Source organism: Amycolatopsis sp. NPDC043889, from assembly GCF_056435645.1.
Map to the genome: position 1 here is coordinate 1 of NZ_JBWKEC010000045.1, position 47366 is coordinate 47366.

37 protein-coding genes and 1 rRNA gene are annotated in these 47366 nt (G+C 68.6%); 12 read left to right on the forward strand and 26 right to left on the reverse strand.

All coding sequences use genetic code 11. The features are described 5' to 3' along the window. The 4 genes from AC0685_RS40530 to AC0685_RS40545 form a co-directional block, all read right to left on the reverse strand. Positions 1-75 (reverse strand): 16S ribosomal RNA (locus tag AC0685_RS40530); the annotation flags it as partial. A 398-nt stretch (positions 76-473) separates the two neighbouring features. Continuing rightward, entirely contained in the window at positions 474-2036 is a 1563-nt protein-coding gene (locus AC0685_RS40535; RefSeq protein WP_478230350.1) for an amidase, read from the reverse strand. A 14-nt stretch (positions 2037-2050) separates the two neighbouring features. Continuing rightward, complete coding sequence (glnA, locus tag AC0685_RS40540; RefSeq protein ID WP_340684322.1) at positions 2051-3394, reverse strand: type I glutamate--ammonia ligase; 1344 nt, start codon at positions 3392-3394, stop codon at positions 2051-2053. A 68-nt stretch (positions 3395-3462) separates the two neighbouring features. After that, complete coding sequence (locus tag AC0685_RS40545; protein ID WP_478230351.1) at positions 3463-4728, reverse strand: MFS transporter; 1266 nt, start codon at positions 4726-4728, stop codon at positions 3463-3465. 88 nt (positions 4729-4816) lie between these two features. Between AC0685_RS40545 and AC0685_RS40550 the strand changes: the two genes are divergently transcribed. After that, the gene (locus AC0685_RS40550) at positions 4817-5485 is read left to right on the forward strand and encodes an LppX_LprAFG lipoprotein (protein WP_478230352.1); all 669 of its coding nucleotides are present in this window, start codon (positions 4817-4819) and stop codon (positions 5483-5485) included. Positions 5486-5506: 21 nt separating this feature from the next. Here the strand turns inward: AC0685_RS40550 and AC0685_RS40555 are convergent, their stop codons facing one another. Both AC0685_RS40555 and AC0685_RS40560 read right to left on the reverse strand, forming a co-directional pair. Further along, positions 5507-7057, reverse strand: coding sequence for an alpha/beta hydrolase (locus AC0685_RS40555; RefSeq protein ID WP_478230353.1), 1551 nt, complete (start codon positions 7055-7057; stop codon positions 5507-5509). Positions 7058-7109: 52 nt separating this feature from the next. Then, complete coding sequence (locus AC0685_RS40560; RefSeq protein ID WP_478230354.1) at positions 7110-8735, reverse strand: alpha/beta hydrolase; 1626 nt, start codon at positions 8733-8735, stop codon at positions 7110-7112. Positions 8736-8830: 95 nt separating this feature from the next. Between AC0685_RS40560 and secA2 the strand changes: the two genes are divergently transcribed. Beyond that, a complete protein-coding gene (gene secA2 / locus AC0685_RS40565; protein ID WP_478230355.1) occupies positions 8831-11158 on the forward strand; it encodes an accessory Sec system translocase SecA2 in 2328 nt (775 codons plus the stop codon). A 149-nt stretch (positions 11159-11307) separates the two neighbouring features. Beyond that, positions 11308-13065 carry an NAD+ synthase gene (locus AC0685_RS40570; RefSeq protein ID WP_478230356.1) on the forward strand — a complete coding sequence of 586 codons (1758 nt, stop codon included), beginning with the start codon at positions 11308-11310 and terminating at the stop codon, positions 13063-13065. On the opposite strand, the gene AC0685_RS40575 is transcribed toward AC0685_RS40570, so the two are convergent. Then, positions 13036-13662 carry a VOC family protein gene (locus AC0685_RS40575; RefSeq protein ID WP_478230357.1) on the reverse strand — a complete coding sequence of 209 codons (627 nt, stop codon included), beginning with the start codon at positions 13660-13662 and terminating at the stop codon, positions 13036-13038. The genes AC0685_RS40570 and AC0685_RS40575 overlap by 30 nt on opposite strands. Positions 13663-13752: 90 nt before the next feature. Between AC0685_RS40575 and AC0685_RS40580 the strand changes: the two genes are divergently transcribed. Next, positions 13753-14289: a methylated-DNA--[protein]-cysteine S-methyltransferase gene (locus AC0685_RS40580; protein ID WP_478230358.1), complete on the forward strand. Its 537-nt coding sequence runs from the start codon at positions 13753-13755 to the stop codon at positions 14287-14289. On the opposite strand, the gene AC0685_RS40585 is transcribed toward AC0685_RS40580, so the two are convergent. Together AC0685_RS40585 and lysX are read right to left on the reverse strand one after the other, a co-directional pair. Next, complete coding sequence (locus AC0685_RS40585; RefSeq protein WP_478230359.1) at positions 14286-14873, reverse strand: DinB family protein; 588 nt, start codon at positions 14871-14873, stop codon at positions 14286-14288. The two genes, AC0685_RS40580 and AC0685_RS40585, sit on opposite strands and share 4 nt — an antisense overlap. Positions 14874-15016: 143 nt before the next feature. Continuing rightward, complete coding sequence (lysX, locus tag AC0685_RS40590; RefSeq protein WP_478230360.1) at positions 15017-18334, reverse strand: bifunctional lysylphosphatidylglycerol synthetase/lysine--tRNA ligase LysX; 3318 nt, start codon at positions 18332-18334, stop codon at positions 15017-15019. A gap of 243 nt (positions 18335-18577) precedes the next feature. Between lysX and panB the strand changes: the two genes are divergently transcribed. From panB to pip, 3 genes are all read left to right on the forward strand, one after another. Further along, a complete protein-coding gene (panB, locus tag AC0685_RS40595) occupies positions 18578-19453 on the forward strand; it encodes a 3-methyl-2-oxobutanoate hydroxymethyltransferase (RefSeq protein ID WP_478230361.1) in 876 nt (291 codons plus the stop codon). 408 nt (positions 19454-19861) lie between these two features. Beyond that, entirely contained in the window at positions 19862-20836 is a 975-nt protein-coding gene (locus tag AC0685_RS40600) for a right-handed parallel beta-helix repeat-containing protein (protein ID WP_478230362.1), read from the forward strand. 89 nt (positions 20837-20925) lie between these two features. Continuing rightward, entirely contained in the window at positions 20926-21879 is a 954-nt protein-coding gene (pip, locus tag AC0685_RS40605; protein WP_478230363.1) for a prolyl aminopeptidase, read from the forward strand. Between the two features lie 4 nt (positions 21880-21883). On the opposite strand, the gene AC0685_RS40610 is transcribed toward pip, so the two are convergent. The 5 genes from AC0685_RS40610 to AC0685_RS40630 all read right to left on the reverse strand — a co-directional run bounded on the left by AC0685_RS40610 (position 21884) and on the right by AC0685_RS40630 (position 27429). After that, a complete protein-coding gene (locus AC0685_RS40610; protein WP_478230364.1) occupies positions 21884-22690 on the reverse strand; it encodes an ABC transporter permease in 807 nt (268 codons plus the stop codon). Positions 22691-22699: 9 nt separating this feature from the next. Beyond that, complete coding sequence (locus AC0685_RS40615; RefSeq protein ID WP_478230365.1) at positions 22700-23584, reverse strand: ABC transporter permease; 885 nt, start codon at positions 23582-23584, stop codon at positions 22700-22702. Between the two features lie 74 nt (positions 23585-23658). Beyond that, positions 23659-24864, reverse strand: coding sequence for an ABC transporter substrate-binding protein (locus AC0685_RS40620; RefSeq protein WP_478230366.1), 1206 nt, complete (start codon positions 24862-24864; stop codon positions 23659-23661). A gap of 28 nt (positions 24865-24892) precedes the next feature. Further along, the gene (locus AC0685_RS40625; protein ID WP_478230379.1) at positions 24893-25987 is read right to left on the reverse strand and encodes an ABC transporter ATP-binding protein; all 1095 of its coding nucleotides are present in this window, start codon (positions 25985-25987) and stop codon (positions 24893-24895) included. A gap of 20 nt (positions 25988-26007) precedes the next feature. Then, positions 26008-27429 carry a gamma-aminobutyraldehyde dehydrogenase gene (locus AC0685_RS40630; RefSeq protein ID WP_478230367.1) on the reverse strand — a complete coding sequence of 474 codons (1422 nt, stop codon included), beginning with the start codon at positions 27427-27429 and terminating at the stop codon, positions 26008-26010. Positions 27430-27592: 163 nt separating this feature from the next. Between AC0685_RS40630 and AC0685_RS40635 the strand changes: the two genes are divergently transcribed. After that, positions 27593-28336: a FadR/GntR family transcriptional regulator gene (locus AC0685_RS40635; protein WP_340684343.1), complete on the forward strand. Its 744-nt coding sequence runs from the start codon at positions 27593-27595 to the stop codon at positions 28334-28336. Positions 28337-28368: 32 nt separating this feature from the next. Further along, a complete protein-coding gene (locus tag AC0685_RS40640) occupies positions 28369-29103 on the forward strand; it encodes a cache domain-containing protein (RefSeq protein WP_478230368.1) in 735 nt (244 codons plus the stop codon). Here the strand turns inward: AC0685_RS40640 and AC0685_RS40645 are convergent. Continuing rightward, entirely contained in the window at positions 29087-30559 is a 1473-nt protein-coding gene (locus AC0685_RS40645; protein ID WP_478230369.1) for a PucR family transcriptional regulator, read from the reverse strand. The genes AC0685_RS40640 and AC0685_RS40645 overlap by 17 nt on opposite strands. Before the next feature lie 109 nt (positions 30560-30668). Here AC0685_RS40645 and gabT point away from each other — a divergent pair, with 109 nt between their 5' ends. Both gabT and AC0685_RS40655 read left to right on the forward strand, forming a co-directional pair. Further along, complete coding sequence (gabT, locus tag AC0685_RS40650) at positions 30669-32000, forward strand: 4-aminobutyrate--2-oxoglutarate transaminase (RefSeq protein WP_478230370.1); 1332 nt, start codon at positions 30669-30671, stop codon at positions 31998-32000. After that, positions 31997-33427, forward strand: a complete 1431-nt coding sequence (locus tag AC0685_RS40655) for an aldehyde dehydrogenase family protein (protein ID WP_478230371.1) — start codon at positions 31997-31999, stop codon at positions 33425-33427. The genes gabT and AC0685_RS40655 overlap by 4 nt, the downstream gene beginning before the upstream one ends. A gap of 40 nt (positions 33428-33467) precedes the next feature. Here the strand turns inward: AC0685_RS40655 and AC0685_RS40660 are convergent, their stop codons facing one another. Together AC0685_RS40660 and AC0685_RS40665 are read right to left on the reverse strand one after the other, a co-directional pair. Beyond that, positions 33468-34229 (reverse strand): helical backbone metal receptor, encoded by a 762-nt coding sequence (locus tag AC0685_RS40660; RefSeq protein WP_478230372.1) that lies wholly within the window; start codon positions 34227-34229, stop codon positions 33468-33470. Beyond that, on the reverse strand, positions 34226-35635 hold the full coding sequence (locus tag AC0685_RS40665) for an RNB domain-containing ribonuclease (RefSeq protein ID WP_478230380.1): 1410 nt from the start codon (positions 35633-35635) through the stop codon (positions 34226-34228). The genes AC0685_RS40660 and AC0685_RS40665 overlap by 4 nt, the downstream gene beginning before the upstream one ends. A 134-nt stretch (positions 35636-35769) precedes the next feature. Between AC0685_RS40665 and AC0685_RS40670 the strand changes: the two genes are divergently transcribed. After that, complete coding sequence (locus AC0685_RS40670) at positions 35770-36735, forward strand: ATP-binding protein (RefSeq protein WP_478230373.1); 966 nt, start codon at positions 35770-35772, stop codon at positions 36733-36735. Between the two features lie 74 nt (positions 36736-36809). On the opposite strand, the gene AC0685_RS40675 is transcribed toward AC0685_RS40670, so the two are convergent. From AC0685_RS40675 to AC0685_RS40715, 9 genes are all read right to left on the reverse strand, one after another. Then, positions 36810-37007, reverse strand: coding sequence for a hypothetical protein (locus tag AC0685_RS40675; RefSeq protein ID WP_016331585.1), 198 nt, complete (start codon positions 37005-37007; stop codon positions 36810-36812). A 34-nt stretch (positions 37008-37041) separates the two neighbouring features. Further along, the gene (locus tag AC0685_RS40680) at positions 37042-38244 is read right to left on the reverse strand and encodes a hypothetical protein (protein WP_478230374.1); all 1203 of its coding nucleotides are present in this window, start codon (positions 38242-38244) and stop codon (positions 37042-37044) included. Between the two features lie 102 nt (positions 38245-38346). Then, complete coding sequence (locus tag AC0685_RS40685) at positions 38347-39345, reverse strand: C40 family peptidase (protein ID WP_478230375.1); 999 nt, start codon at positions 39343-39345, stop codon at positions 38347-38349. Positions 39346-39349: 4 nt separating this feature from the next. Continuing rightward, complete coding sequence (locus tag AC0685_RS40690; protein ID WP_478230376.1) at positions 39350-39946, reverse strand: hypothetical protein; 597 nt, start codon at positions 39944-39946, stop codon at positions 39350-39352. Positions 39947-39949: 3 nt separating this feature from the next. Then, positions 39950-42115: a magnesium transporter gene (locus AC0685_RS40695; protein WP_478230377.1), complete on the reverse strand. Its 2166-nt coding sequence runs from the start codon at positions 42113-42115 to the stop codon at positions 39950-39952. Then, a complete protein-coding gene (locus AC0685_RS40700; protein ID WP_478230378.1) occupies positions 42112-45066 on the reverse strand; it encodes an ATP-binding protein in 2955 nt (984 codons plus the stop codon). Before AC0685_RS40700 ends, AC0685_RS40695 begins: the two co-directional genes overlap by 4 nt. A gap of 3 nt (positions 45067-45069) precedes the next feature. Next, a complete protein-coding gene (locus tag AC0685_RS40705) occupies positions 45070-45546 on the reverse strand; it encodes a hypothetical protein (RefSeq protein WP_076153445.1) in 477 nt (158 codons plus the stop codon). A 9-nt stretch (positions 45547-45555) separates the two neighbouring features. Continuing rightward, positions 45556-45822, reverse strand: coding sequence for a hypothetical protein (locus AC0685_RS40710; protein WP_007035338.1), 267 nt, complete (start codon positions 45820-45822; stop codon positions 45556-45558). A 443-nt stretch (positions 45823-46265) separates the two neighbouring features. Further along, a complete protein-coding gene (locus AC0685_RS40715; RefSeq protein WP_340684354.1) occupies positions 46266-47129 on the reverse strand; it encodes an SCO6745 family protein in 864 nt (287 codons plus the stop codon). Positions 47130-47366: the final 237 nt, after the last annotated feature.

Consider the following 47366-nt stretch of genomic DNA (forward strand, 5'->3'; position numbering starts at 1 on the left):
GCTTCATCGTTCGACTTGCATGTGTTAAGCACGCCGCCAGCGTTCGTCCTGAGCCAGGATCAAACTCTCCAACAATGTCAAATTTGATCGAGGCATAAAAGTAATGCTCTCAAAGGAACCCCAAACGAGGTTCAAAAAACATAAGCTCTACTGGCTTAGTTCACTAGCACACTGTTGAGTTCTCAAGCAACACGCTTTGTTTCAAAGCGATATTCACAAGCTTTTGGTCGAGCATGCCGAAACCTACGCTGTTAGCCGTAGGGGGTCGGCGGCCGCTCGTGGGCCGACGCTGAACATTACCTGGTCCGGTTCGCGGTGTCAACCCGCTCGGCCCTGGCGCCTGGCCTCGGGGCTTTCGGCCCCGGTGGCCCGGTGTTCCTGGCGACGAAGAGAAGATTACATGCCCCGGAACCCCCTGAAAACAGGGGGGTCACTTAACGACATCGCCGCAGGTCAGCCGGTATGAACCCCCGTCATCCGACGGTCTTCAGGTAGTGGGGCGGCTTGCGGGCGGGCGCGACGCGTTCGAAGTCGGCTGCGTAGGCGAGCACTCGGGCGTCCGTCCACTGCCCCGCCATGAACGAGACACCGACCGGGAGCTCGCCGACGAATCCGGCGGGCACCGTCACCGCGGGGTAGCCCGAGACCGCGGCCGGCGTCGATGACGGGATCACGTCGTTGTCGCCGGTCTTGCAGTCGGTCTTCCAGGCGGGCGGGTTCGTGGGCGCGGCGATCGCGTCGAGGCGGTGCTTGGCGAGGGTCTCGTCGATCGAGCGTTTCGCCAGATCGGTGAGCTCGCGGCGCATGGCCTGGTAGCCGGGATCGGACGGGCCGGGTGCGGCGAGCGCCTGTTCGAAGAGTTCCTGCCCTGCGAAGCACGTCTGCTCCAGCGGGTCGGAGCGGTTGTAGTCGATGAGCGCGGCGAGGTCGCGCGGGCCTTCGGGGCGCGTGGCCAGATAGCGATCGATGTCCCGGTGGAACTCGGTGAGCAGCGCCGGGAACTCCAGTTCACCGAGCCTGGCCTGGTACGGCGGCGTCACCTCGACGACTTCGGCACCGGCCTTGACCAGCGAATTCCTGGTCATCGTCATGACGGCGTCGACATCCGGGCCGAGGACGGGCAGGCGCCAGAGACCGATCCGGGAACCCTTCAGCACGCCGGGCCGGAGGTGCGCGGCGTAGTCGGCCGGCTGATTCGGCGGGTACGCGCCGGTGGCCGGGTCGCTCGGGTCACGGCCCTGCAGAGCGGACAGGGTGAGCGCGACGTCGACGACGTGCCTGGCCATCGGGCCGGCGGTGTCCTGTTCGGCCGAGATCGGCACCACGCCGGTGCGGCTGACCAGGCCGAGGCTCGGTTTGTGGCCCACCGTCGCGGTCATCCCGGCCGGGCAGACGATCGAGCCGTCGGTCTCACTGCCGATGGCGACCTGGGCGAGTGACGCGGCGACACCCGCGGCGGATCCGGCGGACGACCCACACGGGTTGCGGTCGAGCACATACGGGTTGTTCGTCTGCCCGCCGACGCCCGACCACCCGGAAGTCGGTTTGGCGGCGCGGAAGTTCGCCCACTCGGACAAGTTCGCCTTGCCGAGGACGACCGCGCCCGCGTCACGCAGACGGCGGATCAGGGTCGCGTCCTTCGCGGGCTTGCCGCGCAGCGCGCGCGACCCCGCCGTCGTCTGCATGGAGCGGGTGTCGACGTTGTCCTTCACCAAGACGGGGATGCCGTCCAGCGGTCCGCGGGTCTTGCCGGCGCGACGCCGGACGTCGCTCTCCGCGGCTTGCGCGACCGCGGCCGGATTGACCGCGATGACCGCGTTCACCTTCCGGTCGAGCTTGTGGATGCGATCGAGATAAGCCGAGGTCAGACCGACCGCGGTCAGCCGTCCGGAGGACATCCGGGCCTGGAGCGCGGGAATGTCGGCGACGTCGAGATCGAGCGGTTTTCCGGCGGCGGAGGCCGCTGGTGCGGCACCTGCCGCGATGGTCGCGGCGACCAACGTCGTCAGAACTCCGAACACCGGCCGCCGCACCATCAGGTCTCCTTCGTCTAGAGAACCGGAAGCAGGGTCCGCAGCTCGTACGGGGTCACCGCGCTGCGGTAGTTATCCCATTCAACACGTTTGTTACGAAGGAAGAAGTCGTAAACGTGCTCTCCGAGTGCTTCGGGCAGAAGTTCCGATTTTTCCATCTCCGCCAGCGCCTCCCCGAGGTTCTGCGGGAGCTGGGCATACCCGGCCGCGCGGCGCTCGGCGTCCGACAGCTGCCAGATGTTGTCCTCGGCGGGGGGCGGGAGCTCGTACCCCTTCTCGATGCCCTTGAGACCGGCGGCCAGGATGACCGAGTACGCCAGATAGGGGTTGCACGCGGAGTCGAGCGTGCGGATCTCCACGCGGCGTGACGACGCCTTGCCCGGCGAGTACATCGGCACCCTGACCAGCGCGGAGCGGTTGGCACGGCCCCACGAAACGGTCGTCGGGGCCTCGCTGCCACTGATCAGCCGCTTGTAGGAGTTCACCCACTGGTTGGTGACCGCGGAGATCTCCTTCGCGTGGTGCAACAGTCCCGCCACGAAAGCTTTACCGGTCGCCGACAACTCGTACGGGTCTTCGGCGTCGTAGAAGGCGTTGCGGTCACCCTCGAACAGGCTCACGTGGGTGTGCATCCCGGAACCCGGCTGGTCGGTGAACGGCTTCGGCATGAAAGTCGCGCGGACGCCCTGCGTGAGCGCGACCTCCTTGACGACGTAGCGGAAGGTCATCACGTTGTCGGCCATGGTCAGCGCGTCGGCGTACCGGAGGTCGATCTCCTGCTGACCGGGCGCCCCCTCGTGGTGGCTGAACTCGACCGAGATCCCCATCGCCTCGAGCGTCTCGATGGCGTGGCGGCGGAAGTGCGTCGCCGTGGCGTGGCTGGCCTGGTCGAAGTAGCCGCCGTTGTCCGCGGGCTCGGGCTCGCTCCCGTCGTCCGGCAGGCTGGCGAGCAGGAAGAACTCGATCTCGGGGTGGACGTAGCAGGTGAAACCCGCTTCGCCCGCCTTCGAGAGCTGCCTGCGCAGGACGTGCCGGGGATCTGCCCAGGACGGGGAGCCGTCCGGCATCGCGATGTCGCAGAACATGCGCGCCGAGTACGGGCCGCCGTCCGGGGTCTCCCACGGGAGGACCTGGAACGTGGCCGGGTCGGGCTTCGCGACCATGTCGGACTCGTAGACCCGGGCGAATCCTTCGATGGCCGATCCGTCGAAGCCGATCCCCTCGCTGAAGGCGCCCTCGAGTTCGGCGGGCGCCACCGCGACGGACTTGAGAAACCCCAGCACATCCGTGAACCAGAGCCTGACGAAACGGATGTCGCGCTCTTCCAAGGTACGGAGCACGAACTCCTGCTGGCGATCCATGGCCGCACCCTAACGAGAACGTGTTAACGACATGTTTCGCGACGCGCCGATCGACCGGAAGTGGTGGATCACCCCACGAGCACCGGTTCGGGTTTGGCCGCCTTGGTGATCGCCAGCGAAGCGACCGAAGCGATCACGGCGAGGCTCGCCGCGATGTACCACGCGAGCGCGTAGCTGCCCGATGAATCGCGGATCGCGCCCGCGCCGAAGGCCGCGAGACCGGCCCCGAGCTGGTGGCTGGCGAAGACCCAGCCGAAGACGATCGGCCCGGCGGCGCCGTATTGCCGGACACAGAGCGCGACCGTGGGCGGAACCGTCGCCACCCAGTCGAGGCCGTAGAAGATGATGAACGCCCACATGCTCGGTTCCACCGTTCCGCTCAGCAGTTGCGGGAGCAGGGCGAGCGAAACGCCGCGAAGGGCGTAGTAGACGCCGAGGAGGATCCGCGGATCGACGCGGTCGGTGAGCCAGCCGGAGGCGATCGTGCCGACGACGTCGAAGATCCCGACGAGGGCGAGCAGTCCGGCGGCAGTCGTCTGCGGCATGCCGTGGTCGTGCGCAGCAGGCACGAAGTGGGTGCTGACCAGGCCGTTCGTCGTTGCGCCGCAGATCGCGAAGCCGACGGCGAGCAGCCAGAACGTCCTCGTGCGCGCCGCCGATCCGAGTACCGACAGCGCGCGGCGAACGGAACCGCCCGTGCGGGCGACAGGAGCGGCTTCGCCAGGCTGCGCGCCATAAGCGGTCGTTCCGACGTCGGACGGGTGATCGCGAACCACCAGGAGAACGACGGGCACGACGGCCAGTGCGGCGATGGCGATGACGAGCGATGCCGTCCGCCAGCCCTCGTCGACGGCGAGGTTCGCCACGATCGGGAGGAAGATCAGCTGGCCGGTGGCGCCTGCCGCGGTGAGGACCCCGGTGACGACGCCGCGACTGCGGACGAACCAGCGGGCGGCGACCGTCGCGGCGAAACTCATCGCCATCGAGCCGGTGCCTACGCCGACCAGGACGCCCCAGCAGAGGATGAGCTGCCAGCTCGCGTTCATGAACACCGTGCCGCCCGCGCCGATCGCGACGACGAACAACGCCGTCGAGGCGACACGTCGCATGCCGAAGCGCTCCATGAGAGCTGCGGCGAAGGGTGAGAAGAGGCCGTAGAGGACGAGGTTCACGGAGACGGCCGACGCGATCGTCGCGCGCGACCAGCCGAACTCGTTGTGAAGCGGGTCGATGAGCACGCCGGGAGCCGCGCGGAAACCGGCGGCGGCGAGCAGGGCGATGAATGCGGCGGCGGCGACGAACCACGCGCGGTGGAGCCGGGTCTCGGATTGCACGGGTACAGCGTCATGGGCGGCGGCGCCCGGCGAAACCGGCCGGAAGGACACTGTGCGAAAGATTCGGGCCAAGCCATAGGCTTTGCTCATGCGCTGCCGTCACCTCGTGCCGGCGCTGCTGCTCACGATCGGGCTCATCGGCGGCTGCGCGGGGTCTCCCCCGCTGCCGCCTGCCCAGGACTACGTGAGCGCGGCGGCCGAGTCCCTCGTCTCGTTGCGCAGCGTGCGGTTCACTCTCGGGGTGAACGGCGTCGTCACCGGCCTGCCGGTGCGCGGGCTCGACGGCGACGTCAGCCTGGATGGTGGCGCGGTCGGTAATGCCGATCTGCAGGACGACTTCGAACGAGTGAAGGTCAAGTACCGGCTGTCGGGCTCGGAGATCACCCTCAGCGGGCCTCGCGGGGAGCGCGTGATTCCGGCTTCGGAGCCGTACACGCCTGAAGCGATGCTCGGGCCTGAAGGCGGGCTTCGACGGCTGCTGACCGGGGCGACCGAGCTGCGGGGTGAGCGGCGGGAGCGGGTGCAGGACACCGAGTCGTTCCGGATCGCGGCGAAGGTGCCGGCAGCGGTGATCGGCGGGATCGTGCCGGAGATCAAGTCGGACGTGTTCGTGAAGCTGTGGATTTCGCAGGACGAGCCGCGGCGGCTGGTGCGGGTGTGGCTGCAGGTGCCGCCGACGAGGCCGGAGGAGTTCGCGGTGATGCTGGAACTGGCGTTGACCAGGCATAACGCGGTGGTCGTCGGGGCAGGGCGGTAGCAAAGGTCCCTTGCTCCCCCGCTAGGAGCAGCGGGTGTCCGGAGCGGGTAGTGCGCCGTCGATCAGGTAGGCGATGCCGGCCTTGTCGACGCACTCGTTCCCGTCGAGGAACACGGTGTGCTGCGCTCCCTCGAACGTGAGCAATGCTCCCTTGAGGTCCCGCGCGAGGTTCACCCCGGACGCGTACGGGGTCGCGGGGTCGTCCGTGGTCGAGATGACCAAGGGCTTCGGCAAGCCGTCGACGTCCGGCTTGTGCACCTCCGAAGTGGCGGGCACGGGCCACACAGAACAGATGTCGAGCTCGCTCATGTCCGGGGTGCCGCCGGCGAGGAACGGCGCGCCATGGAGCATCCGCTGGTGGGCGCCTTCGATGACACGCCTGTCGGCGATCCGCGTGCTGTCGACGCAGCGGACCGCGAAATACACGTCGAGGATGCCGGTGTACCGGCCGTCCGTCTCGCGGCCGTAGTAGTTGTCCGCGAGCGCGACCAGGGTTTTGCCGCTCCCCCGTTTCAGCTCGGCGAGCCCGTCGTTGAGGAACTTCCACGCGTCCTGCGAGTACAGCGCGGCACTGGTCCCGGTGATGGCGTCCTCGAACGACAGCTTGCGGGACCCCGCGGGCACCGGTTCGGTGATCAGAGGCCGCACCAGGTCCTGGAACGCCTTCGTCACCGCGCCCGCGTCCCGGCCGAGCGCGCACTCCGCGCGAGCGGCGCACCACTTGCCGAATTCGGCGAACGTGTTCTGGAAGCCGGCCATCTGCGTGACCAGCGACTCGGCGGTGTCGAGTTCGGGGTCGACCGCGCCGTCGAGGAGCAGCGCCCGAACCTTGTCCGGATAGGCCTCGGCGTAGGCGGTCCCGATCTGCGTTCCGTAGGAAAAGCCCAGGTAGCTGAGCTTCTCGTCGCCGAGGGCCGAACGCAGGACGTCGAGATCGCGGACGACGTCCCTGGTCCCGATATTGGCGAGCAGCTCTTTGCCGTGCTTCGTGCGCTCGGCGCACTTCGCGGCGTACGTCTTGGCGTCGGAGAGTTGCTTCGCGATCCCGCTGGGTGTCGAGTCGCTTTCCGAATCCTCCGCACGGTCCGCGTCGCGTTCGGCATCGGTGAGGCAGACGAGTTTCGGTTCGCTGGTCCCCACCCCACGCGGATCGAAGCCGACGATGTCGAAACGTTCGGCCAGCGCCGCCGCGGGCCGGGACTTCGCGATCCGCGCCGCGGCCGAGACGCCTGAGCCACCGGGGCCACCCGGGTTGAGCACGAGCGAGCCGATCCGCCGGCCGGTGTTCTTCGTCTTGTGCCGGAGGACGCCGATCGAGATCGTCTCGCGGTCCGGCTTCAGGTAGTCGAGCGGCACGGTGAGCTTCGCGCAGTCGAACGCCTTGTCTGTGAAGGACGCGCACGCTTCCCACGCGAGCTTCTGCTCGGCGAACTTCTCGAGCGCCTTCGGGTCCGGAGTGGGTGACGCCGTGGTGGTCGGGGACGCCGGCGGCGCCGACTGTGGCTGCTGTGTCGTGCACGAGGCGACGAGCACGGCAGCAACGAGCACGGCCGGGACGCGGCGAAGGCTCATCTCGCGATCTTCGCAGCGTCCCGGCCGCTCAGGGGCCTTAGCGCCGAACTCGTTACTTGGCGGCGCAGCGCGTGCCCTCGTCCGGCAGGGCGCCGTTCACCAGGTAATCGATGCCGATCTGGTCGACGCACGACACGCCCTGGAGGAACACGGTGTGCTGGTTGCCCTCGAACGTGAGCAAAGCTCCCTTGATCGCTTTCGCCAGGTTGACGCCCGCCTGGTAGGGGGTCGCGGGGTCGTTCGTCGTCGAGATGACCAGCGTCTTCGGCAGCCCTTCGACGTTCGGCTGGTGCGGCTCGGACGTGTTCGGCACCGGCCAGAAGGCGCAGGCGTCACGCGCGGAACCGTCCGGCTTGCCGTCGTCGAGGAACGGCGCCGCCTCCGCGTACCGCTTCTGCGCGTCGAGGATCTTCGCCGGATCGGTGACCCGCGGGTCGTCGACGCAGCGAATCGCGACGAACGCGTCCTGCGTCGTCCCGTAGCGGCCGTCGGCGCCGCGTTCGTTGTAGAGATCGGCCAGTTTCTCCAGGCCGTCGCCGCGCTGGCGCTTCAGGTCGTTGAGCGCGGTGTTCAGCGGTTCCCAGAGATCTTCCTGGTAGAGGGCCTGTATCACGCCTGTCGTCGCGTCCTCGTACGACAGTTTTCGGCCATCGCTGACCGGCACCGGGAAATCGATCAGCGGGCGCACCAGATCCTGGAACGCCTTCGTCACGCCGGCGGCGTCGCGCCCGAGGGCACAGTCCTCACGCGCGGCGCACCAGTTCGAGAACTCCCCGAACGCCTTGCCGAAGCCCTGCCCCTGCGCGACCAGCGACTCCACCGCGTCCTGCTCCGGGTCGACGGCTCCGTCGAGCACCAAGGCGCGTACGTTCGCCGGGAACGCCTCGGCGTAGGCGGACCCGATCCGCGTCCCGTAGGAGTAGCCGAGGTAACTCAGCTTCGGCTCGCCGAGGACCGAGCGCAGGATGTCCATGTCCTTGACGACGTCACGCGTGCCCAGGTTCGCGAGCATCGCGGCGCCGTGTTCGGTCCGCTCGGCGCACTTCGCCGCGAAATCCTGGGACTCGGTCTCCTGCTTTTTCACTCCCTCGGGTGAGCCGTCGGTCTCGCTGTCGTCCGCGCGGTCCGCGTCGCGTTCGGCGTCGGTCAGGCAGCGGACCTGCGGCTGGCTCGCGCCGATGCCGCGCGGGTCGAAACCGACCACGTCGAAGCGTTTGCCCAGCTCGTTCGTCGCCGTCCGGGAGGCGAGACCGGCCGCGGCCTGCATCCCGGAGGCGCCGGGTCCGCCCGGGTTGACCACGAGCGCCCCAATCCTTTCGTCGGTATCCAGCGCCTTCCGGCGCAGCAGGCCGAGCGTGATCGAGTCGCCTTCGGGCTTCGCGTAGTCGAGCGGGACGGTGAGCCGGGCGCACTGTGCGTCCTTCACTCGAAACGCCGCTTTCGCGTCATCAGATGTCGCGTAGGGTGCACAGTCGGCCCAGGTCAGGCTCTGTCCGTAGAACTTCTCGAGTCCGGCGGGCACCGGTCCGGTCGGAGCGTGCGACTCGGTGGCCGGAGGCGGCGGCTGGGTTCTACCCTCTCCCGACGAGCACGCGACGACGGTGACGGCAAACAGGCCGGACAGCGTGATCGCGGCGAATCGACGGGCACGGGACCTGGCGCTGACATGAGTGGACACGGTTGGATCGTGCCATCGGCCGTGGAACTCGGCCGCACCACCACTGCGTTGGTGGTACGGGTGCGGACGGCAGTAGAACAGACGGGAGCACAGGGGTGGCAGCACTGATCAGCCGGGTGGGCAAGAAGCTGCGCCGGATCATCCAGCGGCCGGGCAGCGTCGAGCTGACCCGCTACGAAGCGCTGCTGCCGGCCATCGAGAAGCTCGAGCCCGAGTTGGAGAAGCTTTCCGACGAGGAGCTGACAGAGCGGGCCGGCAAGCTTCGGGACGCGGCTTCCTTCGGCAACGACCAGCTGATCGAGGTCTGCGCGCTCGGTCGCGAGGCCGCGCGGCGGGCGCTCGGCGAGCGTGCCTTCGACGTCCAGCTGCTGGGCACGATGGGCCTGCTCAGCGGGCATATCGTGCAGATGGAGACCGGTGAGGGCAAGACGCTGGCGGGCGCGCTGGCGGGCGCCGGGTACGCCCTGCGAGGGAAGCACGTCCACGTCGTCACGGTGAACGACTACCTCGCCCGCCGCGACGCGGAGTGGATGGGCCCGATCTACGACTTGCTCGGTGTCTCCGTCGGCTGGGTCGAGCCCACGCACTCCCGCGACGAGCGCCGCGAGGCGTACGCGAAGGAGGTCACGTACGGCGCCGTCAGCGAGATCGGCTTCGACGTGCTGCGCGACCGGCTGGTGACCCGCGAGGAGGACCTGGTCCAGCGCGAGCCGGAAGTCGCGATCGTCGACGAGGCGGACTCCGTGCTGGTCGACGAGGCCCGCGTGCCGCTGGTGATGGCGGGGTCGATCGACCACACCGACGCCGACGAAGAGGTCGCGAACATCGTCCGGCGGCTGCGGCTCGGGCTGCACTACGAGACCGACGCCGACGGCCGCAACGCCTGGCTGACCAAGGCGGGCGCTTCGGTGGTCGAGAAGGCCCTCGGCGACGACATCAACCTCTACGACGAGACGGGTTCGGACAGGCTGCCCGCGGTGAACGTGGCGCTGCACGCGCACGCGCTGCTCACCCGCGACGTCGACTACCTCGTGCGCGACGGGAAGGTGCAGCTCATCAACGCCGCGCGCGGCCGCGTCGCCGAACTGCAGCGCTGGCCGGACGGCCTCCAGGCCGCCGTCGAGGCGAAAGAGCAGGTCAAGGCGACCGACCGCGGCGAGATCCTCGACTCGATCACCGTGCAGGCCCTGCTCGCGCGGTACCCGGAGGTCGCGGGGATGACCGGTACCGCGGTCGCGGTCGCCGAGCAGCTGCGCGAGTTCTACAAGCTCGAGGTCGCGGTCATCCCGCCGAACACGCCGAACATCCGTGAGGACCAGGAGGACCGGATCTTCGGATCGCCGTCGCAGAAGCTGCGCGCGATCGAAGAGGAGATCCGGCGGGTGCACGAGACCGGGCGGCCGATCCTCGTCGGCACCCAGGACGTCGCCGAATCCGAAGAGCTGGCCGAGAAGCTGGCGAAGGTCGACCTCGAATGCGTCGTGCTCAACGCGCGAAACGACGCCGAGGAAGCCGCGATCATCGCCGACGCCGGCAAGAAGGGCGCGGTCACCGTCTCAACGCAGATGGCGGGCCGGGGTACCGACATCCGGCTGGGCGGCAAGGACGGCGAAGGCCGCGACGAGGTCGTCGAGCTGGGCGGCCTGCACGTGATCGGCACCGCGCGCTACCCGTCGAGCAGGCTGGACGGCCAGCTGCGCGGCCGGTCCGGGCGACAGGGCGACCCGGGCAGCGCGGTGTTCTTCGCCAGTCTGAACGACGAGCTCGTGCTGTCGAACGCGCCGGACATCCCCGAGGGCATCAGCTCAGACGTGGGCAGCGGCGAGATCGTCGACCCGGCGGCGCTGCGGCAGATCAACCACGCGCAGCGTGTCGCCGAGGGCGTCGACCTGGAGATCCACCGGAACACGTGGCGCTACACGCGGCTGATCGAGCGGCAGCGCGGCGAGCTGCTGGAGCACCGGGACAAGGTGCTGCGGACAGCGCACGCCGCGGAGGTGCTGGAGAAGGCGCACCCGGAGAAGTTCAAGGAGCTTTCGGAGGCCGTCGACGACGAGGCCCGCGTCGAGCAGCTGTGCCGTGAGGTGCTGCTGTTCCACATCGACCAGCTGTGGTCCGACCACCTGGCGTTCCTGACCGACGTGCGAGAGAGCATCCACCTGCGGGCGCTGGCGCGGGAGACGCCGATCGACGAGTTCCACCGCGCGGCGATCCCCGAGTTCCACAAGATCATCCCGGAGGCGGCCGAGCGGGCGGCGAAGACGCTCGAGGAAGCCGAGATCACCGAGAACGGGATCGACCTCGGCGACGCGGGCGTGCGGCGGGCGAACACGACGTGGACCTACCTGGTGCACGACAACCCGTTCGACTCCGACTTCGAGCAGACCATCAAGAAGGTGCGGAGCATGATCAAGCGCAAGTAGCGCGCGGGGAGCGGGGGACCTTTGCTGTCACTCTCTTTTGGAGAGCGACAGCAAAGGTCCCCCGCTCTCTTTCCGCACCGGCCGGACCCAGGTGGGCGATTCGGCACATCCGGTCGTCCCCGCGGACGCCAGTGGGTGAGAATGTCGGCATGCCGCAACTGCGCATCGCACTGGCCCAGGTCAACACCACCGTCGGGGACCTCGAAGGCAACGCCGAGCTCACCGTCGAGTGGACTCGCAAAGCCGCCGAAGCAGGCGCCCACGTCGTCGTCTTCCCGGAGATGTCCCTCACCGGCTACCCCGTCGAGGACCTCTCCCTCCGCCCGACCTTCGCCTCCGCATCGAAGCAGATGGTCGAAGCGCTCGCCAAGCGGCTCGAAGACGCCGGATGCGGCGAGGTCCTCACCTACATCGGGTACCTCGATCTGGACGAGGCCGGCCCGCGTGACGCGGCGGCCGCGCTGTACCGCGGCGAAGTGGTCGCCCGCCAGTTCAAGCACCACCTGCCCAACTACGGCGTCTTCGACGAGCACCGCTGGTTCAAGCCGGGCCACGACCTCGAGGTCGTCCGCTTCCACGGCGTCGACGTCGGCATGGTGATCTGCGAGGACGTCTGGCAGGACGGCGGCCCGATCTCCGCACTCGGCAAGGCCGGAGTGGACCTCGTGGTCGCTCCCAACGCTTCGCCCTACGAGCGGGCGAAGGACGACATCCGCCTGCCGCTGATCGCGCGCCGCGCGGCCGAGGCCGGGGCGCCGCTGGTGTACACGAACCAGGTCGGCGGCCAGGACGACCTCGTCTTCGACGGCGACTCGATCGTGGTCGGCGCGGACGGACGACTGCTGGCTCGCGCTCCGCAGTTCGTCGAGCACTTGCTCGTCGTCGACACGGACCTCGTCGCCGGCGGGCACACCGCCGAAGGCGAGTTCGAAGGCCTGCGGGTGAAGCGCCGAGTGCTCAGCGAGGAGCCGGTTCCGGCGTACACCCCGCGCACCGAGTCCGCGATCAGCGAGCCGCTGTCGGACGAAGCCGAGGTGTGGCACGCGTTGGTCGTCGGCCTGCGCGACTACGTGCACAAGAACGGCTTCTCGTCGGTGACGTTCGGCTTCTCGGGTGGCATCGACTCCGCGGTCGTGGCGGCGCTGGCCGCCGACGCGCTGGGCGGCGACAACGTCTATGGCGTTTCGATGCCTTCGGAGTACTCCTCGGAGCACTCGAAGGGCGACGCCGAAGACCTCGCCCGCCGGATCGGCGCGCACTATCGCGTCGAGCCGATCGCGGACATGGTCAAGGTCTACGTGGAGCAGCTTCAGCTGACCGGCCTCGCCGAGGAGAACATCCAGGCCCGCGTTCGCGGCATGTTGCTGATGGCCCTGTCCAACCAGGACGGTCACCTGGTACTCGCCACCGGCAACAAGACCGAGCTCGCCGTCGGCTACTCGACGATCTACGGCGACGCCGTCGGAGCCTTCGCGCCGATCAAGGACCTGTTCAAGACGCACGTCTGGCACCTGGCCAAGTGGCGCAACGCCGAAGCCGAAAAGAACGGCGAAACCCCGCCGATCCCGGAGAACTCGATCACCAAACCGCCGTCGGCCGAGCTGCGGCCCGGTCAGCTGGACAGCGACTCGCTGCCCGACTACCTGATGCTCGACGACATCCTCGACGACTACATCGAGGGCGACCGCGGCTATGTCGACCTGGTCGACGCGGGCTTCGAGCCGGAGACCATCGACCGTGTGGTGCGGATGGTCGACAAGGCCGAATACAAGCGCCGCCAGTACCCGCCGGGCACCAAGATCACCTTCAAGGCGTTCGGGCGGGACCGGCGGCTGCCGATGACCAACGGCTGGCGAGAGGGCACCGTCGTGACCCCCTCAGTTCAGCGCGACCTGCTTCCCCGCTGAGTTCGTCAGCACGGCCACCAGGCCGGGCTTCTTGTCACGCCGGACGAGCATGTCCATCCCGAGCGCGCGGACCGCGGATTCGACCGCGGCGGGCTCGGGGTGGACGCCGGTGACCATGAGCAGCGGGATCGACGGGAGTCCCCGCGTCGTCGGATGCGGGGTGCTCCCCCAGTCGATGAGGAAGGGCGCGAGCCCATCGAGACCGCCTGCGCCGGTGAGACGCCAGGTCAGCAGTTCGCCGTCGTCGGTGGTCCGCGACATCTCGGACGCTTCGCCCGGGTCGTAACCGCGTCGGCGTGCTTCCGCGATCGCCTCGTCGATGCCGTCCGCACGCGCGGCCCAGGTGATCAGGGCGGGAGCGGTCAGCTCGTTGATGCCGAACGGACGCGGCCCGATGTGCTCGGGTTGATCCGGGTCGGGGCCGACCACCTCGAGGTAGGCACCGGCGCCCAGGTCGGCCAGGTAGTTGGCCGTACCGAACCCGACATGCTTTCCGCCGCGTACCGGCGTGACACCGGTCAGCTCGGCGACGCGCGCGACGGCCTCTTCGAGATCCGGCCCGGCGTAGACGAGGTGGTCAAGCACGAGGTCGCTCATGTGCATACTCCTACCGCAGCCACGGCTTCGGCGGCACCGCGGCATGGCCGTCGATCCGAAACTGTCGTACCGCTCTCGTACCCTGGACATATGACGGCACCGGGCTACTCCGTGTTCGGCACCGCGATCGGCCACTGCGGCATCGCGTGGAGCGAACGCGGGGTCGTCGCGGTCCAGCTCCCCGAGGGCAGTGAAGAGAAGACGAGGGCGCGACTGACCGCGCGCCTTCCCGAGGCGACCGAATCCACACCGCCGGGCGAGATCCAGCGCGCGATCGACGGGATCGTCTCGTTGATGGACGGCAAGCGCACGGACCTCGCCGGCGTCGGCCTCGACTACGAAGGAGTACCGGACTTCCACCACCGGGTCTACGAATTCATCCGCACCATCCCCGCGGGCAAGACGCTGACCTACGGCGACATCGCGAACATCCTCGGTATGCCCGGCGGCGCGCAGGCCGTGGGGCAGGCCATGGGCCGGAACCCGTTCCCGATCATCGTGCCGTGCCACCGCGTGCTCGCCGCGGGTGGCAAGGACGGCGGCTTCTCCGCGCGCGGAGGGGTCGCCACCAAGCGCCGGATGCTGGTCATCGAAGGCGCTTTGGCGGACGAACCGACGTTGTTCTAGCTGTTTTGAGCCGGTGACCAGGGCTTGAGCCAGGGCGTTTCCGGCCAGCCTTCCGCGGCGGCCATCAGCGGGATCGCCGTCGCGCCGTCGATGTGCTCGCGGATGATGTCGGCGTGCCCGGCGTGGCGCGCGGTCTCTTCGATGAGGTGGAGCAGCACCCAGCGGACCGACCACGCGTCGACATCCTGCGGGTACCAGGGCACGCCCTTCGGCACCGGGACCGGCTGGCCGAGGTCGGCGATGCCGGCGATGACGTCCGAAGTGCGGCGAGCGACCTCGTCGTAGCGCGCGAGGACGCTTTCGACCGTCTCTTCCGTCGTCATCACGTACCCGGCTTCGTACTCCTTCATCGCTTCGTCCATCGACTTCGAGGGCTTCTGGAGAAGGATGTCGATCCAGCCGTCTTCCGTGAAAGCGGTGTGCTTGATCAGGCCGCCGACGCTCAGTGAGCTTCTGGTCGGGACGGCTCTGGCCTGTTCTTCGGTGAGGCCGTGCGCCGCGATCCGCAGAACGTGGCGCTGCTGCTCAAGGTAGGCGAGGAGACCTTCGCGTTCGTCGGCGACCGGGGGAACGTTTCCAGCCATGGCGGCTCCTTCCGTTGGGAAGGGGATCATGACATCCGGCACCGGCTTCTTGCGGCGATTCGGCCCGGAAGAGAGCAAGGGACCTCTGCTACCACTTCTCTCGACGTTGAGAGAAGTGGTAGCAAAGGTCCCTTGCTCCCCCGCTACCCCTGCGGCCGGACGAACGGGAACAGCACCGTCTGCCTGATCGACGCCCCGGTCAGCATCATCAGCAGCCGGTCGACGCCGATGCCGAGCCCGCCGGTCGGCGGCATGCCGTGTTCGAGCGCGAGCAGGAAGTCCTCGTCCAGCTCCATCGCCTCGACGTCCCCGCTCGCCGCGCGCAGCGACTGGGCCTCCAGCCGCCGCCGCTGTTCGAGCGGGTCGGTCAGCTCTGTGTAGGCCGTGCCGACCTCGGAGCCGAACGCGATCAGGTCCCAGCGCTCGGCCAGCCGCGGGTCCACGCGATGTTGCCGGGTCAGCGGCGAGACGTCGGTCGGGTAGTCGGTGTAGAACGTCGGCAGCACGGTCGCGCCTTCGACCAGGTGCTCGTGGGCCTTCAGCACGAGGTCGCCGTGCCCGGCCTCCTCGTTCACCGGCACTCCCGCCGCGCGGCAGAACCGCTGCAGTTCGGCGACCGAGGTGCTCGCGTCGATCTTCTCTCCCAGCGCCGCCGAGACGGCTTCGTGCACCGGGATCACCGGCCAGTCACCGGAGATGTCGTACTCGACGACCGTCCCGTCCGGCCCCGGACGGCGAACGACCTGCGCGCCGTACGCGGCTTCCGCGGCGCACTGCACTAGTTCCCGCGTCAGCGTCCGCATCGTGTTGTAGTCGGCGTACGCCTGGTACGCCTCCAGCATGGTGAATTCGGGGTTGTGCGTCGCGTCGACGCCTTCGTTGCGGAAGTTCCGGTTCAGTTCGAAAACGCGCTCGACGCCGGCCACGCACAGCCGCTTCAGGTACAGCTCGGGCGCGATCCGCAGGTACATCCGCATGTCGTAGGCGTTGATATGCGTGATGAACGGGCGGGCGTTGGCGCCGCCGTGGACCGTCTGCAGCATCGGCGTCTCGACTTCGAGGTAATCGCCCTGGTGCAGCCTTTCCCGCACGGCACGCACCACGGTCGAGCGCATTCGCAGCATCGCCGTCGAATCCGGGTTCACCGCGAGGTCCAGGTAACGCTGCCGCACCCGCGTCTCGGGGTCGGTGAGGCCCTTTCGCTTGTCCGGCAACGGATGCAGGCTCTTCGCTGTGACGGTCCATTCGTCGACGAGCACGGAAAGCTCACCGCGCCGCGACGTCACGACCTGCCCGCTCACACCGACGTGGTCGCCGAGGTCGACACCTCGCCGCCAGCCCCCGGGATCGAGCACGGAAGCATCGAGCATCAGCTGGATCTCACCGCTGAAATCCTTGACCCGGGCGAAACACAGCCCGCCGAGATTACGCATCGCGAGCACCCGGCCCGCGACCCGGACCCGATGACCGGTTTGGGTGTCCGGGCTCAGATCACCGAACTTCGAGACGACGTCGCCGAGCAGGTCCTCCCGGGCGAAACCGACCGGATAGGGGTCGATCCCGGCTTCCCGCAAGCGATCCAGCTTCGCCATCCGCACCCGGACCTGGTCGGGGCGTCGCACCTGTTTCGGCGCGGGAGTGGCGGCGTTCGCTTCGATGTTGTGGACCTCGGCGACGAATTCGTCGGTGACGGTCTCCAGTTTCAGCGCTCGCCCCGACCGTCCTGTCGGGACGAATCCTTCGAGCGCGCCTGCGACGATGCCGACCCTCGGCAGCCGTCGAGCCGAGGAATAGCACAGGAAACGCGGCTCCCAGTCGGGACCGTACTTGGCGTTGGACCGGTAGAGCGATTCCAACTGGAAGAAGCGCGACGCCATGCTGAGGACACCGCGCCATGCGCGCAGCACCGGGCCCGCGCCGATCCGCTCACCCTCGGAGAAGACCGCGCGGAACATCGCGAAGTTCAGCGAAATCCGTTGTGCGCCAAGGTGTGAGCTCGCCGCGACGACCTCCGCGACCATGAATTCGTTGAGGCCGTTTTCGGCGTCGCGGTCGCGTCGCATCAGGTCGAGGGACAGGCCGCGACGGCCCCACGGCACGAACGACAGCATGCCACGAAGTTCGCCCTTGGCGTCGTACGCCTCCACCATCACGCTGCGACCATCGCTCGGATCGCCGAGCCTGCCGAGCGCCATCGAGAACCCGCGCTCGGTTTCCGCCCCGCGCCACTGCTGCGCGTGCAGCAGGAGCTTGGCCATTTCCTCGGCCGGGATTTCGCTGTGCCGCCGGACTTTCGTGGTGTATCCCGCCCGTTCGATCCGTTTGACCGCTTGGCGGACCGAGCGTCGTTCCGGCCCGGCGAGGCTGAAGTCACGGACGTCGAGGACGGCTTCGTCACCGATTTCCAGCGCACGCAGGCCCGCGTCCGCGTAGACCTTCGCACCGCGTTCACTCGCGCCGAGCACGCCGGGAGTCCAGCCGTAGGTGCGCGCTTCGTTCAGCCAGGCGCGGACGGCGTCGGGCCAGGCGTCGGGGTCGCCGATGGGGTCCGCGCTCGCGACGCTGGTGCCCGCGAGCACGCGGTAGGCCACGGCGGCACGGCCGTTGAGCGAGAAGACGACGCTCTTCTCGCGCCTGGTGGCGAAATAACCCAAAGAGTCGTCTTCGCCGTGTTCGGCAAGAAGGCGACGTACGCGCAGTTCTTCCTCGTCTGTCCTCAAGCGACGACTACGTACACCGCGGAAGAGCGTGTACAACGCGGCCGTCGCGACGGCTGTCGCGCTGAGATCGAGCACGAGGTCGAGCCAGGCCGGTCCTTCACCGATACCGACCCGGCGGAGCTGGATGTTCTCACCGGTCGTGTGGTTGACGACCCAGGCGAAGCGCGCCCAGGTGTCGGCGAGACGACCGGGAAAGGCTTCGCTCAAGCCCCAGCCGACGAGAATGACCGCGGCCAGGCCACCGAACAGGACGGTGAGTCCGTCGCGCCACGCGCCGGGCGCGAGCCGGGCCGGGAACGCCGGACGCAGAATCCAGAGGAACGCGATCATGCCGAGGGAGATCAGGTCGGCGATGGCCAGCACCCACACCTGGTGCGGGATGTGCCGAACCTGCCACGGACCGAGTTTCAGCAGCTCAGGCCACCACAGCAGCGCGGCCTGGAACGCCAGCGTCACCGCCAGTCCACCGACCTGGAACAGCAGCAGTGTGTAAAGCGCGGCGCGTTTGCGGCGGCGGAGCGCGGCGCCGAGGACGACGAGCAGCAGGACGATCACGAGGCTCGCGTTCGTCGGGATGCTCAAGGCCGAGAAGGCGATGTCACCCGTCCTGAGCACCGGCCCCTTCACACCGCCGGCGAGCAGGAGGATCACCGAGAACACGGCCGCGAGTTGCACGAGAGTGGCGACGATCCCGCCCGCCCTCGCCTTCCACGGCGTGACTCGGCCCACTGGGTTTGCCATTCTGGTCCTTCGCGGTACACACAGGAGATCGACAGCTGTACTTACTTGACGTCACACAACCCCGTGTGGTTGTCAACGATCATCATCCTCTGGTCTGAATTTCCTCATTCGCGGGTGTGACGGCGCTGTGTGAAGCTGGTCGCAGGGCCTTGGGACGGTCAAATCGGCATGTCACGCTTGGCCTGTTCAGCTCCACGACCCGGGGACCTCTTCGAGGCCTCGAGGGAAGGACGGTCGACAAGGATGTCTGCCACCGAAAAGGATTCCGGCGAGCTCGCGGCTCCGTACGGGACCGGCGCGGCACCCCAGGCCACATCTGGGAAGAAGGTCCGTGTACATCACCTTCGTGACATGAAAGAGCGCGGCGAAACCTGGCCGATGCTCACCGCCTACGACATGTACACCGCCGCACTGTTCGACGAAGTGGGCATTCCCGTGCTGCTCGTCGGGGATTCAGCGGCGAACAACGTCTTCGGCTACGACACTTCGCTTCCGGTGACCGTGGACGAACTGCTCCCGTTGGTCCGGGCGGTGACCCGATCGGTGAAGCGGGCGCTGGTCGTGGCTGATCTGCCGTTCGGCTCGTATCAGCTCTCACCGCAGCAGGCACTGGAAACCTCGGTGCGGTTCATGAAGGAAGGCCGCGCGCACGCGGTGAAACTCGAAGGCGGACGGAAATTCGCTCCGCATGTCGAGGCACTGACTTCGGCCGGTGTCCCGGTGATGGGACATATCGGATTCACTCCGCAGAGTGAACACAATCTGGGCGGCTATCGAGTCCAGGGACGCGGCGAAGCGGCCGAAGCGCTGCTCGCCGACGCAGTCGCCCTGGAGGAAGCCGGCGCCTTCGCGGTCGTCATGGAGATGGTGCCCGCCGAAGCGGCGAAGCGGATCACACACGAACTGAAGATCCCGACCGTCGGCATCGGCGCCGGGCCGGACTGCGACGCGCAGGTGCTCGTCTGGCAGGACATGGCCGGGCTTCGACGCGGCAAGACCCCTCGCTTCGTGAAGAAGTATGCCGACCTCGCCGGCGTGCTGACGGGAGCCGCGTCGGCGTTCGCGGAGGACGTCCGGCGAGGCGAGTTCCCGGCTCCGGAGCACTCATTCCACGACTAACACGCCTCTGAACTGCAGAAAGAGATCAAGGGACCTTTGCTATCACTTCTCTCAACGTTGAGGAAGGCGATAGCAGAGGTCCCTTGCTCTCCTCGCGGCTGGCTGTGTGGGTTTCTGGTCATCTAACGCCCCAAAATCCACACAGTCAGTCAGCGCCACTACGCGGAGTACAGGGCGTGTGGAAACAGGGACGCTCAACGTCCCTATTTCCACACACCCCGTCCGCCGGAAGGCGGTAGCAAAGGTCCCTTGCTCTTTTTTCGGGTGGGCCACGCAGGCCGACCCTCCTTTAGTTGTTCACATACATGAACTTGAATCATGTCCTTGACGCACGTTCGTAAAGAGGCTTAACGTCTAGCCCGTCGCCGCCACGACCGAGCTTCGATACCTCGACGAGGAGGACCACGGATGCGTGTTCGTGAGCGGGTTCTGGCCATTGCGACCGGTGCCGCCCTGCTGTCGACGCTGGCGGCGTACCCGGCACAGGCCGCGACGGTCCGCGTAGGGACTTCGGAGCAATTGACGGCGGCGCTCGCTTCGGTCACTCCGGGTACCGTCATCGAACTCGCGGCAGACACGACCTTCACGGGCAACTTCAAGGCGGCGAAGAGCGGCACGTCCAGCAGCCGTATCACCCTGAAGGGGCCGCGAAGCGCGGTCATCAAGGCCTCGGCCGGGCGCACGCTGGAGCTGACGGGCAGCTACTGGAACCTGACCGGCTTCACCCTCACCGGTGGCCAGAAGGGCCTGATGGCGACAGGCGTCAAGAACACCGTCGTCGACGGCATCAAGGTCACCGGCGTCGGCCACGAGGGTATCCATTTCCAGTACACGAGCACCGACAACGTCGTGAAGAACTCAGAGGTGACCGACACCGGCCGCGAGTACGCGGGCTACGGCGAAGGCATCTACTTCGGTTCCGCGAAGGGCAACTGGCCCGGCGGCACGCCCGACCGGAGCGACCGCAACAAGGCGTTGAACAACAAGATCGGCCCGAACGTGCGGGCCGAGTCGATCGACATCAAGGAAGGCACCACCGGCGGCGAACTGCGCGGCAACGTCTTCGACGGGACCGGGCAGAGCGGCGAGCACTTCGCCGACAGCTGGGTGGACATGAAGGGCAACAATTACGTGATCGCGGACAACCGGGGCAGCAAGGTCTTCGTGCACGACGCGACCTACGGCGGCTTCGAGGTCCATGTCCAGCTCGACGGCTGGGGCCGCGGCAACACCTTCTCCGGCAACACCGCGGACGTGCAGTCCTCCTACGCGTACGGCTTCTATCTCGTGAAGGCGGCGACCGGGAACAAGGTCTGCGCGAGCAACAAGGTGACCGGTGCCGGGAAGGGATTCGCGAACGTGGCCGCCACGGCGGGCTGCTGACGCGACCGAAGACCGGGGGCCCGCTCAGCCCGGCGGCGGGGGCGGGCCCCCACCCTTCGCACACTCGCCGATTCGGGCAGAGTGTCCTTATGGAAGACCTGTACCCGCCGATCCATGTGCGCGCCGAGGGCATGCTCGACGTCGGCGACGGGCACCGGATCTACTGCCAGGAAGCCGGGAACCCGGACGGCAAACCCGTGGTCGTCCTGCACGGAGGCCCTGGTAGCGGCACCTCCCCGATGGCCCGGCGGCATTTCGACCCCGAGGCCTACCGGATCATCCTGTTCGACCAGCGCGGCGCCGGCCGTAGCACCCCGCACATCGGCACGCCGGACGTCGACCTGTCGGTCAACACCCTCTGGCACCTCGTCTCGGACATGGAAAAGCTGCGCGAACGGCTGAATCTCGACCAGTGGCAGCTCTTCGGCGGCTCGTGGGGCGTGACCCTCGCCCTCGCCTACGCCGAAACCCACCCGAGCCGCGTCAGCGAGATCATCCTGCGCGGCGTCTTCACCGTCCGCCGCAGTGAACTCGACTGGATCTACAACGGCGGCGCCGCGAATCTCTTCCCCCGCGAGTGGGAAGCGTTCCTCGCCCCGATCTCCGAAGACCGCCGCGACGACCCGCTGTCTGCGTACCGCGAGCTCGTCTATCACCACGATCGGGCGATCCGGGAACGCGCCGCCATCGCGTGGAGCGCCTGGGAAGGCGCGATCGTCTGCCTGCGCCCGGATCCGGCCTTCCGCAATCAGTACGCGTCGCCGGAGTTCGCGGTCACGTTCGCCCGGCTGGCCCTGCACTACTTCTGCCATGGGGCGTGGCTTGAGGAAGGACAGCTGATCCGGGAAGCCGGGAAGCTTGCCGGGATTCCGGGTGTGATCGTGCAGGGGCGTTACGACGCGGTGTGTCCTCCAGTGACGGCTTACGAGCTACACCGGGCTTGGCCGGACTCGAAGCTGGAACTGGTGGAGGCGGCCGGGCACGCGGTGACGGATCCGGGGATGCTGGCGGCGCTCCGGGCCGCGACGGATTCCTTTCGCTAAGCGACTACAACCGGCCGCCCGAAGCCGTGTCGCCGGACAGCCGTTGCGCCAGATACACCGGCACGGTCGAGGCCAGGATCAGCACCGCCGCCACGACGTTGACGATCGGCGCCTGGTTCGGCCGGAACAGGTTGTTCAGGATCCAGATCGGCAGCGTCTCCAGCCCGGTCCCGAGAGTGAACGTCGTGACGATGATCTCGTCGAAGGACAGGGCGAACGCCAGCAGGCCGCCGGCCAGCAGGGCCGAACGCAGCATCGGGAAGGTCACCAGCCGGAACGTCGTGAGCCCGTCGGCGCCGAGGTCCATCGACGCCTCTTCGAGGTTGCCGCCCATCCGCCGCAGGCGGGCGACGACGTTGTTGAACACCACCACGATGCAGAACGTCGCGTGCGCGACGATCGCGGTGAACAGGCCGAGATCGATGCCGAGAATGGTGCGGAAGGCGTTGTTCAGCGCGATACCGGTGACGATACCGGGCAGCGCGATCGGCAGGATGATCAGCAGCGACACCTGGTTACGGCCGAAGAAGCGGTACTTCTGCAGCGCGAAGGCCGCCATCGTGCCGAGTACCAAGGCGATCGCGGTCGCGGCGAGTCCTGCTTGGACACTCGTGCCGAGCGCGTTCAGCGCGCCTTCGTTCTCCGCGGCCCGGCCCCACCATTCGAGGGTGAAACTGGACGGCGGCCAGCCGAAGGTGGTGTCGGCGTTGAACGAATTGAGCAGGACCACCAGCAGCGGGAAGTAGATCACCGCCAGGCCGAGCACCAGCGCCGCGAGCAGCAGGTATTTGGTCGTCCGGGAAAGCCGCATCGCGCGCTCCTACAGGTTGTCCAGCGCGCCCGTGCGGCGCACGGCGGCGAGGTAGGCGAGCATGATCACCACGGGTACGGTCGCGACGGTCGCCGCGAACGGCAGGTTGTTGGCCGCGCCGATGTTGTCGTAGACGACGTTGCCGAGCATCTGCGACGTGCCGCCGACGATCTTCACCGCGATGTAGTCGCCCAGCGACAACGAGAACGTGAAGATCGAGCCGGCGACGACGGCCGGGAAGGTCACCGGCAGCACCACCGAGCGGAACGTCCTGAACGGCCGGGCGCCGAGGTCGCCCGAGGCGTCCACCAGCGAGTTCGGCAGCCGTTCCAGGCCCGCGTAAATCGGCAGGATCATGTACGGCAGCCAGAGATACGACAGGGTGATCACGGTCGCGAGAACGCCGTAACCGGGGGTGTCGAGGCCGAACGGGTTCAGCAGCCAGTGCAGGACCCCGTTGCCGGACAACATGGTCCGCCACGCGTAGGCCTTCACCAGGTAGCTCGCCCACAGCGGGGTCATGACGGCGATCACCAGGAGCCGCCGCGCCCTCGGCGAGGCGAATTTGGCCATGTAGAACGCCATCGGGAAGGCGATGATCGCGGTGACCACCGTGACGAGCGCGGCGATCCCGACCGTCCGGAAAGTGATCGTGCGGTACACCGCGTCACTGAAGAGAGTGACGAAGTTGTTCAGCGACCACTCGGTCACGACCTGGCCGGTGAAGACGTCGGTACTCCAGAACGCGGTCACGAACAACGCGGCCAGTGCGCCGAGGTAGGCGAGGCCGAGCCACAGCATCGGCGCGGAGAGCAGAATTCCCAGTCGCAGCCTGGGTTTGCGGTACAGGAAGGCGGAGGCTTTCCGCCTCGGCGAATCGAGGGTGGTCGTCATCTTTTTCCACCTAGGAATGGGACCGGGAGCGGCCGGCGTGGGGGGCCCACCGGCCGCTCCCGGGGTTCGGGAGGTCAGCCCTTGATTTCGGTCCAGGCGCGGGTCCACTCGCCGTAGTCCTTGCACTTGATGTCGGTGCGGCCGTCGAGGCACTGCGCGATCGGCGTCGTCCAGTACTGGATCTTCGAGGCGTACGCGGCGTCACCGGCGTGGAAGGTCTCGCAGTGCGCCTTGTTCTTGGTTTCGGCACACGCCTTCGGGTTCGAGGGCGATTCACCGAAGTACTCGGCGACCTGAGCGTTCGCCTTCGGGCTGACGATGTGGTTCAGCCACTTGTAGGAGCAAGTCTTGTGCGGCGACTTCGCGCCCACCATCCAGGTGTCCGACCAGCCGGTCGCGCCTTCGGACGGCAGCACGGACTCGACCGGCGCACCCTCGCTCTTGGTCAGGTTCACCGTCACCTGCCAGGCGGTGCCGACGACGGCGTCGCCGCTCTTGAGCGCCTGGCTTTCCTTCAGGTAGTCCGACCAGTACTCCGCCACCATCGGCCGCTGCTGCTTGAGCAGGTCGACCGCGGCCTGGAACTGCTTGTCGTCCAAGGCGTACGGGTTCTTGATGCCGAGTTCGGGTTTGTGCGTCTGCAGGTACAGCGCGGCGTCGGCGATGTAGATCGGCGAGTCGTAGGCGGTGATCTTGCCCTTGTACGGGCTGTTCGCGTCGAACATGACGGACCACGATGTCGGCGCCGGGGTCACCTTGTCGGTGCGCCAGGTGAGCAGGTTCGCGCCCCAGCCGTGCGGCACGCCGTAGGAGACGTTGTTGACGCTGTTCCACGGGCGATTCTTGAGGAAGTCGAAGACGTCTGCGTAGTTCGGCACGAGCGCGGTGTTCACCGGTTCGACGTCTCCGGACGCGATGAGCCGCAGCGAAGCGTCACCGGAGGCGGAGATGACGTCGTATTGTCCGGTCTTCATCAGGCTCACGGCCTCGTCGGAGGTGCCGAACGCCTTGACGTTGACCTTGCAGCCGGTCTCCTTCTCGAAGCCGGTGACCCAGTCGACGGCCGGGTCGTTGGAACCGTTCTCCGCATAGCCGGGCCAGGCCAGCACGTTGACCTGGCCTTCCGGCTGGCCGAGCTGCGCGAGCGCGTCGAGCTTCGGCGGGATGAAGCCCTGTCCGCCGGGCGCGGCGGCGGTCGAACTGGATCCGGAGGTTCCGCAGGCGGCCACGAGCAGGCCGGCGCCGAGCAGGCCGGCGAGCGCGAGTTTCCTGTTCTTCATTGAACAACCTTTCGGTACAGGGGGAGAACTAACCGGCTTCGGGGACGCGGAAGCTGTGTTCGTGCGGCCAGCTCAGGCGGACCCGGCCGCCTTCGAAGTCCGCGGGTTCGGCGGTGTTCTGCCGGACCACGGAGAGCTGGCCTCCGGCGTCGAGCGTGACCTCGTAGCGCACGGTCGCGCCGGCGTAGACGGTGTCGGTGACGGTGCCGGTGGCGCTGGTCTCGCCGACCTCGGCGGATTTCGAGAGATCGGCGTCGATGCGGATCTTCTCGGGGCGGATGCTGAACACACCGGGTTTGCCGACGATGTTCTCGGCGCCGCCGCCGCTGAGCAGGTTCGAGGTGCCGACGAAGCCGGCGACGAACGCGGACGCAGGCCGTTCGTAGACCTCGACCGGTGAGCCGACCTGTTCGATGCGGCCGGCGTTGAACACCGCGATGCGGTCGCTCATCGTCAACGCCTCGTCCTGGTCGTGGGTGACGAAGATGAAGGTGATGCCGACGTCGCGCTGGATCTGTTTCAGCTCGGTCTGCATGGTGTGGCGCAGTTTCAGGTCGAGGGCGCCGAGTGGTTCGTCGAGCAGGAGCACCTTCGGCCGGTTGACCAGTGCCCTGGCGAGCGCGACGCGCTGACGCTGGCCGCCGGAGAGCTGGTCGGGTTTGCGCTCGCCGAACTCGCCGAGACGGACGGTCTCGAGAGCCTCCTTCGCGCGCTGACGTCGCTCCGCGCGGGGGACGCGCTTCACCCGGAGGCCGTACTCGACGTTCTGCTGCACGGTCATGTGCGGGAAGAGCGCGTAGTCCTGGAAGACGGTGTTGACGTCACGGTCGAAGGGCGCGAGACGGCTGACGTCGCGGCCGTGCAGTTCGATCGTGCCCGCGGTCGGGAGCTCGAAGCCGGCGATCATGCGGAGCACGGTCGTCTTGCCTGAGCCGGACGGGCCGAGCATCGAGAAGAACTCGCCGGGCGAGATGTCGAGGTCGACGCCGTCGACCGCGTGGACCTGGCCGAACTCCTTGCGCAGCCCGCGCAGCCGGATGGCCGGAATCGCGCCTCCACCTGCGGAAGTGATAGCAAAGGTCCCTTGCTCCCCCTTGGCGGAGGTGGGCGCTTGATGAGGCATGGCGTGCCTTTCGGTGGTCGTCACAGCGCGCTCATCACGTGCTTGACGCGGGTGTAGTCCTCGAGGCCGTAGAGCGAGAGGTCCTTGCCGTAGCCGGACTTCTTGAAGCCGCCGTGCGGCATTTCGGCGACCAGCGGGATATGCGTGTTGATCCACACGCAGCCGAAGTCGAGCTTCCCGGCCAACCGCATCGCCCGCTGGTGGTCGGTGGTCCACACCGACGACGCGAGCGCGTACTCGACGCCGTTGGCCGCGGCCAACGCTTCGGTTTCGGTCTCGAAGCGCTGCACGGTGATGACCGGACCGAAGATCTCCGTCTGGCTGATCTCGTCGTCCTGACGGACCCCGGAGATCACCGTCGGCTCGTAGAAGTAACCCTCGTCCCCATGCCGCTTACCTCCACAGTGGACTATCGCGTGCTCGGGCAGCCGGTCGACGAAGCCGGCGACCCGGTCGAGCTGGGCGGCGTTGTTGAGCGGTCCGTAGCTGACCGACCTGTCGTCGGGCTTGCCGGTGGTGGTCGCCTGCGCTTGCCTGGTGAGAGCCGCGACGAAGGTGTCGTGGACTTCGTCGGCGACCAGGACCCGCGTCGCCGCGGTGCAGTCCTGGCCCGCGTTGAAGTACCCGGCCGCGGCGATGCCTTCAGCGGCCGCTTCGATGTCGGCGTCGGCGAAGACCACTACGGGCGCTTTACCGCCGAGCTCGAGGTGTACGCGCTTCACGTCCTTCGCGGCCGAAGCGGCGACCTCGATCCCTGCCCGCACGGAGCCGGTGATGGACACCATCGCGGGGATCTCGTGCTCGACGAGCGCGCGCCCGGTGTCGCGGTCGCCGCAGATCACGTTGAGCACGCCGGACGGCAGGAATTCGGCGCAGATCTCGGCGAAGAGCAGGGTCGACGCAGGCGTCGTGTCGGCCGGTTTGAGCACGACGGTGTTCCCGGCGGCGAGCGCGGGGGCGATCTTCCAGACCGCCATGAGGAGCGGATAGTTCCACGGCGTAACCTGCGCGCACACGCCGATCGGTTCTCGGCGGACGAAAGAGGTATGCCCTTCCATGTACTCGCCCGCCGACCGTCCTTCGAGGACACGCGCGGCCCCCGCGAAGAACCGCAACTGGTCGACGATCATCGGCAGTTCTTCGGCCGCGGTGAGCGCGATCGGCTTGCCGGTGTTCGCCGATTCGACGAGCACGATCTCTTCCGCGCGTGCTTCGACGGCGTCCGCGATCTTCAGCAGCGCGAGCTGGCGCTGTGCGGGTGTGGTCTCGCGCCAGGTTTCGAAAGCGGCGGCCGCGACCTTGAGCGCGCGGTCGACGTCTTCGGGGCCGGCGACGGCGGCGGTGCGATACGGGCGGCCGGTGACGGGATCGACGACGTCGGCGACCTGGCCCGACGCGGATCCGGTGTACTCACCGCCGATGAAGTGCTTCAACTGCTGCACGAGAGCTCCTGGCTACTGGGCCTGGGGGCGTGAGGCGATAGCAAAGGTCCCTTGCTCCCTTTTGGGGGGCGAGGGAGCTAAAACATATAAGTCCAGATGTTAAATGACAAGACGGTGGGGCAAGATTGCTTCCATCGGGTAGCGGTACGGGCGAAGGGCCACCATGCGTAAGGGGATGTCGCACAGCGCGCGATCAGCGATGTTCGCGCCGCTCGACCAGATCGGCCGGGCGGAAGCGGTCACCGCGCGGCTGGTCGACGCCATCACGCTCGGGCTGCTGGCCGATTCGGAACAGCTGCCGAGCGAAGCCGAGCTGGCCGCCCAGTTCGGCGTCTCCACCGTGACGGTTCGCGAAGCGCTCGTGGCCTTGCGACAGCAGGGCCTTGTCGAGACGCGACGCGGCCGAGGCGGCGGAAGCTTCGTGAAGACTCCTGTCAACCCTTCGGCCGCTTCGTGGCGAGAGCGCCTTCGCACGGTCTCGCTGTCCGAGCTTCGCGACGTCGGCGATCACTACCTCGCCATCGCGGGCGCCGCGGCCAAACTCGCCGCCGAGCGGAGTTCGCCCGAAGACATCGAGCGGCTCGAACTTGCGACCGAGGACATCCGCACGGCCACCGGCGCGGAAGCGTCGCGCGCCGAGCGCCAGTTCCATCTCGAAGTCGCCGCCGCCGCCCAATCGCCACGGCTGACCAGGGAAGAAGTGCAGTTGCAGAGCGAACGCGGGGGATTGTTGTGGCTGCCGCTCGAGCCGCACGGCACCCGCGAGAACGCCTACGCCGAACACCGCGCGATCGCCGCCGCCATCGCGCAGGGAGACGGCGAGCTGGCCAGAAAGCTCACCGAGGAGCACATCCTCGAAGCGATAGACCGGCTGGCGGACGTGCATTTAGACCTTCTGGCCCCTTAAGCTGCGGCATCCGCGCATCCGAGGTGAGCATCGTGAACGACACACCGTCCGCCGGTTCCGAGGTCGTCGAACAGGTATCCACCCTGGTCGAGGACGTCTTCGGCAGGCTGAAGCCGCTATTGGCAGGCGCCGAGGGGCTCCTGGCCGCGCCCACCGATGCCACCGCCGAAGACCTGGCTCGCCTCCGGCCGCAGGTCTTCGACGTCCTCGGCGGCCTGGTCGTCGGCGCCGGGTTCATCAGTGCGCCGAACGCGCTGGCCGATCAGGAATTCGGCTTCGAATGGTGGACCGAAACCGGTGACGCCGAGCCGGTGCAACTGGTCATCAGCCTCGATCCGGACAGCGAGAACTTCCTGGATTACACCCGGCAATCGTGGTTCACCGTCCCGCGTGACACCGGCCGCCGCCACATCAACGGCCCGTACGTCGACTACCTCTGCACCGACGAGTACACGCTGACCTTCACGGTTCCCGTCCAGCGTGACGGGTCGTTCGCGGGGGTCGTCGGCGCGGACATCTACGTGCGCGAGGTCGAGCGCCTGCTGCAGCTGAAACTGCGTGCGCTCGGCGGCCGCTCGGCGCTGGTCAACGCGCAGGGCCGGGTGATCGTCTCGAACAACGCGCGCCAGGCGACCGGATCGCTGGTCCGCGAGGTCGACGTCCCGGCGTGGTGGTCCGCCGGCGCGGAACCGGTCACGACGGAGACCGGCACCCACCTGCGGCGCTGCGGCGACTCGCCGATCGCCCTGGTCAGGTCCGAGCGCTGACCTGTAGCGCCAGCCAGAATTCGGCTCGCACCCCGGGGGAATCGAGATCACGGCCGGTCAGTTCGGCGACCTTGCGCATACGGTTGCGCAAGGTGTGCCGGTGGACGCCGAGCCGCGCGGACGCCAGATCCCAATGACCGTGGTGTTCGAGCCAGCAGGTCAGTGAGGAGACCAGTTCGCCGCGGCCAGTTTCGTCATGCTGCCGCAGCGGCGCCAGGAGGCTGTCCGCGAACGCTTGTGCCGCTTGGGGGTCGACCATCTCCAGGAAGCCTCGCCCGGCGTGCTCCGCGAACCGGACCAACGGCGAGCGCTCGGCCTTCGCCGCTTCCGCCGCCTGTTTCGCCTGCCGGAGCCCGGCCGGGAAATCCACTGTGGACATCGGATCGGACAGCCCGGCGTGCAGCCCGCCGATCCGGGAAGCCTGCCGGGCGACGGTCTCCACGTCGCCGAGCGCGACCACGAACGCCCCCGACTCGCCGAAGAACACCTTGTCTCCGGCCGTTTCGGCGTCGAGCGCGTCGGCGAGCGAGCGGCGCGCACCCACGGAACCGGCGACGGCCAGCACGGACCACGGCGCTTCCGGAACACCGCCCCAGAGCGACTTCATCGTGCGCGTGGCGAGTTCGGTGTGCCCCGCGGCGAGCAGGTCGCACAGCCCTGACCTCAGTCGCCGCAAGGCGCCTACGTGTTCACGGTTCTGTTCCAGGGCAAGGGAAAGCAACGACACGGCGGTGTTGACGATGTGCTGCCCCGCGGCATCGAGCGGCTCGCGGGTGCCGACGGCGAGCACGCCCCGGGCACGGGTGTCGAGCGTCTGCAGGATGACCTCGTACTCCCCCGCCACCGTCACCAGTGTGCCCGCTCGCAGCCGCGCCAAGTCTTCCCGGACAGCGTCGGCGAAAGGCCGCGCGGATGCCGACGAGGCTTCGGTGACGGCACCTGAAGAGTCGAGCAGTAGCGCCCAGCCGTCGACCAGCTTCGCCAGTTTGCGCACCACGCCACCGGGCCCGCCCTTGCCGACGGCCGTCCTGGTCAGTTCCTGCTGTCCCTTGCCGGTGCGCACGAGCGAGGCGTACTCGTCGGCGGCCACCGCGCGGGAGACCGCCCGCGTGATCGCGATGAACGGCGTCTTCCTCGGCACTTCGAGCACCGGCAGCCCGACCTCTTCCGCGGTGTCCACAAGGGACCGCGGAATGCTCTCGTGGCTGAGGCCGACTCCGAAACCGAGCCCCGCCACGCCGGCGTCGACGAGCCGCCGGATGTACCCGGGCGACGTGGTCTCATCGAGGGCGAGGCCGGTGGTCAGCAGCAGTTCGCCGCCTTCGAGGAAGGCCTGCGGATCGGTCAGTTCGGTGGGGTGGACCCACCCGATCGCCCGGTCGAGCCCCGACTCGGCCGCGCGCACCCGCAGGCCGAGCGGACGTTCGGCCACGAGGGCGGCGAGGGTCAGTGCCATGTTGTCCAACTCTACGCCTCGATATCGACAAGATGTCGAGCTGACGCGGACCGGGCGGGCTCCCATTCTGGAGGGCGCCCCCGTCCCTCGCGTCCGCAGGAGTCTGGCCGTGACCGTCACCACCGAAACCCAGCGCAGGCTGCGCACCGAGATCCCCGGCCCCGCCTCGCGCGCCCTGCAGGAGCGACGCGCCGCCGTCGTCGCCGCGGGCGTGAGTTCGGTGCTGCCCGTCTACGTCACCTCGGCCGAAGGCGGCCTGCTCACCGACGCCGACGGCAACGTCCTGATCGACTTCGGTTCCGGCATCGCGGTGACCAACGTCGGCCACGCCGCCCCCGCCGTCGTGGACCGCGTCCGCGAGCAGGTGGGCCGGTTCACGCACACGTGTTTCATGGTCACGCCGTACGAGGGGTACGTCGAGGTGTGCGAGGCACTCGACAAGCTGACGCCGGGCACCCACGAGAAGCGTTCGGTCCTGTTCAACTCCGGCGCCGAGGCCGTCGAGAACGCGGTGAAGATCGCCCGCGCCGCGACCGGGCGCCAGGCCGTCGTCGTCTTCGACCACGCCTACCACGGCCGTACCAACCTGACGATGGCGCTGACCGCGAAGTCCATCCCCTACAAGCACGGTTTCGGCCCGTTCGCGCCCGAGGTCTACCGGGTGCCGGGGTCGTACCCGTACCGCGACGGGCTGTCCGGTCCCGAAGCGGCGCGGATCGCCATCGACCGCATCGAGAAGCAGATCGGCGGCGACCAGGTCGCGGCCGTCGTGCTGGAACCGGTGCAGGGTGAGGGCGGCTTCATCGAGCCCGCTCCTGGGTTCCTGCCCGCGCTTTCCCGCTGGTGCACCGAAAACGGCGTCGTGTTCGTCGCCGACGAAGTGCAGACCGGCTTCTGCCGCACCGGCGAGTGGTTCGCGTCCACGCACGAAGACGTCGTCCCCGACCTGATCACCACCGCCAAGGGCATCGCGGGCGGGCTGCCGCTCGCCGCCGTCACCGGCCGCGCGGAACTGCTCGACGCCGTCCCGCCGGGCGGGCTCGGCGGAACCTACGGCGGTAACCCGATCGCGTGTGCCGCGGCGCTCGGCTCGATCGAGGTCATGCGCCAGGAGAACCTCGCGGCGTCGGCGAAGCGCATCGAGAACACGGTGCTGCCGCGACTGCGGGCGCTGGCCGAGGAGACCGGCGTGATCGGCGACGTCCGCGGCCGCGGCGCGATGCTGGCCGCCGAGTTCGTGAAGCCCGGCACCACGGAACCCGACGCCGACCTGACGAAGCGCGTCGCGCAGGCCTGCCACCAGGCCGGTGTCGTCGTCCTCACCTGCGGTACCTACGGCAACGTCGTCCGCCTGCTGCCGCCGCTGTCCCTGTCCACCAAACTGCTCGACGAGGGCCTGACCGTCCTTGAGCACGCTGTCCGCACGGAGGCTTCCAAGTGAGCACCTTTCCTTTCTGGGTAGCCGGAAAGCCGGTCACCAGCGGCGAGACCGTCGTCATCCGCCACTCCTTCGACGGAAGCGAGGCGGGCTCGCACCACGTTCCGTCCACTTCGGACATCGAGACCGCGGTCCAGGCCGCGCACGACGCCCAGGAGGAATTCGCGACGCTGCCCGCGCACGTCCGGGCGGGCGCGTTGGACCACGTGTCCCGAGTTTTGGGTGAGCGGTCCGAAGAGCTGGCGCGGCTGATCACCGCCGAGTCCGGCAAGCCGCTGAAGTGGGCGCGCGGCGAGGTCGGGCGCGCGGCGTCGACGTTCCGCTGGGCCGCCGAGGAGGCGCGCCGGTTCTCCGGTGACCTGCAGCGGCTCGACACCGACCCGGGCGGCACCGGACGGCTGGCGCTGGTCCGCCGTGTGCCGAAGGGCCCGGTGCTCGGCATCACGCCGTTCAACTTCCCGCTGAACCTGGTGGCGCACAAGGTCGCGCCGGCGATCGCGGTCGGCGCGCCGATCGTGCTCAAGCCCGCGCCCGCGACACCGCTGACCGCGTTGCTGCTCGGCGAGATCCTCGCCGAGACCGATCTGCCCGCCGGAAGCTGGTCGATTCTTCCGGTGAGCAACGAGGAATCGGCCAAGCTGGTTTCGGACCCGCGGCTGCCGGTCGTGTCGTTCACCGGTTCCGTGCCGGTGGGCTGGGGCATCCGGGACAGCGTGCCGCGCAAGCACGTCGCGCTCGAACTCGGCGGCAACGCGGCGGTGCTCGTCTGTCCTGATTGGACTGATCTGGACTTCGCGGCGCAGCGGATCGCGACGTTCGCGATGTACCAGGCGGGCCAGTCGTGCATCTCGGTGCAGCGCGTGTACGCGCACGCCGACGTCTACGACGAGCTTCAGACGAAGGTGCTGGAACAGGTGCGCGCGCTCGGGACCGGCAACCCGCGGACGGACGGCGTGGACGTCGGGCCGCTCATCAACACCGCGGCCGCTTCCCGGGTGGAATCGTGGATCACGGCGGCTGTCGAGGCGGGCGGCGAACTGCTGACCGGCGGGAAGCGCGACGGCGCGACCGTCGAGCCGACGGTGCTCGCGAACGTGCCGGAGGACGCGTCGGTGATGGCCGACGAGGTCTTCGGGCCGGTCGTGTCGATCACGCGCGTGGACTCGGTGGAGGACGGAGTGCGCCGGATCAACGACTCGCGTTTCGGTTTGCAGGCGGGCGTGTTCACGCGCGATCTGCCGACGGCGTTCGACGTGTCCGCGAAGCTGCGTGTCGGCGGTGTGCTCGTCGGCGACGTGCCGAGCTTCCGCGCCGACCAGATGCCTTACGGCGGCGTGAAGGACTCCGGCGTCGGCCGCGAGGGCCCCGCGTCGGCGATGGCGGACTTCACCGAGGAACGCGTCACCGTCCTGACCGGCCTGACTCTCTGACCTGCCCGCATTTAGTCCTCTGAATGCGCTGCAACCGCATTCAGAGGACTAAATGCGTCAGGTGGGAGTGGGCCTCGACGAGCGAAGGGCCGTACCAGGTCAGGAAGCGCCCGGAGACCAGCACGTGCTTCGCGCCGGGGAACGCTTCGGGGCCGTCATCCGCAGTGAACTCGTACGGCTCGTCGGGCAGTACGAGCAGGTTCGCGTCTCCGGCCGCGAAGCGCGCTTGGAGCTCGTCGAGCTTCGGACGCGGGTAGCGCTCTTCGTGGTCCGCGTAGACGTTGCCGATTCCGACGCGATGCAGGACGTCGCCGCCGAAGGTGTCCCTGCCGAGCACGATCCACGGCTTCCGCCAGACCGGCACGACCGCACGGAACCGCTCCGGCAAGGTCTCCCGCCAGATTTCTTCGGCCTCGACCAGCCAATCCGGCTCGGCGAGGTCGTAGGCCTGCGTCAGGATCCGCCGGATCGAGGCGAGCGCGCCGGGCACGGTCGCCGACGCCTCCATCACCCAGACCGGAACCCCGTTGGCGCGTAAGCATTCCACGTCTTCCGGCCGGTTCTCCTCGGAGTTGGCCAGCACCAGATCCGGCTCGAGTTCGAGCACCTTGTCCACGTTCGGGTACTTCGAGCCGCCCACCCTCGGGACGTCCAGATCGACCGGATGGGTGCAGTAGTCCGTGGCGCCCGCGAGCCTTCCCGGCGCGCTCACCTCGACGGCCTCGGTCAGCGACGGCACGAGCGACACCACCCGCGACGCCGGTTCGCGCAGCGGGACCACTTCGCCGAGGTCGTCGATCATGCCCGCTCGAACGACAGTTTCCGCTTGTCGACGTCCACCGCTGTGAGCCGGACCCGGATCCGCTCGCCTTCGGGCGGCTTCTCGCCCGCGCACTTGCCCATCACCGGCGGATTCTCGATCAGGATCTCCGACTTGGAGTCGTCGGCTCGCAGCACGATCGCGTCGAACTCTTCGCCGATGTGCTCGGCCATGACCCAGGCCTCGACCTGGTCGATGCAGGCACGTTCGACCTTCGCCGCCAGTGTGTCGGACGCGGTCATCTGCTCCGGCACCTCCGAAAGCGCCGCGCGGACCCACTCGGGTGCCTCGCGGCCGGCGCTCACGGCGAGGCAGATCTCGGTGGCGAACCGGTCGACCAGCCGCCGGATCGGCGCGGTGACGTGGGCGTACGCGCCGCCGATCCCGGCGTGCGTGGTCAAGGCGGGCAGTTCGCCGTCGAACGCGGTGTACCCGGCGCCGCGCAGAAGCCTGGTGGTGTCGGCGAAAAGCGCCATGGACGCGGGTTGACCGGGGTCGAGCGCGGCCAGGAACTCCGACACGCTCTTCCCCTCGGGCCAGTCGATGTTCAGCGCCTGCGCGGACCGGCGCAGCCATTCGATCGCTTCGGCGTCGGGCTGGGGCAGCGTGCGCAGGACCCCGATCCCGGCGCCGATCATGATCTTGGCCGCGGCCATGCCGGTGAGCAGCGAGATCTCGGCGTTCCACGCGTCGACGTCGTTACGCGGCCGCTGGATCAGCGCCCACCCGCCGTCTGGGTCGCCGCCGATCTCCTGCTCCGGCAGCTGCAACTCCACCGCTCCGCGCCGGATCGCGAGTTCGCGGCGCAGACGGCCCAGCTCCGGCAGGGCGGCTACCGAGGGATGCGGGTCGCCCGCGTCGATCGCCGCCTGGACGGTCTCGTAGTCGAACTGTTCGGTGGACCGGACGAGCGCCCGGCGGACGTTGGTCGCCGTCGGCTCGCCGGCCGCGTCGACGTCGATGGTCCACAGGACGGCGGGCCGGGTCTCCCCCGGCAGCAGGCTCGCCGCGCCCTCGGACAACACCGGCGGATGGAGCGGGACGTTCCCGTCGGGCAGGTAGAGCGTCTGCCCGCGACGGCGCGCCTCCTTGTCGAGCGCGCCACCCGGCGGGATGAACGCGGCCAGGTCGGCGATCGCGTAGTGGACCCGGAACCCGCCGCCCTCGACGCGCTCGATCAGCACCGCCTGGTCGAGGTCCTTGGCGCCGGGCGGATCGATGGTGACGAAGGGCAGGCCGGTGGCGTCCTCGCGTTCCCCCGCAGACTCGAGCGGGTCGACAACCGCCGCCTCCGCCTCGGCGAGCACTTCGGGCCCGAACGACTCCGGCAGCGAGAACTCGGCTCGAAGGTGACCGAAGTCCCCTCCCGCCGCATGTGTCCTGATCACGAGTGGAGGCACCACCCAACCCTATCCCGATCCGGCGCCGTTGATCGCCCGTTCGAGTGCGGGCCGGTCGGGTGTACGTTACGGACCGAAATGAAAACCGATACCCTTTTCAAAACGACAGGAAGGGCCGTGGCGTGAAGATCGCGTTCGTCGGGAAGGGCGGCAGCGGGAAGACCACGCTGGCGTCGCTGTTCACCGCGTACCTGGCCGGCGGCGGGAAACCGGTTCTGGCGATCGACGCGGACATCAACCAGCACCTCGCCGTCGCGCTCGGCGCGAGCGAGGAAGAGGCCATCGCGTGGCCGACGCTGGGCGACAACATGGGCCTGATCAAGGAGTACCTGCGCGGTGACAACCCGCGGATCGCCGACGCGGCCTCGATGATCAAGACGACGCCCCCGGGGCGCGGGTCGCGGCTGGTCCGGCCGTTCGAGGACAACCCGATCTTCCAGGCCTGCTTCCGCGAGTTCGGCGGCGTGCGGCTCGGCGTCACCGGGCAGTTCGACGAGGACGATCTCGGCGTCGCCTGCTACCACTCGAAGGTCGGCGCGGCGGAGCTGCTGCTGAACCACATGATCGACGACGCGGGTGAATACGTCGTCATGGACATGACCGCCGGCGCCGACGCGTTCGCGTCCGGGCTGTTCACGCGGTTCGACGTGACGTTCCTGGTGTGCGAGCCGACCGTACGCAGCGTCGGCGTGTACCGGCAGTACGCCGACTACGCGCGGGACTTCGGTGTGCGGCTGGTCGTCGTGGGCAACAAGGTCACCGAAGACGAGGACATCGAGTTCCTGCGCGAAGAGGTCGGCGACGCCCTGCTGGGCTGGATGGAGAACTCGCGGCACGTCCGCGCCGCCGAACGCGGCCGCGCCCGCCCGATCGGCGAACTCGAGGCGCACAACCTCGCGACGCTGGGCTCGATGCTCGCGACCGTCGACGGCGAGCAGCGGGACTGGGCGCGTTACCAGCGACAGGGCGTCGAGTTCCACCTCCGCAACGCGCGGGCTTGGGGCAGCGGGCGGGCCGGGGAAGACCTCACCGCGCAGGTGGACCCGGAGTTCGTGCTCGGCCCGGCGTTGGCGCGGCAGGACGCCTGACCGGCTGCCGGGAGTCCGTGAAGGCCTCCTTCCCCACTCTCAAGGTAGGGAAGGAGGCCTTCACGGACCAGTGATCAGTCGCCGTTCCACTTGGCGTCTTCGGCGTCGGCCTGCCTGGTGCGTTCCTTGGCGATCTCCAGGGCGCGCCTCGCCGTCGCCTCGTCCGGGTACGGCCCGAGTAGGTCGATGCTCCGGCCTCGTTCCAGGTGCTCGACCTGGTTCGTCTTGGTGTTGAAGTACCAGCCCTGATCCGGGTTCGGGTCGCTCGACATGGGTCAAGCCTGACATCACCCGGACGTCCTGTCATCACTTGCGATAGCGGTAGGGGATCTCCGTGGGATCGCCGGTCGGGCCGAACTCGCCGCCCTCGGGCGGGTCGACCTTCGAGCTTTCCGGCACGTTCTCCGCGAGTTCGTCGAACCAGCCGCGGTGCATCGGGATGCCGCGCGGCGGGGTCGCCGGTTCGGGTGACACGGGAATTCCCGGCGGCGGCGACACCGGCTGCGTCAACGGAGGAGCCGGGGGCATCGCGGACGACGACGGCGGTGTCACGGGCGGCTCCGGCTCGGCCTGCGAGAGCGCGGCGGCGGCCGGGGCTTCCAGGGTGGAAGGAGGCGCGCTCACCAGCGGAGGCGGCGACGTGTGGTTCCCGGACGGCGGCTGTGTCCACGTGGGCTGGGGCAGCGGCGGCTGGGACACCGGCGGTTGGGCCGACGGTGCCTGAGACGCGGGCGTCTGCGGGGCGGCGGCCTGAGACGCAGGTGGTTGGTGCGCAGCAGGCTGCGAGGCCTGCGCCTGAGCCGCGGCAGGCTGCGAGGCCGGCGCCTGGGACGCAGGTGCTTGAGGCGCGGCAGCCGGCGGGGCCGGTGCCTGAGGCGCAGGCGCTCCCTGATGGCCCGGCAGCGGCGGCCCCGAAGGTGTGACCGTGCGCCACACCGGCGCGGGCCCGATGTTCATCGGCGCCGGAGCGCGAGGCGGCTGCCCGGTCACGGGCGGCGCGGCCTGCGACGGCGCCGGGGGCGCCTGACGCTGCGACGGCTTCGGAATCGGGTCGAGACACGAGACGAGCACCGTCGTGTTCGCCGGGTCTTCGATCTTCCGGCCGCTGCGCTCGCGGTAGATCATCTCGCCTTCGGTGTCCATCTCGACCAGGTAGCCGGCCTCCGCCAGCTGCTCCTCGTCGAGATCGACGAGCTTTTCGTAGCGCGACGGGACCACCCGGTAGATCGGCCAGGCGAGCCTGGCGTTCTCCTGGTGGAACTGGGCCAGCAGGGTGGCCATCTGCTGCTGCCAGGGCAGCGACATCCCCTCGGCCAGCGAACGCGGCAACACGACGTAACCGGGATCGACGCCGGGCCAGCCCTGGTTCAGCTGGTCGGCCAACGGCGTGCTCGACGCCGGCCGCGCCGCGTGCCGCGCGGGCTGGGCGGTGCCGAAAAGATCGCGGGGATCGACCTCAGGGCCGTTGCCCGCCGCGGGCTTGCCTCGCCTTCCGAATTTCCGTGCCACGTTCTTCATCCTCTGCCAGTGTGCGGCCGCGTGCCGGTGGACAGGCCGCCACTTCGGGTGAATCCGATGGTCCCGCGATCGCGATACCACGCTCTCACCATGCTAAACGCCAGGGCGGACCGCCTGCGCGACCACTTCGGCCTCGTCGAAGGAGAAGTCTCGGATGTGCACCGGCACCCCGGTCTGCTGCGCTTCGACGATCTTGCCGTCACCCAGATACATCGCCACGTGGTGGATGGTCGCCGGGTTCGACGGCACGGTGGCGAGGAACAGCAGGTCACCCGGCTGCGCCTGCCGCACCGGCAGCATCGCGCCCGCCTTGTACTGGTCGCGGGAAACGCGCGGCAGGATGATCCCGGCCGACTCGTAGGCCCGCAGCATCAGCCCGGAACAGTCGTAGCTGTTCGGTCCCGTGGCGCCCCAGACGTACGGCTTTCCCTGCTCGGCGAGGGCGAACTTGATGGCCTGCGCGGCCGCCTGGCTCGGCGGCACCACGCTGCCGACGCTCGTGCCGCAGCCGACGACGTCGACGATCTGGCCCTCGTTCTGCACGAGGAGGGCCGCCATCGGCTCCCAGTTGTGGTAGCGGTCGGGGAAGCCGGAGCGCTCGACCCGCTGGGCGGCGTCGCCGGGCCGCATGTTCTCCCAGTCCGGCACCGCGAGCAGGACGTCGTAGAACTTGTTGACCTGGTACGGCGGGTCGGTGACCTGGGCGACGGTGCCCCAGCCCATCGACGGCCGCATCTGGAAGATGCCGAGCGAGTCGCGGTCGCCGTAGGTCAGGTTCCGCAGCTTGGACTCGGTCATCCCGGCCTGGATCGCCACCTGCCACGCGCGCGGAGACAGCGAGCGCTGCTTGCCGATCGAGATGATCAGCGCGACGATCCCCTTCTGTTCTTCGTCCAGCTTGTTGATGTCCGAAGAACCGCGATCGGTCTGTCCAGGCAGGGTCGGCCCGATCGACGCGTCGCAGGAGGTCTTGACGACCCCGCCCGACTGCGCCTCCACATGGTCGGTCACCACCTTGGTGACCGTGCTCGTGGTGACCACCGCGGCGAAGACCGCGGCGATCAGCACGCCGACGATGAGCCCGATCTTCATCGGGTCAGCCCGCTTGGGTGAACTTGGTGACCCGCCATCCCGGGTTCGTCTTGACGACGGTCACCCGGACCTTGGGCCCGTCCGTCGAGACGTCGACCTCCATCGAACCGGCGAGCGAGGAGACCACCTGCGGCTCCCCGGCCACCCTGGTCGCCTTGATGTTCGCGGGGTCCACCGTCGTCAGTTCCCCGGCGAGGTACTCCTCGGTGGTGTACGGCCGCAAGCCGCTCAGCCACTGCTCGGTCGTCGTACCGTCGGGATGGTTCGCCCATGCCGTCACCCAATTCTTGGCGACCCGGATACCGTCCTGGTCAGGTGGCGCGGAAGACGGCGGAGGCTGGGTGGTGAGCCTCGGCGGCAACGTCGACGTCACGGTCACCGGCGCCGCGACGCCGGGACGCGAGGTGGCTGTCGCCGATGAACCCGGCCCGGTGGCCGTCTGTCCCGGTTTTCCGATGGCCTTGGGCAGCAGGATGCCCAAGGCGGTGAGCACGACCGCGAGGATCACCAGCGTGCCGACGAGGTGGCGGGGCGAGCGCAACGGCCAGCCCCACAGTCTGCGGTAGACCGCGGTGCGCCCGCGGTTGGTCCGGATCGGCATGGGTCACCGGCCCACTGCGTGGTCTGTGTCGCGGACTTCCTCACGGACTTCGAGCCCGCGCGACGGCCGGTACAGCACGAAGACCGGCTTCCCCGCGACGACTTCGGGGTCGACGCGGCGAGGGCGCGGGGTGGACGGGCCGGCTTGCACCGGCACGGCACCCGAGTAGTCAGGAGTGGTGTAACCGCCGCCCGCGGAGTTCATCCGCGACGGCACCACGACCGGCTCGGGTTCGTCGCTCCAACGCCGGTCGGCGACCGGCGAGGTGTCGACCCGGCGGCTCGGTACCTGGATCGGGCTCCGCCCGCCGGAGGTGAACATCGAGTCGCCGGGATTGCCCGCGGACGGGTTGTACTGGCCGAACACGGGAACGCCTCCGCCACCGCCGGCGGGCAGCGCGGGCAGCCCGCCGCCACCGCCGACGGCACCCGGCCACGGCGCTCCCGACCAGGCCGCCGCGGGGCGGATCGCGCCGGAACCGTTGTCGAGCCGCTGGGAGCTGGCGAAGATCGTCGCTTCGGGGCGGAACCGCCCGCCGCCGACCGTCGCGCCCACGGGACCGCGGAGATCGCCGTCGACGACGTCGTCGGTGTCGCGGACGTTCTGCCAGAAAGCGTCCTGCGGGGTCTGCTCGTTGTTCTTCTTGCGGAAGCGGGAGAAGAGCCCGCCGCGCGGTGAAGGCATCGCCCCGCCGACCATGCCCACGGACATCTCGACCATCTGCCACAGCCGCCGCACGGGACGGCCGACCATGAACAGCAGGACGGTGATGATCGCGGCCAGCACCATCTTCGTCAGCAGGGACAGCGAATTCCCCGCGGTGAAGATCGCCTCCAGAAGGAGGGTGTGCACACCGGCCAGCACCGAGAGCACCATCAGGTTGAAGGCGACCGCGCCGACGACCTTCAGGATGCGCTGCATGATCTGGGGCTGGAGCAGCGCGATCAGGCCGATCAGCGGAGCCGTCAGCACGAAGATCCTGATCAGCACCTGCGCGAGCAGCACCGTGGCCTTGGCCAGCAGCTGGAACAACGAGTAGAAGATTCCCTGGCCCAGCGAAAGGAAACCGGCGCCGACGCGGCTGCCGTCCTCACCCGTGAAGTACCCGGTCGCCGGGCCGAGTTTGGTCGAGATGTCCTTGAACGCCGCCTTCTTGGAGTCGACCAGCGCGGCGTCGGCGTCCCCGCCCTGCTGGATCTGCCCCCAGGTGAAGGCACGCGCGTCCAGGAGAGCGGGACCGTACTGGATCGCCTGCGGCGAGTCCGGGCTGCCGAACTCTCCACGGAGCCAGTTGTCGTAGACGACCCGGCAATGCAGCTCGGTCGGGACCCGGTCCCACGGCTGGCGCGCGGCCACGGCCTCCGGAGTCGCCTGACACGGCTGCGCGGCGGGCGGCTGCGGCTGGGACGGCGGCGGCGTCTTGGCCTCGTCGATGAACCCGGCCTGGATGTTGGTCGTGGTCTGCACGATCGCGTTGTCGATCGGATCGAGGAATCTCAGCAGTGCCAAGGAAGACGCGGCGAGCCAGACCGCGGCCAGCCCGTACAGCGCCCGTTTGCTGACCGCCGCGAGATCACCGCGCCAGATGTTGCGGAACAACATGATCGACATGATCAGCGCGGCCAGGCCGAAGAGCTGCGCATAGATGTTGTTGTAGACTTTCTCGGCCCCGGCCTTGACGGCGTTGTACAGCGGGCTGAGCAGGCTGCCCTGCAACACGGTGTAGTGCAGCGAGTTCGTGGCACCGACGATGTTCTTGCCGATGTTGAACAGCTGGTTGCCCGCCCAGGTGTCGATCGTCGAGTTGGGCGAGGTGATCCCCGCGAGCGGGCCGCAGTCGGTTTCGAAGGTGTCCCAGACGTGTCCGGCGTACCCGTAGACGTTGTACGGGCTGCCGCCTTCACCGCGAGCGGTGGCGGGCGGGTCGAGCGCGCCGACCATGCCCGCGCCCGGCCGTTCCGGGTTCGGCGCCTCACCGCAGGCCGCGGCCGACGCCGCCGGAGCGGTCGCCACGGCTTGAAGGCCCAGGATCACCATGACGACGAACATCGTCGCGCGGCGGCTGGGTCTGGTCTTGCCGGGCCGCGGCCCCTCTTTGAGCCGGCGGCGCAGCGCGTGCCAGCCGGCGGCGAACGCGAGCACGAACGCCAGTGTCAGCACTGTGTTCATGCGGCATCCCTGCCGGTGCCACCCTTGCCGGCGCGCGCGTGCTCGCCTTGACCCCCGTTACCGTTGTGTCCATTTTGGACGGCACCCTGGACCTCACCTGTCTCCGCGGCGAGCGGGTCCGGGGCGCCCAGCATCTGTTCGTCGGTGAGGCCGACCTCGAGTTCGGCCGCGAGCTCGAGGTCCTCTTCGAGTTCGAAGTCGTCCTCGGGCGGCGAAGCCACGAACGGCTTCTCCTCCGGGACCGCGAGCTCGTTGCCCGGCCTGGACGGTTTGGCGTCGGGTGAACCCGGCGTGGTGTCCATGACCCGGCGCAGATGCTCCAGGTGCGGGCCGGAGAAGTCGACTCGGATCCGCTCCACGCCGCCGGCGCCGTCACCGAAGACGAACTGCCGCGGCTCGACGTCGCGCTGGAGATCGCGTTGCGAACCGGGGCGGCGGCCCAGCGCCGCGACGACCTGTTCGTAGCCGACACCGACCGGGACCTTCAGCAGGCGCAGCGCGTCGGCCTGGGCGTCGTCGTCGTCCAGGCGGCCGACGAACACCGAATCGAGCAGCGCCACGAAACCCTGGATCTTCAGGAAGTCCGCGGGGATCTGCGAGGACAGCAGGACACGGACGTTCCACTTGCGCGAGTCACGCGCGAAGCGGTTCATCAGCACGCGACCGGTCGGGACCTCGGAGAGGAAGAACGCCTCGTCGATCCAGACGCCCTTGCGCAGTTCCTTCGGCTTCTCGTACACCGACCGCTGCGTCAGCCACGCGGCGAGGTTCAGCATCTCGACGCCGAGGGATTCCGCGTCCGTCCAGTACTCGCGCGGGACGCCGTCCTTGGGCAGGGTCAGCCCCGCCATGGTCAGCACGGTCATCCGGTCGTCGCGGGTCTCGGAGTACGGGTCCGCGTCGGTCTCCGGGATGAGCAGCGCCATCCGCTCGCGCATCTCGTCGAGGAAGTCCGCGACGACGACGGCGTGCTCGTGGTGCTCACTGGAGTCGCGCCGCAGCGCGTCGATGACCTGGCCCGGGTCGGCGTCGAACCGGCCGCCGACCGCGCGGACGGCGCGCAGCAGCACGATCCGGGTCTGCGCCATCCGCGAGACCTCGTACGGCAGGACGCCGGTGAGGACGTCGAGCACGAGACGGCGGCGGGTCGCGCCCGCGAGGGCCTTCTCCCGCCGCCACGAACGCTCGGGGTCGTCTTCGTCCATGAAGTGCTCGATCTGCGGCTCGGCGACCACCCGGTACGGGTTGAGGATGCCGGGCTGCGCGTTGAGCAGGTTGATCGGCCGGGCGTACGGGCGCAGCTCGGGCAGGTCGCAGAGCCGCGACAGCGGGCCCGAGGGGTCGAGGATCGTCCAGTGCGCGCCCGCGCGGAGCGTCTTGTAGACGATGCCGCCGCCGAGGAACGACTTACCGCCACCGAGGCCCGCGACCATCGCCGTCAGACCGGAACCGTCGCGGATCTCCTGCGCCATCCACGGGTCCCAGGCCACCGGGCGCCGGGTCGCGGTGACGGTCTCGCCGAGCAGGATGCCGCGGCGGTCGCCCACCTCGGCCGTCGCCGTCGGCACGGACGACGCCGCCCACACGACCGAACCGCGGCGCATGTACGCCGCCGAAGCCAGCGGCTCGCCGGGGATGAACTCCCGGGCCAGCGCGTACTGGGCTTCGGGATGCTCGACCGCGATCTTCGGCTTGTAGAGGTCGAGAAGCTGCTGGGCCAGGCGCAGCGCGTCCCGCTCCGTCGGCCCGGACACCGCGAGCCGCCACCACGACCGGACCCGGGTGGCCAGCGCGGTGAAGCCCGACGTCATCTCGTCGTCGATCTCCAGCACGCGGCCCGCCTGGCGCGCCAGCGACTGCGGCGGCTCCAGCTCGTGCTCGTCGGTGTAGTGCTTGACCTGCGAGCGCACCTTGTTCATCTGGCGCTGCAGCTCACCGGCGACCTCTTCGGGCCGCCGGACGTAGATCCGCGCGGACACCTCGACCGCCGCGGGCAGCCGGTCCGCGTGCTGGATCCACGGGTCGTCGACCTCGGGGATCTGGAGGCCGTGCATCTGGCCGACGGTGAGGACGGCGAGATGCCGCGAGACGCCGGCGTTCGACCCCGTGCGACCGCGGACGGTCACCGTCGGCGCGTACGGCTCGGCGTGGAAATCCGCCGCGTCGGTGAAGCTGGCGAGGTCCTCGGGCTCCCAGGCCGCGCCGGGGACCGCGGGCATGTTGCGCGGCGCGGGCAGGCCCAGCGAGCACGAACGGTGCATCAGCCAGGACATCTCCTCGGCGTGCACCGGACGGCCTTCGAGCCCGGCGGAGCCGATCACCTGGTCGAGGTGCTCCACCTCGGAGTCGAGCGCGGCCAGCTCGGCGTCGACGGCCTCCGGCAGGATCTTGCGCAGCACCGGGGCGGCGCTCTCGACCGCGCGGTCGATCATCCGCCTCGTCTGCACCTGGACGCCGAGGTACACCTCTTTTTCGGCCATCGAACGGCCCATCAGCTGCTGCTGCTCGCCGATGAGGTAGTCGTCGAAGGACAGTGCGCCCTGGACGTCCTGAGGACGGCCGACGGCGTTGTGCACGTGGGCCTCGGCCCACATGCGGATCGGGTACGGCCGGTTGGTCACGCGCAGGTGCAGCCAGCGGCCCTGGAGCTCCGCGTACTGCCCGGCGATGGCCGCGATCAGGTCGCGACGCTGCGAGTCCGACCGGAACGACCAGCGCTGTGGCGCGAGCCGGTACCAGGCGTACACCTCATAACCGGTGCGTAACAGGTGCCCGTCGATGCTTCGCGCCGCGATCGACGGGGTATACGAGGGTATGGCCGCCTCGCCGGGCAGCCGCCTCCCCTTGCCGGCCTTCTTGGGCTGCGCGGAGCGGACCTGCTGGGGCGCGTGCCAGGCCCCTTGCTGCAGATCTCGATCACGTTTTCCTCGGCTTCCGCCGCGACCGAACAACGACTACCTCCCGGCCCGAGCCGCAGGGCGGCTCCGACGCGCTCGTGGTGTTCCCTGAGCTCCGGCGCCGCCGCCGTAGCCGTGGTGCTGGTACTGCCGTCTCCTGCGGTGCTTCGGTAGCGGGCGGTTCGCCCGTACCCGGACACGGGAGGCGCTGGCCGCGCCGCCTGTGCCCGTGGTCCGTTCTCTGGGTGTGTTGAGCTCTTTCGCCGCCATCGCGGCCACGGCGCCCAGCGGACGCTCGTGGCTGATCTTGGCCGTGATCAATCTGGTGATCACAATTGTGGCGACGAAGGCCCAGGCGGTCGAGAAGAACCCGAAGCTCCAGCCCGCCCACCGTTCGACGGTGAGCACGAGCAGGAAGACCGGGATACCGACGAGCCACGCGACGTAGCGGGCTCTCCAGGGAAAAGTCGCTTTCGGCGGGCCGAGCCATACGGCATCGACCCGGTAAACCTCGTCATCGGTACGGATACGCAACGCGAGCCCTCAGCCTGTGAAGAGGCCGGCGATCCACTGGCCCACGTTGACTCCGGCGCCACTCACCGCGAGGCCGATGATCGCCAGCGCGATCACGACACCGGCGAGTCGGCGCATGACACCCGCGTTGTCCCCTTTGCCACCGCCCAGCCACAGCAGAAGAAGCGCGACGGCCAGCAGCACCAGGGGGATGATGTTGTCGATCAGCCAGGTGCGGACGTTGCCGGTGCCGAGCTCGCCGGCGGCCAGCGTGTCGAGGGTGGTCATGGTCATCATCGCATTACTCCCGGTGCGCGGAGAGGGGGTTCGCGCGGTTCTGGCTCGGTGGTGCTTCGAACATCATGGCGTCACGAGGCGTAGTGGTCAAAGCGCGCTCTGTAGATATCGTTTTGTCTACTGATCACAGAGCGAGGCACAGCACCCCGACCATCCTCGGTCTCCATCATCGCTGCAAGGGTCGTCTGAATTAACCCCGGCCACCCGTATTTCGCAGTGTGCTGACGGCCTCACTCGCTTGCGAGGCATCTTGCTCACCCTGAGTACTGACCGACCGAGGAGAATCCAGCCTCGACCAGTGTGACATGACTCGTTCGGTGGCTTCTCGCGAGTCCGCTGGGTGAGCACGCATTCGACAAAAATCCTGAGCGCCGGTCAAGTGAAAGTCACACTTCCGTTACCCTAAGCGAAAACAGAGCGGATATTTTCACTACATAGCGTGATTATCGGCCTGTCGAGAACACATTCGCGGGAAAAGCGCCCGCTTCGACGGCCTGGCGACTCAAAGGTCCGCACAGCTCGTGAAGCCGCTTCGTCTTCTCCTCGCCGAGATGCTCCCAAGGCCCTGTCGACGCCGCGTTCGTGGCGACTTCGAGCCGTTCGCGAAGATCGTTCCCGGCCTCGGTCAGGCCACCCTCGCCGTCGAGGATGCCCTGCTCGCGAAGCTTGACGGCGGCGTTGTCCCACTGCTCGTCGCTCCAGCCGCGGGATGCCTTGGCCGCGGCTGGCAGGAACCCCTTGCCGGTGGCGGTGTGCGTGACGAGGGCGGCGAGCCCGTCGAGCCCGTTGGCGACGAGCGCGGCGATGTGGCCGTCGCCGCGATGCTCGCGCAAGAGGGTGATGGCGTGCCAGAGGACGAGATGCGGTTCGCTCGGCCAGTCGAGACCCGCGTGCCCGGCGTACAGGGGACGGCCGTCGACCTGGCAGCCGCCGGTCGCCTCACGGGCGAGCTCGGCTGCCTCGGCGACCTCGTCGGAACCGAGCGTCTCCTTGCCGAGCAGCCGGGTCAGCGTCGCGTCGACGGCTTCGAACCGGGCCTCGATGATCTTTTCGGGCGTGGCCAGCGTCCACGCGCGCGGGATGTGGCGGGCGACGAGTTCGGGGTTGAAGTTGTAGAAGGTGGCCGCGACCACGCCGGGACCCACCGCGCCCATCGGCGCCGCGCGGCCCGCGAAGTACGTCATGCGCCCCGGCCGGAGGCCCGCGCCGGTGAGCGCGGCTTCCGTCTCGGGGGCGAAGTAGGTAAGGGAATGCAGTACATCGAACGTCCCGCGGAACCGTCCCGTGACGCGACTCGCTTCGCCCATGGGAGCACCCTACCGACAAGTAGTGACGGGCGCAGCGTCCGAAAGGGCGGCGGTGGGAGCAGGGGACCTTTGCTATCACTTCCGCAGGTCGGGAACAGGAAGGACGGGGTCGGCGTGGTCGTGGGGGGGGGGTTTGGGTTTCGCCCCCACCCCCCCCCCCCACCCCCCCCCCCCCCCCCCCCCCAACACCTTTCCGGGGAACGTTTCTCGAAAAGCTCTTTCTTTGACTTTGTCGTT

Coding starts and splice junctions, on each gene's coding strand:
- AC0685_RS40550 (WP_478230352.1), top strand. CDS start 4,817: ATGCGCTGCCGTCACCTCGTGCCGGCGCTGCTGCTCACGATCGGGCTC.
- AC0685_RS40600 (WP_478230362.1), top strand. CDS start 19,862: ATGCGTGTTCGTGAGCGGGTTCTGGCCATTGCGACCGGTGCCGCCCTG.
- AC0685_RS40660 (WP_478230372.1), bottom strand. CDS start 34,229: ATGATCGACGACCTCGGCGAAGTGGTCCCGCTGCGCGAACCGGCGTCG.
- AC0685_RS40615 (WP_478230365.1), bottom strand. CDS start 23,584: ATGACGACCACCCTCGATTCGCCGAGGCGGAAAGCCTCCGCCTTCCTG.
- AC0685_RS40585 (WP_478230359.1), bottom strand. CDS start 14,873: ATGGCTGGAAACGTTCCCCCGGTCGCCGACGAACGCGAAGGTCTCCTC.
- AC0685_RS40690 (WP_478230376.1), bottom strand. CDS start 39,946: ATGCCGATCCGGACCAACCGCGGGCGCACCGCGGTCTACCGCAGACTG.
- AC0685_RS40685 (WP_478230375.1), bottom strand. CDS start 39,345: ATGAAGATCGGGCTCATCGTCGGCGTGCTGATCGCCGCGGTCTTCGCC.
- AC0685_RS40535 (WP_478230350.1), bottom strand. CDS start 2,036: ATGGTGCGGCGGCCGGTGTTCGGAGTTCTGACGACGTTGGTCGCCGCG.
- AC0685_RS40555 (WP_478230353.1), bottom strand. CDS start 7,057: ATGAGCCTTCGCCGCGTCCCGGCCGTGCTCGTTGCTGCCGTGCTCGTC.
- pip (WP_478230363.1), top strand. CDS start 20,926: ATGGAAGACCTGTACCCGCCGATCCATGTGCGCGCCGAGGGCATGCTC.
- AC0685_RS40625 (WP_478230379.1), bottom strand. CDS start 25,987: ATGCCTCATCAAGCGCCCACCTCCGCCAAGGGGGAGCAAGGGACCTTT.
- panB (WP_478230361.1), top strand. CDS start 18,578: ATGTCTGCCACCGAAAAGGATTCCGGCGAGCTCGCGGCTCCGTACGGG.
- AC0685_RS40710 (WP_007035338.1), bottom strand. CDS start 45,822: ATGATGACCATGACCACCCTCGACACGCTGGCCGCCGGCGAGCTCGGC.
- AC0685_RS40695 (WP_478230377.1), bottom strand. CDS start 42,115: ATGAACACAGTGCTGACACTGGCGTTCGTGCTCGCGTTCGCCGCCGGC.
- AC0685_RS40580 (WP_478230358.1), top strand. CDS start 13,753: ATGACGGCACCGGGCTACTCCGTGTTCGGCACCGCGATCGGCCACTGC.
- glnA (WP_340684322.1), bottom strand. CDS start 3,394: ATGGATCGCCAGCAGGAGTTCGTGCTCCGTACCTTGGAAGAGCGCGAC.
- AC0685_RS40675 (WP_016331585.1), bottom strand. CDS start 37,007: ATGTCGAGCGACCCGAACCCGGATCAGGGCTGGTACTTCAACACCAAG.
- lysX (WP_478230360.1), bottom strand. CDS start 18,334: ATGGCAAACCCAGTGGGCCGAGTCACGCCGTGGAAGGCGAGGGCGGGC.
- AC0685_RS40635 (WP_340684343.1), top strand. CDS start 27,593: ATGCGTAAGGGGATGTCGCACAGCGCGCGATCAGCGATGTTCGCGCCG.
- AC0685_RS40645 (WP_478230369.1), bottom strand. CDS start 30,559: ATGGCACTGACCCTCGCCGCCCTCGTGGCCGAACGTCCGCTCGGCCTG.
- AC0685_RS40575 (WP_478230357.1), bottom strand. CDS start 13,662: ATGAGCGACCTCGTGCTTGACCACCTCGTCTACGCCGGGCCGGATCTC.
- AC0685_RS40620 (WP_478230366.1), bottom strand. CDS start 24,864: ATGAAGAACAGGAAACTCGCGCTCGCCGGCCTGCTCGGCGCCGGCCTG.
- AC0685_RS40610 (WP_478230364.1), bottom strand. CDS start 22,690: ATGCGGCTTTCCCGGACGACCAAATACCTGCTGCTCGCGGCGCTGGTG.
- AC0685_RS40715 (WP_340684354.1), bottom strand. CDS start 47,129: ATGGGCGAAGCGAGTCGCGTCACGGGACGGTTCCGCGGGACGTTCGAT.
- AC0685_RS40570 (WP_478230356.1), top strand. CDS start 11,308: ATGCCGCAACTGCGCATCGCACTGGCCCAGGTCAACACCACCGTCGGG.